General features: G+C 34.4%; 55 protein-coding genes and 1 pseudogene (2 of these 56 cut by a window edge). 9 read left to right on the top strand and 47 right to left on the bottom strand.

Features of this window, described 5'->3' with window-relative positions; all coding sequences use genetic code 11:
• The 6 genes from FNOD_RS07755 to FNOD_RS07780 all read right to left on the bottom strand — a co-directional run.
• On the bottom strand, positions 1 to 800 hold the 5' portion of the coding sequence (locus tag FNOD_RS07755) for a phosphodiester glycosidase family protein (protein ID WP_011994635.1). Its footprint begins 787 nt before the window's first position; only the first 800 of its 1,587 coding nucleotides appear in the window; its start codon is at positions 798 to 800; its stop codon lies beyond the left edge, outside the window.
• Positions 801 to 913: 113 nt separating this feature from the next.
• Positions 914 to 2,218 (bottom strand): pyrimidine-nucleoside phosphorylase, encoded by a 1,305-nt coding sequence (locus tag FNOD_RS07760; RefSeq protein WP_011994636.1) that lies wholly within the window; start codon positions 2,216 to 2,218, stop codon positions 914 to 916.
• A 27-nt stretch (positions 2,219 to 2,245) separates the two neighbouring features.
• A complete protein-coding gene (locus FNOD_RS07765) occupies positions 2,246 to 3,514 on the bottom strand; it encodes a sensor histidine kinase (RefSeq protein WP_011994637.1) in 1,269 nt (422 codons plus the stop codon).
• A gap of 7 nt (positions 3,515 to 3,521) precedes the next feature.
• Positions 3,522 to 4,241 carry a response regulator transcription factor gene (locus tag FNOD_RS07770; protein WP_011994638.1) on the bottom strand — a complete coding sequence of 240 codons (720 nt, stop codon included), beginning with the start codon at positions 4,239 to 4,241 and terminating at the stop codon, positions 3,522 to 3,524.
• 200 nt (positions 4,242 to 4,441) lie between these two features.
• Positions 4,442 to 5,980 carry a hypothetical protein gene (locus FNOD_RS07775; RefSeq protein WP_011994639.1) on the bottom strand — a complete coding sequence of 513 codons (1,539 nt, stop codon included), beginning with the start codon at positions 5,978 to 5,980 and terminating at the stop codon, positions 4,442 to 4,444.
• A gap of 1 nt (position 5,981) precedes the next feature.
• A complete protein-coding gene (locus FNOD_RS07780; RefSeq protein ID WP_011994640.1) occupies positions 5,982 to 6,590 on the bottom strand; it encodes a hypothetical protein in 609 nt (202 codons plus the stop codon).
• 127 nt (positions 6,591 to 6,717) lie between these two features.
• Between FNOD_RS07780 and FNOD_RS07785 the strand changes: the two genes are divergently transcribed.
• Complete coding sequence (locus tag FNOD_RS07785; protein ID WP_011994641.1) at positions 6,718 to 7,587, top strand: Hsp33 family molecular chaperone HslO; 870 nt, start codon at positions 6,718 to 6,720, stop codon at positions 7,585 to 7,587.
• An 11-nt stretch (positions 7,588 to 7,598) separates the two neighbouring features.
• Here the strand turns inward: FNOD_RS07785 and FNOD_RS07790 are convergent, their stop codons facing one another.
• From FNOD_RS07790 to leuS, 30 genes and pseudogenes are all read right to left on the bottom strand, one after another.
• Positions 7,599 to 9,419, bottom strand: a complete 1,821-nt coding sequence (locus FNOD_RS07790; protein ID WP_011994642.1) for a nucleoside-diphosphate sugar epimerase/dehydratase — start codon at positions 9,417 to 9,419, stop codon at positions 7,599 to 7,601.
• On the bottom strand, positions 9,416 to 10,687 hold the full coding sequence (gene murA / locus FNOD_RS07795) for a UDP-N-acetylglucosamine 1-carboxyvinyltransferase (RefSeq protein ID WP_011994643.1): 1,272 nt from the start codon (positions 10,685 to 10,687) through the stop codon (positions 9,416 to 9,418). Before murA ends, FNOD_RS07790 begins: the two co-directional genes overlap by 4 nt.
• Before the next feature lie 42 nt (positions 10,688 to 10,729).
• Positions 10,730 to 11,311: a diguanylate cyclase domain-containing protein gene (locus FNOD_RS07800; protein ID WP_011994644.1), complete on the bottom strand. Its 582-nt coding sequence runs from the start codon at positions 11,309 to 11,311 to the stop codon at positions 10,730 to 10,732.
• A gap of 2 nt (positions 11,312 to 11,313) precedes the next feature.
• Positions 11,314 to 12,021, bottom strand: coding sequence for a hypothetical protein (locus FNOD_RS07805; RefSeq protein ID WP_011994645.1), 708 nt, complete (start codon positions 12,019 to 12,021; stop codon positions 11,314 to 11,316).
• Entirely contained in the window at positions 12,018 to 13,031 is a 1,014-nt protein-coding gene (gene mreB, locus FNOD_RS07810) for a rod shape-determining protein (protein ID WP_011994646.1), read from the bottom strand. The genes FNOD_RS07805 and mreB overlap by 4 nt, the downstream gene beginning before the upstream one ends.
• Entirely contained in the window at positions 13,031 to 15,634 is a 2,604-nt protein-coding gene (alaS, locus tag FNOD_RS07815) for an alanine--tRNA ligase (protein ID WP_011994647.1), read from the bottom strand. Before alaS ends, mreB begins: the two co-directional genes overlap by 1 nt.
• 45 nt (positions 15,635 to 15,679) lie before the next feature.
• A complete protein-coding gene (locus tag FNOD_RS07820) occupies positions 15,680 to 16,537 on the bottom strand; it encodes a phosphatidate cytidylyltransferase (protein ID WP_011994648.1) in 858 nt (285 codons plus the stop codon).
• Between the two features lies 1 nt (position 16,538).
• Positions 16,539 to 17,255, bottom strand: coding sequence for an isoprenyl transferase (locus FNOD_RS07825; RefSeq protein WP_041256977.1), 717 nt, complete (start codon positions 17,253 to 17,255; stop codon positions 16,539 to 16,541).
• Positions 17,255 to 17,809 (bottom strand): ribosome recycling factor, encoded by a 555-nt coding sequence (gene frr / locus FNOD_RS07830; protein ID WP_011994650.1) that lies wholly within the window; start codon positions 17,807 to 17,809, stop codon positions 17,255 to 17,257. Before frr ends, FNOD_RS07825 begins: the two co-directional genes overlap by 1 nt.
• A gap of 26 nt (positions 17,810 to 17,835) precedes the next feature.
• Complete coding sequence (locus FNOD_RS09385) at positions 17,836 to 18,816, bottom strand: 2-C-methyl-D-erythritol 2,4-cyclodiphosphate synthase (RefSeq protein ID WP_011994651.1); 981 nt, start codon at positions 18,814 to 18,816, stop codon at positions 17,836 to 17,838.
• A 42-nt stretch (positions 18,817 to 18,858) separates the two neighbouring features.
• Entirely contained in the window at positions 18,859 to 19,845 is a 987-nt protein-coding gene (locus FNOD_RS07840; protein ID WP_011994652.1) for a DUF4899 domain-containing protein, read from the bottom strand.
• 29 nt (positions 19,846 to 19,874) lie between these two features.
• Positions 19,875 to 21,122, bottom strand: coding sequence for a glucose-1-phosphate adenylyltransferase (locus FNOD_RS07845; protein WP_011994653.1), 1,248 nt, complete (start codon positions 21,120 to 21,122; stop codon positions 19,875 to 19,877).
• 13 nt (positions 21,123 to 21,135) lie between these two features.
• The gene (gene glgD, locus FNOD_RS07850; RefSeq protein ID WP_011994654.1) at positions 21,136 to 22,251 is read right to left on the bottom strand and encodes a glucose-1-phosphate adenylyltransferase subunit GlgD; all 1,116 of its coding nucleotides are present in this window, start codon (positions 22,249 to 22,251) and stop codon (positions 21,136 to 21,138) included.
• Between the two features lie 60 nt (positions 22,252 to 22,311).
• Complete coding sequence (deoC, locus tag FNOD_RS07855) at positions 22,312 to 23,037, bottom strand: deoxyribose-phosphate aldolase (protein ID WP_011994655.1); 726 nt, start codon at positions 23,035 to 23,037, stop codon at positions 22,312 to 22,314.
• 45 nt (positions 23,038 to 23,082) lie between these two features.
• Positions 23,083 to 23,532 carry an SsrA-binding protein SmpB gene (gene smpB / locus FNOD_RS07860; RefSeq protein ID WP_011994656.1) on the bottom strand — a complete coding sequence of 150 codons (450 nt, stop codon included), beginning with the start codon at positions 23,530 to 23,532 and terminating at the stop codon, positions 23,083 to 23,085.
• A complete protein-coding gene (locus FNOD_RS07865) occupies positions 23,529 to 23,921 on the bottom strand; it encodes a YraN family protein (protein ID WP_238374582.1) in 393 nt (130 codons plus the stop codon). The genes smpB and FNOD_RS07865 overlap by 4 nt, the downstream gene beginning before the upstream one ends.
• Position 23,922: 1 nt before the next feature.
• Complete coding sequence (gene gatC / locus FNOD_RS07870) at positions 23,923 to 24,210, bottom strand: Asp-tRNA(Asn)/Glu-tRNA(Gln) amidotransferase subunit GatC (protein WP_011994658.1); 288 nt, start codon at positions 24,208 to 24,210, stop codon at positions 23,923 to 23,925.
• Complete coding sequence (csrA, locus tag FNOD_RS07875) at positions 24,191 to 24,442, bottom strand: carbon storage regulator CsrA (protein ID WP_011994659.1); 252 nt, start codon at positions 24,440 to 24,442, stop codon at positions 24,191 to 24,193. Before csrA ends, gatC begins: the two co-directional genes overlap by 20 nt.
• A gap of 21 nt (positions 24,443 to 24,463) precedes the next feature.
• Entirely contained in the window at positions 24,464 to 24,904 is a 441-nt protein-coding gene (gene fliW / locus FNOD_RS07880; RefSeq protein ID WP_011994660.1) for a flagellar assembly protein FliW, read from the bottom strand.
• Between the two features lie 55 nt (positions 24,905 to 24,959).
• Complete coding sequence (locus FNOD_RS07885; protein ID WP_011994661.1) at positions 24,960 to 25,712, bottom strand: alpha/beta hydrolase; 753 nt, start codon at positions 25,710 to 25,712, stop codon at positions 24,960 to 24,962.
• A 38-nt stretch (positions 25,713 to 25,750) separates the two neighbouring features.
• Entirely contained in the window at positions 25,751 to 26,203 is a 453-nt protein-coding gene (locus FNOD_RS07890) for a SoxR reducing system RseC family protein (protein WP_011994662.1), read from the bottom strand.
• A gap of 20 nt (positions 26,204 to 26,223) precedes the next feature.
• Complete coding sequence (locus FNOD_RS07895) at positions 26,224 to 27,837, bottom strand: DAK2 domain-containing protein (protein ID WP_011994663.1); 1,614 nt, start codon at positions 27,835 to 27,837, stop codon at positions 26,224 to 26,226.
• 27 nt (positions 27,838 to 27,864) lie between these two features.
• Positions 27,865 to 28,194, bottom strand: coding sequence for an Asp23/Gls24 family envelope stress response protein (locus FNOD_RS07900; RefSeq protein ID WP_011994664.1), 330 nt, complete (start codon positions 28,192 to 28,194; stop codon positions 27,865 to 27,867).
• A complete protein-coding gene (gene dxs, locus FNOD_RS07905; RefSeq protein WP_011994665.1) occupies positions 28,191 to 30,086 on the bottom strand; it encodes a 1-deoxy-D-xylulose-5-phosphate synthase in 1,896 nt (631 codons plus the stop codon). The genes FNOD_RS07900 and dxs overlap by 4 nt, the downstream gene beginning before the upstream one ends.
• Positions 30,087 to 30,131: 45 nt before the next feature.
• Positions 30,132 to 31,412, bottom strand: a complete 1,281-nt coding sequence (gene serS / locus FNOD_RS07910; RefSeq protein WP_011994666.1) for a serine--tRNA ligase — start codon at positions 31,410 to 31,412, stop codon at positions 30,132 to 30,134.
• Complete coding sequence (gene mtnA / locus FNOD_RS07915) at positions 31,412 to 32,464, bottom strand: S-methyl-5-thioribose-1-phosphate isomerase (protein ID WP_011994667.1); 1,053 nt, start codon at positions 32,462 to 32,464, stop codon at positions 31,412 to 31,414. Before mtnA ends, serS begins: the two co-directional genes overlap by 1 nt.
• 31 nt (positions 32,465 to 32,495) lie before the next feature.
• Positions 32,496 to 33,188 carry a potassium channel family protein gene (locus tag FNOD_RS07920; protein ID WP_238374583.1) on the bottom strand — a complete coding sequence of 231 codons (693 nt, stop codon included), beginning with the start codon at positions 33,186 to 33,188 and terminating at the stop codon, positions 32,496 to 32,498.
• 117 nt (positions 33,189 to 33,305) lie between these two features.
• Positions 33,306 to 33,485 (bottom strand): annotated as a pseudogene (locus tag FNOD_RS09875) (ion channel); the annotation flags it as partial.
• Between the two features lie 114 nt (positions 33,486 to 33,599).
• The gene (locus tag FNOD_RS07925; RefSeq protein ID WP_011994669.1) at positions 33,600 to 34,586 is read right to left on the bottom strand and encodes a peptidylprolyl isomerase; all 987 of its coding nucleotides are present in this window, start codon (positions 34,584 to 34,586) and stop codon (positions 33,600 to 33,602) included.
• Between the two features lie 44 nt (positions 34,587 to 34,630).
• On the bottom strand, positions 34,631 to 37,090 hold the full coding sequence (gene leuS / locus FNOD_RS07930) for a leucine--tRNA ligase (RefSeq protein ID WP_011994670.1): 2,460 nt from the start codon (positions 37,088 to 37,090) through the stop codon (positions 34,631 to 34,633).
• Between the two features lie 378 nt (positions 37,091 to 37,468).
• Between leuS and mgtE the strand changes: the two genes are divergently transcribed.
• Genes mgtE through FNOD_RS07970 form a run of 8 tightly spaced genes read left to right on the top strand, consistent with a single transcriptional unit; the run spans position 37,469 to position 46,054 of the window.
• Positions 37,469 to 38,812: a magnesium transporter gene (mgtE, locus tag FNOD_RS07935; protein WP_011994671.1), complete on the top strand. Its 1,344-nt coding sequence runs from the start codon at positions 37,469 to 37,471 to the stop codon at positions 38,810 to 38,812.
• A 35-nt stretch (positions 38,813 to 38,847) separates the two neighbouring features.
• A complete protein-coding gene (locus tag FNOD_RS07940) occupies positions 38,848 to 39,198 on the top strand; it encodes a hypothetical protein (protein ID WP_011994672.1) in 351 nt (116 codons plus the stop codon).
• Positions 39,199 to 39,202: 4 nt separating this feature from the next.
• The gene (uvrA, locus tag FNOD_RS07945) at positions 39,203 to 41,980 is read left to right on the top strand and encodes an excinuclease ABC subunit UvrA (protein WP_011994673.1); all 2,778 of its coding nucleotides are present in this window, start codon (positions 39,203 to 39,205) and stop codon (positions 41,978 to 41,980) included.
• Positions 41,981 to 42,040: 60 nt separating this feature from the next.
• Positions 42,041 to 42,625: an RdgB/HAM1 family non-canonical purine NTP pyrophosphatase gene (rdgB, locus tag FNOD_RS07950; RefSeq protein WP_011994674.1), complete on the top strand. Its 585-nt coding sequence runs from the start codon at positions 42,041 to 42,043 to the stop codon at positions 42,623 to 42,625.
• A gap of 39 nt (positions 42,626 to 42,664) precedes the next feature.
• Positions 42,665 to 43,858, top strand: a complete 1,194-nt coding sequence (gene hutI, locus FNOD_RS07955) for an imidazolonepropionase (protein WP_011994675.1) — start codon at positions 42,665 to 42,667, stop codon at positions 43,856 to 43,858.
• 6 nt (positions 43,859 to 43,864) lie between these two features.
• A complete protein-coding gene (locus FNOD_RS07960) occupies positions 43,865 to 44,236 on the top strand; it encodes a NusG domain II-containing protein (protein WP_011994676.1) in 372 nt (123 codons plus the stop codon).
• A complete protein-coding gene (locus FNOD_RS07965; RefSeq protein WP_238374584.1) occupies positions 44,167 to 44,703 on the top strand; it encodes a Gx transporter family protein in 537 nt (178 codons plus the stop codon). Before FNOD_RS07960 ends, FNOD_RS07965 begins: the two co-directional genes overlap by 70 nt.
• 37 nt (positions 44,704 to 44,740) lie before the next feature.
• Positions 44,741 to 46,054 (top strand): GH1 family beta-glucosidase, encoded by a 1,314-nt coding sequence (locus FNOD_RS07970; protein WP_083756827.1) that lies wholly within the window; start codon positions 44,741 to 44,743, stop codon positions 46,052 to 46,054.
• Between the two features lie 60 nt (positions 46,055 to 46,114).
• On the opposite strand, the gene fliY is transcribed toward FNOD_RS07970, so the two are convergent.
• The 11 genes from fliY to fusA form a co-directional block, all read right to left on the bottom strand.
• A complete protein-coding gene (gene fliY / locus FNOD_RS07975) occupies positions 46,115 to 47,188 on the bottom strand; it encodes a flagellar motor switch phosphatase FliY (protein WP_011994679.1) in 1,074 nt (357 codons plus the stop codon).
• The gene (fliM, locus tag FNOD_RS07980; protein ID WP_011994680.1) at positions 47,185 to 48,174 is read right to left on the bottom strand and encodes a flagellar motor switch protein FliM; all 990 of its coding nucleotides are present in this window, start codon (positions 48,172 to 48,174) and stop codon (positions 47,185 to 47,187) included. Before fliM ends, fliY begins: the two co-directional genes overlap by 4 nt.
• A 45-nt stretch (positions 48,175 to 48,219) precedes the next feature.
• Positions 48,220 to 48,744 (bottom strand): flagellar basal body-associated FliL family protein, encoded by a 525-nt coding sequence (locus tag FNOD_RS07985; RefSeq protein WP_011994681.1) that lies wholly within the window; start codon positions 48,742 to 48,744, stop codon positions 48,220 to 48,222.
• Positions 48,745 to 48,746: 2 nt separating this feature from the next.
• On the bottom strand, positions 48,747 to 49,619 hold the full coding sequence (locus tag FNOD_RS07990; protein WP_011994682.1) for a flagellar motor protein MotB: 873 nt from the start codon (positions 49,617 to 49,619) through the stop codon (positions 48,747 to 48,749).
• On the bottom strand, positions 49,619 to 50,407 hold the full coding sequence (locus FNOD_RS07995; RefSeq protein WP_011994683.1) for a motility protein A: 789 nt from the start codon (positions 50,405 to 50,407) through the stop codon (positions 49,619 to 49,621). Before FNOD_RS07995 ends, FNOD_RS07990 begins: the two co-directional genes overlap by 1 nt.
• A 46-nt stretch (positions 50,408 to 50,453) precedes the next feature.
• Positions 50,454 to 50,657: a flagellar FlbD family protein gene (locus tag FNOD_RS08000; RefSeq protein ID WP_011994684.1), complete on the bottom strand. Its 204-nt coding sequence runs from the start codon at positions 50,655 to 50,657 to the stop codon at positions 50,454 to 50,456.
• Positions 50,658 to 50,702: 45 nt separating this feature from the next.
• Complete coding sequence (locus FNOD_RS08005) at positions 50,703 to 53,015, bottom strand: flagellar hook-basal body complex protein (protein WP_011994685.1); 2,313 nt, start codon at positions 53,013 to 53,015, stop codon at positions 50,703 to 50,705.
• A gap of 34 nt (positions 53,016 to 53,049) precedes the next feature.
• Entirely contained in the window at positions 53,050 to 53,706 is a 657-nt protein-coding gene (locus FNOD_RS08010; RefSeq protein WP_011994686.1) for a flagellar hook assembly protein FlgD, read from the bottom strand.
• Entirely contained in the window at positions 53,678 to 56,218 is a 2,541-nt protein-coding gene (locus tag FNOD_RS08015) for a flagellar hook-length control protein FliK (RefSeq protein WP_011994687.1), read from the bottom strand. The genes FNOD_RS08010 and FNOD_RS08015 overlap by 29 nt, the downstream gene beginning before the upstream one ends.
• Positions 56,215 to 57,159, bottom strand: a complete 945-nt coding sequence (locus FNOD_RS08020; RefSeq protein ID WP_011994688.1) for a coiled-coil domain-containing protein — start codon at positions 57,157 to 57,159, stop codon at positions 56,215 to 56,217. Before FNOD_RS08020 ends, FNOD_RS08015 begins: the two co-directional genes overlap by 4 nt.
• Before the next feature lie 151 nt (positions 57,160 to 57,310).
• Positions 57,311 to 57,671 carry the final stretch of an elongation factor G gene (fusA, locus tag FNOD_RS08025; RefSeq protein ID WP_011994689.1) on the bottom strand. Its footprint extends 1,697 nt past the window's final position, so only the last 361 of its 2,058 coding nucleotides appear in the window; its start codon lies beyond the right edge, outside the window — the gene reads right to left on this strand; it ends in the stop codon at positions 57,311 to 57,313.

A 57,671-nucleotide genomic window follows, 5' to 3' on the forward strand; every position in this document is an offset into this window, starting at 1 on the left:
ATTAAACCATTTTGTGATAATATGGAAGAGAGTTGGGCAGTATATCCAATACCGTTTTTAGGTAATACTGGAACTAAATCAACAAATCTTGGATCGAGAATTAAATAATTAACGATGAATGTTCTTCCAGCAAATGTCTCTGTTTTCTTTATGTAATCTATTTTCTTAGATGTTGGTATAAGGAATATTTCTATTGTTTGATTTGTTATGGAAATTTCATATTTTTCAATATCTTTTTGGATTGATAAAATTAATGTGCCATTACTTTTAGAAGCGTTGATACCTTGTGGTATGTTTTTTGGTAAATCAAAAGGTGTAAGTTTTATTGTGATTTTCTTATCTAAAAGATTTATATTTACAAGTTCTTTATTTAATTGAGCAGAGGTATCTATTCTTATTACGTCGTTTGTGTAAGAAATAGAATTTATGGAAACTGGTTTGTCGAAAAATATGTTATTGGAGGTTTGCAATTTCAGTACGTTGATTAATGAGTCAATTTTAACTAATAATTTCCCATTTGAAGTGGTGTATGCATTCGGTACGTACTGTTCAAAATCGATTATGAAATCTCCAGAAGAGCCTATTATGAGCTTTTTGTTATAAATAAGATACATTCTCTCCGCTTTGACTATGTTAAAACCAATATCTTTGAGTTGATCTTCAGTGATATATCCATTTGTTAATGTATAGACTTTATTGTTAAAAAGCAAGACTTGAGAAAATATGACACTCGAATATAGGAGAATTATAGCGGAAAGAATGTTCAAATATCTTAATTTTTTTGTTCCATTTGCCAACATCTTATCAACATCCTTATCTACGTTTGTTGTAAATTTTACATAAAAAACATTCTGTTTTTCTGTGATTAATTATATCATACACTGGAAAAATTTCTATTTATAGTATTTTATAATTATTTTACAATTGAAAGTATTATTGGTTTTACTTGAGGTTTTTCTTGAGAGATTTTGTAACTTTCTTCGAGTAATTTTACAGCATCGTTGATTTCGCTTTTCTCACTAACATACATTTTTGCAATTGTGTCACCAGGATGCACATAATCTCCTATTTTCTTTGTGATTTCTATTCCAACTCTGTAGTCTATTGTATCTTCTTTGGTTTTCCTGCCTGCACCAAGGTAATTTGAAGCAATTCCGATTTTTTCGGTATCGATAGCTGTTATATATCCTTCAACTTTTGCTTTGAATTCAACTATATTGTCTGTCATTGGTAAAATTTCTCTTGGTCTATCAACAACTTCAGGATTGCCACCTTGGTATTTTACTAATTCGCGGAATTTGTTCAATGCAGCTCCACTTTCAAGAGCTTCTTTAGACATTTTCAGACATTCTTCAAATGTGCCTTTTTCCGCTAAGTGACACATCCAAGCAGATATGTTTAAACACAATTCTGTGAAGTCATCTGGTCCATTGCATTTTAGTGTTTCAATAGCTTCCAGTACTTCTAGAGAATTTCCTACCATTTTGCCAAGTGGAACGTCCATATTGGTTAGCACTGCCACAGCTTTTTTTCCATGAGATTTTGCTATATCCACCATCGCTTCCGCGAGTTCTTTTGCTTGTTCCAATGTTTTCATAAACGCGCCACTACCGACTTTTACGTCGAGAACAAATCCATCAGCTCCACCGGCTAGTTTTTTGCTCATTATACTTGCTGCGATAAGTGATACTTCATCGACAGTTGCAGTCGCATCTCTAAGTGCGTATATTTTCTTATCTGCTGGAACCAAGTTCGCTGTCTGACCAACTATCGCAATACCTATTTTTCTGACATTTTCAAAGAATTCTTCCTCGCTAAGAGATGTTCTAAAACCTGGTATAGATTCCAATTTGTCGATTGTACCGCCTGTGTGCCCGAGTGCTCGACCAGACATTTTGGCAACAGGTACACCGAGCGAAGCGACGATAGGTCCAACGACTAAAGTTGTCTTATCTCCCACACCACCTGTGGAATGTTTATCAATTTTTATACCTGGGATAGGCGAAAGGTCTATTTTATCTCCTGAATCTGCCATTACCTTTGTTAGTGTTGCCCTTTCTTCACTATCCATATGTCTAAAATAAATGGCCATTAAAAATGCGGCCATTTGATAATCAGGAATTTCACCTTTTACGTATCCATTTACCATGAACTCTATTTCTTCTTTTGTAAGTTTTCCACCATTTCTCTTTTTCAGTATTACATCGTACGCACGCATTTTTATTCCTCCTCGGTATTTTTGCCATTATTTGTTTTCATCTGTAGTCTCCTGTGAGCTTTTTTTGAAATATACTCTAAACGTTGTGCCTTCACCTACTTTACTTTCGAACGATATTGTTGCATTATGCTTGTCAGCTATCATCTTAACAATTGACAAGCCAAGTCCTGTGCCTCCAACTTTTCTGCTTCGAGCTTTGTCAACTCTGTAAAATCTTTCAAATAATCTTTTTTGTGCATCTTCTGGTATTCCAGGGCCTGTATCTTGCACTTCAAAAACCAATTTATCTTCCTTTCCATAGCATTTTACAAATACTTTTTTTTCTCCTGTTTCTTTTATCGATGTATATTTGACTGCATTGTCAACTAAATTTAATACAAGTTGAACAAGTCTATCGAAATCTCCATAAACAGTAGATTTACATTCACATTTAGTGTAAAGTTCCACACCGTAATCTTCAGCGAGAGGTTCTAAGATTGTTACAACTCTCTCTATAACTTTGCACATGTTAACATCTGAGAAGTTAAACTTCGCATCTCCAGATTCAAGCTTCTCAAGATCTAGTAAATCGTTTATTAACCTCGTCATCCTTGCTGATTCACTTTCTATTACACCAAGAAATTTTCTAACGAGCTCTTTATTTGACAAATCATCATCAAGCAAGGCCTCAGCGTAACCGTGAATGGATGTCAGAGGTGTCCTAAGTTCGTGAGATACATTTGATATAAATTCTCTGCGCAGTTTATCAAGTTGTTTTTCTTTTGTGGTATCATGGAGTACGATTATATACCTTTCGCTTTCTTGATCAAATTTTATAGGCACGACTTTGGCATCATAGTATCGTGTTTCTCCATTTGTTTGCATCACTACATCGCCACTTTGTATTTCCCCGGTTTCCAGTGCTTTTTCAAACATCTCGAGTAGGAAGTAATTTTCTACAACGTCATAAACCTTTCTTCCCTCTATGCCAGGTCTTGTGATATCTCTACCAGCAATATTGGCAAATGTAATAACTCCGTCTCCTCTTACGATGATTATTGGATCTGTTATATTGTTTAATATGGTGAAAATATTTCTTCTTTCTTTTTCGCTTTCAAATATTCTTTTTTCTAATTCTTCTATCTTTTTTCTAAGTCTTTCATAGATGTATAGAGGAGGTGTGCCAACCTCCTCCCCTATAGTAATTGCAATTTTATCAAGATAACGAGAATATATACGTAAATTTTTTCGATTAAGAAAAAATAATATCGAAAAAATTAATGCTAATACTGTTATAAAAATTGCGTAAATAATCATTTTTCAATTATTCTTCCTTTCCTGGGTCTCTAAATTTATAACCTTTTCCTCTGACTGTAACAACGTATCTTGGATTTGATGGATCATCTTCAATTTTTGTTCTGAGTCTTCTTATGTGTACGTCAACAGTTCTTGTATCGCCGAAGTAGTCATACCCCCACAGTTTGTCAAGTAAAACATCTCTTGAAAATACTTTCCCTTCGTTTTCGGCAAGGAATCTTAGGAGGTCAAATTCAAGTGGGGTAAGACTTACTTTCTTTCCCTTTACTCTTACTTCGTATTTGTCTATATCGATTTCCAAATCTTTTGCAACAATTTTCTTCGGTTTTTCTTCTTTTACAACCGTACCAAGTTGCATTCTTCTAAATACGGCTCTAATTCTTGCAAGAAGCTCTCTAACGCTGAATGGTTTTACTATGTAATCATCTGCGCCAAGTTCCAACCCAAGTACCTTATCAAATTCTTCACCTTTTGCACTAAGGAAGATAACAGGCGTTAACTTATGTTTGTCTTTAGCTCTTATTGTCCTAACAAATTCGAAGCCGTCCATATTTGGAAGCATTATATCGACTATAAACATATCTACATCTTTTTCTTTTAATTCTTGAAGAGCTTTCTCAGCATCTTCTGCAGGGATAACGTCGTATCCTTCTTTCTGTAACGTAAAACTTACCAATTCCAGAATCTCTGGTTGGTCATCAATAATCATAATCGTTTTTTTTGCCATAACCACTCCTCCTTAAATTAAAGTTGTTTTCTTTTACAATTATATCACCAAAAGTTACCTTTTGTCAAAAAGTTTTTTGGTATAGTTTAATAAAGATTACATGTAACAATTTGAAGGAAAAAAATAAAAAGGCAAAACATCGAATGTGTTTTGCCTTTAATTTAAATTTTTAAATGAATAAATTTTAATTTTGAAAGAAATTAGAACGAAAATTCAGTATTTAGTGCTAAGATGTAATTTTGAAAATCTATAGTTTTATAAAATATCGCGAAATTTTTCCAAGAAATTTTTGCAGTAAATATTTGATAGTTAGCTTCACCTGATTTTTCAGGAGTTGTTGCTCCAGACTCTGAAACGTTTCCTGTCCATCCATCCCAGAACCATTTCCATCTTATAGTGCCATTATCATTTACAAGACCTTTTATTAGATAATTGTATCTAAAATCGTAGGAAATGTCTAAATTTTGCAGTGTGCCATTTATACCAAATGAAAACATTTTTGCGTCAGGGCCGTAAATAAACCCAAGAGGATAATCTAAAAGGAGCCTACCACCAGGATTATTTTCTAAATCAAAATGTCTAACGTTTATTTTCAAGTATGGGAGATAGTTAGTGACATACATCCACTCGGATGTTTCTGAATACTCGAACCATATGTTTTGGCTGTATAAATTTAAAGATAGTCCTATATTTTTAGCATTTGCTCCTGGTTTATAATTCGAACCTGTTTCGGTAGGACTGTTGGCATCATCAAGTACAAATTCACCATATATTTTAAGTATATTTGAAAGGTTCAAAGTAAAATCAACACTTCCAGTTACATTACTGAATCCTTCGCCGTAGGTATTATGGAATATCGTAACAGGATTAAGATCTATTATATCAGGAAATTTACCACCAACCACGTTGAGCTCACCAAGACCTATTCTTAAGTCTGTATTCCAAGGCAAGTCTAATAGAAAATCAAGTCTATGTGCGAAAATATACTTTGATGGTTCTGAGAAATATATGCCTGCTGTGTGTTGATCGGAATAATTTTTTTGTATGTACTCTTCTTGTTGTGAAAGTAAAGGGTAAGAAGTAATAGCATGGAATGCATAGCTTGCGTTTGTTGATTTTAAAGATATTGTAATGTTGTCCTGATAAGTTGTTGGAGAGATGTGGACTGGGTATTGAGCATCTCCCCATTTTAATGGGAATCTACCTATTGCAGCAAAAAGCCAATCATTCGCGTAATATAGGTAAGAGTACGTTGGAAAATTCAAATCCACAGATATTTTGGAAAAATCGAGAGGATTTGTTATGTTAAATGGAATATTGTTGCCTTGGTTTAGTGTTGCCAACTTGTTTCTCTTTTCTTTTTCGAAAGGTAATTCTATATAAAGTCCGATGTTTGGGATTTTCCAATTTAAAATTAATTTAAAAAAGGCTGGTATTTCATCTTGTAAATAGAAAACATTCTCAGCGGGATTGGTAGGGACACCTATCCATCTATCTCCCTTGGTTATAAGCTGAGAAGACCAAGAAGCTGTATAAAACGATGGAGAGAAAATTAATTTCATATTTTGCGCGTTAGGAATTTCATTGCTTGCCCATTCTAATGGGACCGGAAGGATTCCAACAACTTTCAATGACTCTGGTTTGTTATAGTAAAAGCTTGAATACGCAAAAATCCATGTGTTTAAAAAAACTATCGTTATTATAACAAATTTTACTATATTTTTACTGGTAATTAGCACTTTATACCCTCCTGAAAGCATCTAGCACAGCTTCGGCAACCGCTCTTTCGAAATTTCCTTCGTTAATAGCTGTGCCTATTATGCTTTCTTCTATTCCATTGTATTGTTTAGTTATGTGTACTAAAACGTATTTTTTACCAACGAAATAAACTTCTGCTACATCATCAAATGATAATGCAAAATCGTGGATTTCAGAGAGGGCATTTAGAACAGCATTTCCAATGACTTTTGGGATGTTTCGCGTTGTCTTAGGACCAGAAAACTCTCCATAAAATTCTTCTTCGCCGTGTTCTATTGTTACGTTAACACGTACGTTTCTTTCATCAATGGGTTCAACTTTCAAGTTTGTAAGTTGGTATGGAAGTATTTTTTGTGATTTAACATCGCCTTCAACTTGCGCGATTGATATTATTTTTCTATCGAGCCTCATCCCTGTGCTTGCCAAAACAACGGTTTCTATATCTCTCACAAGTTGCTTTGGGCTTTTATCACTTGAAGTTATTACGTGGATTTCACTTAAATTTCCACTATCCCCTACAACTTTCACAGCTTTAACCCCGGGTACTTTTGAAATTAGTTCTTCTATTTTCAAAACATCCACAGTAGGCATAATATTCCCCCCGATTAAATTAATAAATATTTTTGTGCATAATTATTATATCACTGAATTTTTGTTTTTCAAAATTTGAAGTTGTTGATATAATATTTTAAGTGGTAAGCAATTCGGAGGTGTTGTGATGGGAAGATTGATATACGGTACAGCTTACGATGGGATGATAAGGTTCTCACTTATTGATTCTAAAGATATTGTAAGTGAGTTAAGGGAGAGACATAAATTAAGTTATCTTCCTACGGTTGTACTTGGAAGATTAACAACTGCCGCAGGATTGGTAATACCATGGTTGTCGGAGAAGGAGACGATAACATTTGTAATTTCAGGTAACGGACCTGCTGGAAATGTTGTAAGTCAATCGAGTGCTAAAGGTACAGTTAGAGGATACATAACAAACAAAGATTTTGAATTAGAACCAAATGAGATAGGAAAATTTGATGTGAAAAACGCAATTGGTCAAGGTGAATTGACTGTTGTTAGAGACGTTGGTTTAAGAACTCCATATGTCTCTAAAGTGCCTTTGATTTCAGGAGAAATAGCGGAGGACGTAGCGTATTACTATACAAAATCAGAACAAATTCCATCGGCATTTGCTCTTGGTGTACTTATGGAAAAAAATGGTGTTTTAACATCAGGTGGACTTGCTGTGCAAATCCTTGATAGACATCTTCCAAATGAAGTGATAATTAAAATAGAGTCAAATCTTAAAAATTTTTCCATGACTCATTATTTGTTTGATAACATTCCTTTAGAAGAAATAGCAAGTTATGTACTTGGCGTTAATAATCTTATTTATGAGGAGACAAATGTTATTTTTAAATGCAATTGTAATAAAGAAAAAGCTTTCGAATCAATTATGATACTTGAATTGGAAGACTTGTACGAACTTCTCTCCGAGGAAAAAGCTGAAGTTACGTGTAAATGGTGTGGTTCGGTTTATCTATTTGATAAGGAAGATATAGAAAAAGCTATAGAACTAAAGAAAAAAGAGTAATAGCGCTTTATTTAGTTTATTTCTAATATTTCGTAAAGCATATTTTCTGCTTCTCTTTCATGGCCTTCTATGTATTTGTTCATAATTTCTAAGATTTTGTTTTCAAATTCTTCAGGGAGTATTTTTTTTAAATTATTGTATTCTACACGCATTATTTTTGGATGTTGTGTTTTTTCTGGTTTTTCGTATTCGTAGAAAAGTTCTTCCTCAAGCTTTTCTCCTGGAATTGCGCCCGTGTATTTTATTTTTATATTTTGTTTTCCCATAATCTTGGCAAGGGCTTTTGCTACTTCTTCAACGGGAATCTGCTCTCCCATATCAAGGACGTATAGTTCTCTATTTGTGGATAAAGCTCCCGCTTGAATTACGAGTGACACGGCTTCTGGGATGCTCATCCAATAACGTTTCATTCTTGGATCAGTTATTGTTACAGGTTCATCGTTTTCTATTTGTTTTTTGAATTTCCAAAGCACACTGCCTCTGCTGCCTATGACATTTCCGAATCTTACTATCGAAAAATCTGTCTTGCATGTATCTGGTATTGAGAGTAAGTAAAGTTCCGCTAATCTTTTACTTGTACCCATATATGAAGTTGGATGAACTGCTTTGTCGGTGGATATAAACACGAATTTTTCAACATTGTAGTTGCAAGATAATTTTGCAAGGTTTATGGTGCCTAATACATTTACTCTAAGTGCTTCGTAAAGATTGTTTTGCATAAAAAATACATGTTTGTGTGCAGCGGCGTGGAAGACAATATCCGGCCTATGAGTTTTGAAAATTTTTTCCATCATGTTTTTGTCTGTAACGTCTGATATTATTGGCACTATATCGAGTTCGTAATATTTCTCTTTCAATTCGTTGTAAATTTCATATATGCTATTTTCTCCTCGCCCAACTAAGACTACTTTTTTTGGAGAAAACTTACAAACTTGCCTTGAAATTTCAGAACCGATACTACCACCGGCGCCGGTTATTAGAATTGTTTTTCCTGTTAAGTATTTGCTTATAGAGTCTATGTCAACACTTACTGGTTCCCTTCCAACAATATCTTGTAAGGAAATTTCACGTAAATCTGTTATTGTTGGATTTCTATCTAAAAATTCGGTTATTGAAGGGAAAGTTTTTAGTTTAACTTTTTCTGTATCTATTGTTGAGATTATTCTGCTCATGACTTGTTTTGAAGCAGAGGGTATAGCTATTAGTATTTCATCAATTTCAAGCTTATCGATGTAATTATTTATTGAGTCTACAGAGTCCAAAACCTTTACACCGGCAACGTATTTTCCTATTTTTTGTGTATCGTCATCGAAAAAGGCGACAACGGTACCGTAGTTTGTTCTTTTTATTTCGTTTAATAATATGACACCAGCATCACCGGCACCTATTATAGCTATTCTTTTTTCGCTTTTTCGTTTCCAACTTAACAGATATTGATAAATTATCCTTGCACTTAATAGGAGAAAATAGCTACCAAGGAAGGTAAGCATTCCAACGGAACGTGGAAGAACGACCAATCTTGTGAAATGTATGAATATTAGTGTGAAAGCATAACCAATAAACAGACCTCTTAGTAGAACAATCAAATCTTTTGGTGTTGCATAACGCCAGACAATGCGGTAAGTACCATTTAAAAGGTTCGATATAATTGTTATTATTACAAGGACAAAAACCCCGGATGAATACTTTGACATTTCTAAAAAGTCGAATCCAAATCTTACAAACAATGCATTCAAGCCAGCTAATGTTAAAAGCGTGATATCTATTAGAAAGAGCAAAAAATTTCTACTCGAAAAGAGTTTTAGAAAATTATCAATTTTTTTAGACTTCAAATTTCAGGAACACCTCCGGGGATATATTTTATGCTTGCACCTAATTTTGAGAACTTTTCAATCACGTTTTCGTAACCTCTGAAAATATGTTCAACGCTTGTTACCTCAGTTCTATCTTCCGCAGCTAATCCTGCAATTACCAAAGCCGCTGTTGCTCTTAAATCGGTGCCCATAACTGTTGTGCCATATAACTTTTCGACACCATTTATAAATACTGTATTCTCGATAATTTTCATATTTGCACCCATTCTGACAAGCTCCGCAACATGAGCAAACCTTGTTTTAAAGACATTTTCCGTTACCGTGCTAGAACCATCAGCAAGTGAAAGGTAAACCAATATTTGTGGCTGAAGGTCTGTGGGGAAACCTGGATATGGTAATACATTTATATCGCAACCATACCATTTATCCGGGGATTTTACTTCTACCTCATTTTCCCCCTTCTTAATAATTGCACCGGTTTTTTCTAAAACAAACCATAAAGCTTCTAAGTGTTCTGGTATTATATTTTTTACAATTCCTTCTCCTTTTGTTGCGAGTATGCCTATTATGTATGTTCCTGCTTCTATTCTATCTGGTATTATTGTATGTTCACATCCGTGGAGCTTTTCTACACCTTCAACTATTATCTTACTTGTACCAGCGCCATAAACTTTTGCTCCCATTTTGTTCAGCAAATTTTGTAAATCAATTATTTCAGGTTCCATCGCTGCATTCTCTATAATCGTCTTACCTGGAAGTATGGCTGCGGTACTCATTATATGCTCTGTTGCTCCAACACTTGGAAATGGTAAATAAACTACACTTTCTTCCTCTTTTTTCCCTCTCTTAGCACGTATCTCGCCATGGTCAAAGCTTATTTCAAAACCAATTTTTTTAAGACCTTCAAGGTGAAAATCAACAGGTCTTGCCCCTATTGCACAACCACCAGGAAGGGGCGTGCTTGCTTCACCAACTAATGCGGCAATAGGGCCAAGGACGTTAAATGATGCACGCATTTTTCTAACAAGTTCGTACTGAATATGTGTTATTGAGATTTTACCTGAAATCTTTACAATACCTTTATGTTTGTCAAAAAAGACGTCTTTACCCGTAGTTCTGAGAATATCAATCATTGTTTCAACATCGGATAGAACTGGAACTTTGTAAAGTGTGACCTCTTCTTCTGTGAGCAAAGCGGCAGCCAAAAGAGGTAACGCAGAATTTTTTGCGCCCGATATCTCAACTTCACCAGAAAGTTTACTTCTTTCAACTATTATTGAACCCATAATTTAATCATTCTCTCCTTTTTTATACATAGTTACTTTACATTATTCTACAATTTTCATTAGCTCTTCTATGTTTGTTGAATCATCTGGATAATTTGAAATTTTTACTGTCGCTGGTATATTATGTAGTATGAGCGCATTTTCAATTCTTTCTTTAACTTTCATACTATTTTCCTTATTTACTTCTGTTAAGAGTACAATGAATTGATTTTCAGAGCTTCTTCCAACGCTGTCAAGAGGGACTCTTACAAGTTCTTTTAATAATTTTCCAACACCCAATAAGTTTTGTTCTTTTTCTATCTGTGCCATTTTGTCGAAATTACTAATGGTTACTGTTATAATGGCGTAGCCAAAATTTTCTTCAAACGCTTTTTGATGATAGTACGAAATGAGCTTTAACATATGTTCTTTTGAGTATACTCTTGTCAGTGGGTCTATCATTCTCTTTGTCCCTACGTCTTTTATAAAATCATCAAAGACTTCAAACTGTTTTTTCATAATAGAAGAATATTCGGTGAGAAGCATTTCCAACTCGTTTTCACGCATCTTTAATTTTGATATTTCATCTTCTAACTCTCTTACTCTTTGGATTAACTCTTCTTTTGAAAGCTTTTCGTATTCCATAGTTATTTCCCCCCGTTCGAATTATTTGAACCATCATTTATGGTGTAATCTTCTAAAAGCACTACGTACTTAGGAATTGTAGGAATTTTGATTCTGAAGATACCATTGCTATACTCACCTATTGATATATTGTTATTTTTTAATAGTCGCCCGTATGGTATATATTCCGAGATATAGACTTTGCCATTTATTTTAATATTTGGGTCTGGTAAATCTATCCTATAGTTTGAATAATAACCAACCGTTTTTTTTGTGTACATTTCGTATGCTTGTGTATCTGTTGATTCTTTCAGTGTTTGAGTGGCCTCATTTGTGGATTCTATTGATTCAATAGTTACAGGGAATTCTTTCTCCCACCACTTTATCGCGTATCCAACGTTACCAGTTTTTTCAACAAAACCAATTAGCTCACCTGTCGTTGCGTCAACAACAATACCTTTTTTCTTTAGATTCAGAACATAAATTCCTTTAGAGTCTTCACTTAAAACTTCAAGAGCATTGGTAGTAGTATCTTTGAATAAAGTAACATTTAGAGTAATTTTTTCTTTTTCAAATAATTTTTCCAAATTTCTTTTTGAACTGTAAATTGGTGTAGAAGATTTATACAATATTGTATGTATTGAGTTAGCTATGGAGTTTTTTGAAAAAATATCGAGAAATAGTAAAAGCATGAGAACAAGAAAGACAATAACTAATGTATTTAACTTCATTCTACGCTCTTCAACCTCACAAGTATATCCATTTTATCCAATACCATTCCTGCACCTTTTGCAACACAGCTCATTGGATCTTCTGCGCGTACTACTTTTATACCTGTTTCTTTTTCAAGTAGTTCGCAGATGCCCTTGAGTAATGAACCGCCACCAGCTACAACAATTCCCCGTTCTGTTATATCAGCAACGAGTTCCGGAGGAGTTTTCTCTAGAGTAGCTTTTGCAGTTTCGACAATTTGCATTGCTGTAGGTCTTATTGCTTCACGTATTTCTCCCCCAGTTAATGTTAATTTTTTGGGTAATCCACTTGATAATTCTATACCAACTATTTCAGTTTGTAATTCATCAAATTCTTTCAGAGGGTAAACGTTTCCAATTTCTATTTTTACACGTTCAGCTGTTCTTACACCGATTGTAACTCTGTAAACTTCTCTGACATATTGTATTATAGCTTCGTCGAATTCGTCTCCTGCAATTCTTGAGGAAGTTGCATTAACTATTGAACCAAGAGATATAACTGCTGCTTCCGTTGTCCCCCCACCGATATCTATAACCATATTTCCTTGCGGTTCTTCAACTGGAAGCCCTGCTCCTATAGCAGTTGCCATGGGTTCTTCTATTAAGAAAACCTTTTTTGCACCAGCTTCTTTCCCTGCTGTTAAAAGAGCTCTACTTTCAACTTCCGTTACACCATAAGGCACACCGATAACTACACGTGGTTTGAAAAACGAGAAACTTTCTTGAGCCTTTCCTATGAAGTAGCTCAACATCGCTAATGCAACATCGTAATCTGCGATGACGCCATCTTTGAGAGGCCTGATAGCTTGGATAAAAGATGGAGTCTTACCTATCATTTTCTTTGCTTCCGCACCGACTTTTACTATCTCTCCTGTGTCAACATTAATTGATATAACGGAAGGCTCGTTTATAACTATTCCTTTACCCCTCACATAAACTAAAGTATTTGCGGTTCCCAGATCTATTCCAAGATCAGATCTGCCAAACATTACTGCACTTCCTTTCTGATTATTTTTTCGAATAATTCAGTGGCTTCGTCTATTTTCTCAATTAACTTTCCACCAGCTTGAGCAAATGTTGGACTACCTCCGCCACCACCACCAAGTACTTTTGAAACCAATTTCGCTATGTTTCCGGCGTTATAATCTTGAGTAAGTTCTTTTGGAACTTTTACGGTCACAATTATTTTATCACTCATTTTAGATATAAGTAATACAATACCTTTTATTCTATCTGATATGTTATCTATAAGATCTTTTAAGATATCAGGTTCGACATCTTCAAGGACAGAGACTACATATTTTATATTGTTGTATTCTTTAACTTTTTTAGCGATCTCTTCAGGATTTATGAGTTTTCTCTTTATCTCCTGTATTTCTTTTTCTAAGTTCTTTTTCTCTTCCAAAATTTTTTGTATTTTTTCGACAATTTCACTTTTTGGAGCTTCGAGCAAAAGTTTTAATTTTTCGAAAAGTTCCTCATCTGTTCTCAAATATTCAAGAGAATTTAAACCTGTTATAGCTTCAATTCTTCTAACCCCAGCACTAACAGCAGATTCTGATACTATCTTAAATAGCCCTATTTCACCGGTATTTTTTACATGTGTACCACCACATAATTCTTCACTAAAATCGGAAACTTTTACGACTCTTACAAAATCACCATATTTTTCTTCGAATAATGCCATTGCGCCTTCTTTGACAGCCTCATCGTAGCTTTTAATTTCTGTGACTACAGGTATAGCTTTTAGAATTACTTCGTTCACTATGTTTTCTATTTTTGTAATTTCATCTTTTGTTAATGCTTGATAATGTGTAAAGTCGAATCTTAGTCTTGTTGGTTCAACCAAAGACCCAGCTTGCCTTACATGTGAGCCAAGAACTTTTCTTAAGGCTGAGTGCAAAATGTGGGTTGCAGTATGATTTCTCATCGTTGATTTTCTCTTTATTTCATCAACTTGAGATTGTACTTTTTCATTTACTGATATTTTTCCATTTAGCTTACCTCTATGTACGATTATACCTTCAACTGGTGAATAAACATATTCTACCGTGAAAAGTCCATCCTGGGATTTTATTACTCCAGTATCTGCTACTTGGCCACCTTTCTCAGCATAAAATGGGGTTATATCAAGTATTAATTCGCATTCTAAATCGTTGCCCTCGGCTTTTTCAACAAATTCTCCATTTACCCTTATTTTCAATACAGAAGATTCTGATACTAGTGTATCGTAACCAACAAATACGGTTTCTATCCCTAAATTTTCATACCCTGTTTTTTGGGCAAATTCTACTTCACCTTGAGCTTTTCTTGACCTTTCTCTTTGCTCTTCTAAGTATTTTTCAAATCCTTTTTCATCAAGTTCGTATCCATTTTCTGTAGCAATGTCTCTGAGTATATCAATTGGAAAACCATATGTATCGTACAATTTAAAAGCGTCTTCTGCACTTATTTTTCCAGAAGTGGTAACTATTTTTTGCACTATTTCAAGTCCTCTGGAAAGATTATTGATAAACTTCAACTCTTCGCTTTTTACTATATTTTCCACAAAGCTTTGCTTTTCAACGATTTCTGGGTAAATTTTCCCCATTTTTTGAACAACACTATCGACGATTTTGTATAAGAATGGTTCTTTTGCTCCTAATAATACTCCGTGCCTAAGAGCTCTTCTAAGTACCCTTCTTAATACATAACCTCTCCCTTCATTTGAAGGTAAGACGCCATCGGCAATCATAAACGTGACAGACCTTACATGGTCGGCGATAACCCTTATAGAAACGTCTTTTACTTTGTCGGATTTATAAGATACTTTAAGTACATTTTCAATGCTTTCTATTATGGGTTTGAACAAATCTGTATCAAAGTTCCAATAAACTCCTTGCATCATTGCGGAGATTCTTTCAAGACCAGCGCCAGTATCTATATTTTTTCTTGGGAGTGGATGAAGATTTCCTTCTTCATCTTGGTAAAATTCAGTGAAGACAAGATTCCAAATTTCTATGTATCTTCCATCTGTATTTGCTGGTGTTGGGTCCTGACCTTCTGGTACCGGGACTTCAACGCCCGTGTCGTAGAATATTTCAGAGCATGGACCACATGGACCTGTTGGACCTGCAGGTCCCCAAAAGTTATCTTCTTTGCTCATTCTTACTATTTTTCGTTCAGGTACACCTAGCTTGCGCCAAATTTCGTAAGCTTCGTCATCGTATTCGTAAACGGAAACCCATAATTTTTCTTCTGGCATCTCTAGTACTTTGGTCACGAATTCCCAAGCCCATTCAATAGCTTCTTGTTTAAAGTAATCTCCAAAAGAGAAATTACCGAGCATTTCGAAGAAAGTATGATGCCTTGGTGTTCTACCAACATTTTCTATATCATTTGTTCTTACACATTTTTGGCAAGTTGTAACTCTTGGATATACTGGATCAACTTTGCCCCAAAAAATTGGTTTAAATGGTACCATGCCTGCTACTGTAAACATCAATTGTGGATCGTCTGGAATCAAAGATGCGCTTGGTAATCTTTTGTGCCCTTTTTTCTCAAAAAAGCTAAGATATGCTTCCCTAATTTCATCACTTGTCATGAATTTCATCTATTTACACCTCCAAATTTATTCATTCTAGAATGGTCTTTTTTCTTAATAGAAAAGTTTTAAAATAATATAGACAACTGGAGTGATAAAGAGCAAACCATCGATTCTATCCAACATTCCACCATGACCCGGCATTAAATTTCCCATATGTTTGACATTGTAATGTCTCTTAATAGATGATTCGAATATATCACCAAAAGAGTCCATTAATCCTGTAAGAAAAGCGATTAAAAGTTCCAAAAAAAATGTTAATTTCATTTCTGAGTGGAAGAATGTGTTCGCAATTATCTGATAGATAATTATATAAACAAATGTTCCACCAATACCACCAAAGAAACCTTCCCAACTCTTGTTTGGACTGTAATGGCTTCCGAATTTGTGCTTCCCAAATAACATACCGAATGCATAGGCAAAACTATCGTAAGACCAAGAGAGCGTTAAAGTTAGCAAAGCAATTGCTGGTCCATAGATATCGTAGAGTGGTATAAAGAAAGAAAGCAAAAATGATATGTATATTAAAGCAGTTGAATATGCGAAATAAACTTCCGTTATAATTTCCCGATTTTTGATTTTATAAAGTGCTACAATTATTCCAGTCATATAAATTACGGCAAGAAGTTCCATGGGATGATTTCTAAAAGCAACACCGTACAATATCGGATAAACCGTTACGATGGCTGTGTATGTAAACGAAAGCCAAGTACTATGGCGTTTTATAGTTGTGAAAAACAACTCACTCGATGTTATCATAACTATCGTTGCGACTAATCCTACTAAACTGCTGTAAGATATAAAGCACAATACAACGAATGGAGCAACTATAATAGCGCTTATGAATCTTTGAATCGTTTCCTTTTTTAGATTTTTCTGAGAATTGGTGTTTTTTTCAATTGTTTCTGGCATTTTACTTTATTCCCCCAAACCTTCTATCTCTATTTGAGTATTCATCGATGGCTTTTTGGAGTTCTTCTTCGGTAAATTCAGGCCAAAGAAGTTTTGAAAAGTAAAGTTCGCTGTAAGCTATTTGCCAAATTAAAAAGTTACTTATTCTCATCTCACCAGAAGTACGTATCACAAGGTCTGGATCAGGTACATCCGGTGCATATAAATAATTTCTAAAGCTGTTTTCATCTAATTTATCTGGTGTAATATTACCTTTTTTAGTGTCTTCCATTAATCTTTTTATGCCATCGATGATTTCATTTCGACCACCATAATTAAATGCCATTATTACTTGTATACGCGAGTTATTTTTTGTTTTTTCTTCGTACTCTAAACATTTGTCTTTTAAAGAACTTGGGAGTTTATCTATTCTCCCTATGAATCTAAGCCTAACGCCTTCTTTATTCATGCGTTCATAAAATTCATGAATTTTATTTTCCAAAAGACCGAATATGAAATTTACCTCTTCCATAGGTCTTTTCCAGTTTTCAGTTGAAAAAGCATAAAACGTGGTGTATTTTACACCACGATTTGCACACCATTTGACAACATCTTCTATTTTGTATGCTCCAACGTAATGACCGTAAGTTCGTGGTTTACCTTGTTTTTTTGCCCATCGGCCATTTCCATCCATTATAAATGCGATGTGTATTGGTACATTATTAGTTGAATTGTTCATCAAAATTCCATTATCTCCTTTTCTTTTTTCTCGAAGAGTTTATCAAGTTCTGCAACATATTTATCTGTCAAGTTTTGAATTTCCTTCTCAAGTCTCTTTTCATCGTCTTCTGAAATTTCTCCTGCTTTTTTCTTATCTTTTATATCTTTTAAAATATCTCTTCTTATATTTCTCACTGCAACTTTACCTTCTTCAACTATTTCTTTGGCTTTTTTAACCCACTTTTGTCTTTGCTCAGTTGTCGGTGTTGGAAAGTTTATTCTTACGACGGTACCATCATTAACAGGCGTCAATCCGAGGTCACTTGCTAATATGGCTTTTTCAATAACATTCAGTAAATTTCTTTCCCAAGGTTTTATAACGAGTTGTCTTTCTTCTGTAGTTACTTGAGCGACTTGGAGAACGGGTGTTGGCACTCCATAGTAATCAATTTTAATTTCTTCAAGTACAGCAGGGGTTGCCCTACCTGTTCTCAAATGTTTAAGTTCTTCAGCAATTTTTTCAACGGATTTTTTCATCTTTTCTTCTGTTGTCTTTATAAAGGAATTTACCATATCTCTGCACCTCCAAGTTATATGTTTTATATTTTATCAATATTACTTATGCATATTGCTGTTATACCTTTATTTTGCGATTCTGGATATACATTGTTCCCACTTTTAAATTTAACCGAAACTTGACAATTAAGTATATTCTCAAGATTTTGAGTAATTTTTTCCCTATAGTCTTTTAATTTTATCGGAGAAATTATAACACAATCTATTGAAGATGGAAAGAAGCCTGATGAAATAACATATTTTGTTACTTCTTCTAGCATATCGATACTTCTTCTGTCTTTATTTGACTCATTTTCTGGAAACAGTACACCTATATCTTTTTTATGCGTTATTCCTACTATGCTGTCTATTATTGCGTGTGTCAAAACATCTGCATCTGAATGTCCTAATAATCCCATGTTAGATTCTATATCAACACCGCCAATTACTAAATTTCTGCTTTCAACAAGAGGGTGTGTATCCCAGCCGATACCTGTAAAAGTCTGATAATCGCTTATTCTTGAAAAGCGTTTCATTTTTGGATGTACAGATTTTGATTCTTGGAATCCGAATTTTTCGAATATAGATGTTTTAAAGGTATCCACTATAATTTTCTTGTATCTGTTTTCTTTCATAAATTTATATAGTAAAAATTCCTTCATTTCACCTGAGAGAGATATTATGTAAAGATCATCCACAGAAAAATCCATCAATATTCTCTCTATAATGTATATCATCTTCGAACCAACAGGAATTATCTTGAAGCCAAGTAATTTAAACCATTTTTGATAACCATGTCGAAAACCAGCTTTTGTTGCATAAAGTAAAACGCTTTTAATTTCTTTACCATCTGTCAATAGTAACATGTTCTGCTTGATAAAAGGTGGTATATCTTCTTCTAAAGCCTTTGATATATAATCTATAGCTTTATTGCCAAATAATTCATCAAAAAACTCAGACTTTTCAGAATATATTAATTCTGCTATTTTTTGTATATTTTCATTTGTTGCTTTTATTATGTTCATAACGTTTGCACCTCTATAAAGATAGATAGATTATTTAAATTCTTATTTGGTGAAAATATAAATTATTATAAGAAGTGCCCCGGTTATCAATAGTGTTGTCATAAAAGATATCAACAACTCTGAACCAGTTGTTGGTGGTATCTCAACCTTTATATGTTTAGGTAGTTCTTTCTGGGACTCTTTTTGTTGTTGAGTGTTGTATTTTCTCTTTTTTAAAAAGTAAGTTTCATCGCTGAGTATTTTTAGCGCAGGACTTACTAGTGTTTTACCTATAATTCCATCGCCGATTTCAATTTTCACAAGAAATAAGTTCCCGCCTTTAACTCGGACAAGTTCTTTGCTAATTATTATGCCTTCTAAAGAAGACTTTTGCTTGTCGATCCCTGGATATAATTCTCTAATTTGTTTTTCGTATTTCCCAAAATTTAAAATTACCACCGGTATTTTATCGCCGATATCGAATTGAATTATAGATGTGCCATTTATGGGATCGATAACTGGAAAAACTTCAGCGCAGTCTGCCACATCTGCTCTTGAATATATCTCAAGTACAGAACCATCTGAGAAATCTTCTTGAAGATTCATAAATGTAAAGGCAGAATATTCTTCAAGGCTCATTGCGTGAAATTTAAATGAGACCTCCATTTTCGGGCTCCATTCTTCAAGTAAATCACTGAGAATAGTTTTGGTAACCTCTACATCATCGTCTTTTATCGCTGTTGAAAATTCAATGCCTAGAGGAATTTTACCCCTTCGATTCAGCATATTATTCAAGTATGCTAAAAACGCTAATGTTATGTCGTAGATGCCCGGAATTTCTTTTATTTTCTTCTTTATATTTTCAAGTTTTTCTTTAAATTCATTTAAGTTTTCTTCTAAAGTTATATCCTCTAATATATTTGAATATCTTAGAGGAACTACGACAAAATCATAATCCGGAGCATTATTGGTTTTTCCAAAAAAATACCCCACTATATCTTCAGCTGTTCCCTTGCTTTTAGCTCTAACTTTTATGAAATAAAGATCCAAAAGTATACCTCCTCTAATTTATCTAAAGGTTATATTAAATATCCACCGCTGTCTATAACAGTGTTAGCTGAAACAATTTTATCATTACCAATAACAACATTCTTACCTATTTTGCAGTTTTCTTCCACTATGCTATCCATTCCTACAACAGTTATAGGAGAGTTATATACCTTTTTATCGTATTTGCTCTCTGCAAAATGCCCGACTCCTATTTTACATCCATCTTTTATTATTGTGTTTTCCGCAATGATTGCATCTTCAATAATAACATTTTTCCCAACTTCTACTTTTGTCATTATTACGCTATTTTTTACTATTGCTCCTTCGTCTATAAAAACTCCTTGTGAAATTACACTATTTTCTACACTGCCGTATATTTCACAGCCTTCACTGATGATGGAATTTCTAACATTCCCATTTTCTGAAATGTAAGCTGGATTCATTTCCTCTGAACGAGTGTAAAATCTCCAGTTAGGATCGTGTAGATTGAAAGGAGGTATTGGTCTTACAAGTTCAAGATTGGTTTCCCAGTACGATTGTATTGTTCCAACATCTTGCCAGTAACCTTCGAATGGATATGCATAAACTTTTCCAGTTGAGAGTATTTTGGGTATTATATTTTTTCCAAAATCGTGATCGCTTGAATTGTCTTTAGAATCTTCTATGAGTACTTCTTTTATAAAATTCCAGGTGAAGACATAAATTCCAAGTGAGGCAAGGTTAGATTTTGGATTTTTTGGTTTCTCTTGAAATTCGATAATTTTATTTTCGATATCTGTTACCATTATTCCAAATCTATGTGCTTCTGTTATAGGTACCTCCATGCAAGCGATTGTAGCTAAAGCACCTTTGGATATATGGTAGTAAACAAATTCACTGTAATCCATTGAATATATATGATCACCAGACAATACTACAATATACTCAGGGTTGTATTCATCTACAAATTCAATGTTTTGATAAACTGCATCAGCTGTTCCTTTGTACCATACGCTTTCTGTAAGTGTTGAATATGGTTGAAGTATAGTAACACCGCCACCTTTTCTATCAAGGTCCCAAGGTTTACCTATGCCGATATGCTTATTTAAAAGGTGTGGTCTATACTGAGTGAGGACACCTATTCTATAAATACCAGAATTAACACAATTACTTAAAGTAAAATCTATTATTCTATATTTTCCACCAAATTGAACTGCTGGTTTGGGGATTTTCTCGGTCAATACTCCAAGTCTGGTTCCTTGACCACCTGCAAGAATCAATCCTATAACGTTTTTCATATATCTCCCCCCTTTAAACAACCATCCATTTTTCCAAAATGACAGGTTCAAAATCGCCAACGAGCATTTGTTCTGCACGTATCACGCAGTTCTTGTCTATTATCGCATTCTTTACAAAAGCGCCTTCTTCAATTACTGTATCTTGCATTATTATTGAATTTTCTACTCTTGCACCAGATCTAATAACGACTCCCCTGAATACTACAGAATTTTTAACACTTCCAGATATAATACAACCATCGGATATTATCGAGTTTGAAACTTTGGCTGTGCCTGTAAATTTTGCTGGTGGGTAATCTTTAAGTTTTGTATATACTTTACCATTTTTTAAGAATAACTCTTCCCTAATTTTTCTGTTGTTTAAAACTTCCATGTTTGTTCTATAGTATTCATTTATTCCTTTTTTTACATTACGCCAGTAGCCGTTGAATTCATATGCATATACCCTGAGTTTTTTTAGATTTGGGACTATAACATCTAAGAGTAAATCGTATTTACCTGCTGGGACAGTATCGTATAGTAAATCTAATAGAAGATATTTGTTTACGAAATAAATTCCCAAAAATGCTTTTCTTGAAGGAGGATTTTCTACCTTTTCGTGTATCTCTACTATGCGACCGTCACTTTCTGTGACAACAAAACCATAATCTTTGTAATTATATGTGTCATCTAATTCTTTTACTAGTAAAGTAACATCTGCGCCTTTTGAAAAATGATAGTTGAATAAATCGTTGTAAAGCATTTTATATATATGATCACCTGAACCAATTAATACGTAATCTTCATCACCACGCCTTAGCATAGTTGTATTTTGGAATATGGCATCAGCGGTACCACGATACCAATACTCTCCAGTCATGCTAAGATACGGTTGGAGTATGTACAAACCGCCATGTTTTCTATCAAGGTCCCATTCTTTACCCGAACCTAAATGGTCCATAAGACTTCTGGGATTATATTGTGTTAGAACCCCAACTTTGTATATTCCAGAATTAACCATGTTACTCAATGTAAAGTCTATAGCTCTATATTTTCCGAAAACTGGCAAAGCAGCACTTGCCCTTTTGTAGACAAGTTTTCCAAGAGCTTCACTTTTCCCTCCAGCTAAAATAAGCCCCAAAACTTTCATTTGGGTTCACCTTCTTTCTTTGGGTTTCTACCCACGTATAAATAACAAAAATAACAACATTTAGCGTTTTACTATGTTAGTACCAGAGCTTGTACCAACTCTTGTTGCGCCGGCTTTTATCATATTTATGGCATCTTCGTATGTTCTAATTCCACCAGATGCTTTTACTTCAATCTCGCCATCTACTGCCCAATACATTAATTGTACATCTTCAACTTTTGCTCCAGCTGTTCCGAAGCCAGTCGATGTTTTTACAAATTTCGCGCCAGCAAGTTTTGAAAGTACGCAGGCCGCAACCTTTTCTTCGTCTGTCAAATAGCATGTTTCTATTATTACTTTTACAGGTACTTTTGCGGCATCGACAACAGCTTTGATATCGTTGTAGACATATTCATAATCCTTTTCTTTTAGTTTGCCAATGTGTATCACCATGTCAACTTCTTGTGCACCATTCTCGACTACCCATTTTGTTTCAGAGACTTTTGAAGCGGTACTTGTGGTTCCAAGCGGGAAACCAACTACTGTAACTGTTAAAACGCCACTGCCTTTTAGAATATCAGAAGCAAGAGGAACAAAAGATGGATTAACACAAACTCCTTTGAATTTGTATTCAAGTGCTTCATTGCAAAATTGCCTTATATCATCAGATGTGGCAGTTGGTTTCAAATTTGTATGGTCTATATATCGATTTATGTTTAGATTATCTAAATCAATACTCAATGTTTTTGGCTGATAATCTTTCAGAAATTTTTCTATCTTTTCTTCTACAAATTTAACAATATCCATAATTCTCATTCTCCCTTCACTTTTTTATTTCCTAACTTTATATCTTCATCTGTTATATTTTAGATATTCCTTAATCCTTTTTTGTGTTTCTTTTTTCTTTATTTCTTCTCTCTTATCATAGCTTTTCTTGCCTTTTGCGATTGCTATTTCGACTTTTACTTTTCCCTGATTGTTGAAGTATATTTTTGTTGGTATGACAGTATAGCCTTCCAGTTTTAACTTGCTCCAAATGCGATCTATTTCCTTTTTATGTAAAAGTAATTTTCGTGGTCTTTCTGGATCGTGATTGTAAATGTTACCGTGTTGGTATGGCGGAATATGAAGATTTAACAACCAAATCTCTCCTTCTTTAACTCTGCAAAAAGAATCTTTGAAGCTAGCACCGTGTTCGCGCAGTGATTTGACTTCTGTTCCAACAAGCACGATTCCAGCCTCATATGTTTCATCGATTATATAATCAGTATAAGCCTTTTTATTCGTAGCTATTATCCTCAAGTGAAATCCCACCCTACATTTTCATAATGCTTTATATTTCCATTAATTATTTCAATTACGTCTATTTGTGAAATTTTGTAATTTTTATTTTTGAGATAAAATTCAAGATAAAACTCAGCGCTCTTAACTATCTTTAAATATTTTTTATCGTCCACTCTTTCAGATGGTTGTATTCTTATTCCTTTTCCCGATTTGACTTCTACAAAAATAATAATGTCTTTTTTATTGGCAATTATATCGATTTCTCCGTAAGGAGTTTTAAAATTTTTTTCAAGGATCTTATATCCTTTTTCTTTTAAATATTTTACGGCTAATTCTTCTGCGATTTGCCACTCTTTCTTATTCCAGCTTTCTGAATTATTGCTTGATTTTTTAATGTGTTTAAACATATTAACCATATATTCCCGGGACTTTTATAAGTCTATCGACTTTTTCAGGGAAATTTTCGATGATTTCATTTATATTTTCATTTGTTGTTGGATTTGCTATTCTTGGTTCAAAAGGTTCTTCAATTGGAGTGTACATAGGTTCGATATTTTCGGTGTTAACTTCTGAAAGTATCTCAAAGTAGTCAATGATTTTTTGCAAGTCTTTTTTTAATTTTTCCGTATCTGAAACTGTTAATCTTGAAAGCTTTGATAGATGATCGATAAGTTTATCATCTATTTTTATTGACATTTTTAAGTACCTCCTTTAGATGTTTCAAATCATCAGGACTATTTACTATTTCACTAATAGTTTTTTTATTTTGCTCAGCAACTGTTTGATAAATCTCTTGCCGGTATATTTTTACATTTGTTGGTGCTATTATTCCTATTTTTACAGTTCCGCTTTCTATTTTTAAAACTTTTACTTCGATATTATCACCTATAATTATACTTTCTCCAATTTTTCTCGAAAGAACCAGCATCTAATCACCACTTTTCAAAAATTATTTCAATTCATCATTATTGGTATTAGGGGAAATTATTGGATATTTCAAGTCGTAATTTTCTAGTATTATTTGCATGCCAATGCCTGATTTAAGATTAATAATTATCGGTGCTCTTAAGTTAACTGTAGCTTCTTGAGGTTTGCCAAATGGTATCGTAACAACACTCCAAATAACTATATCACTAGGATCTTCTACACTAAGTATTTTAAGTTCGTCTTCCGAAAGTTCTATTTCATAATCCTCTTTGATTAGCCATGGATCAATGATTGGTAAAGCGATAGTTTCATCTTCTAAGCTTACCAACCAAAATATTGGTTTAGTTTCTTCAAGTGATATGACAGCAAATTTTTTAAGACTTTCAAATCCTGGAATACCGTTAGGGAATGTTATGATTTCATTATCTTCTAATTCAAATTCTCCTAATCGTGTTTTGTACATGTGGACCACTCTCCTAAATTATAAAAAATTATAATATAGTGCTTGATATCAGTGTTTATTGTTTTATAATTTCAACAATTTTTTGATGGAAGTTTTCACCATAATCTGGGTCTTCGAAGAGTTCGTGATACCCTCCTTCAAATTCTTCTATATACTTGTTAGTTTTTAATTCTTCGTAAAATCTTTTCGCACCTTCTGGAGGTGTAACTTTATCCTCTGTGCCTATTAGTATGCTTGTCGGGCATACTATTCTTTCAGCTTGTTGATGAGCTAATTCAACATTTTTTAACATGCTCTTACCAAGTTTGATAGAGATTCTATCGTGAACAAATGGATCGGATATATATTTTTGAACAGCTTCTTTGTTTCGTGAGAGTAAATTTGGATCTATTCCGTTGCTAACCGTCAAAGAAGGCATAATTATGGAAAAAATGTTTACCATTACTTTTTGTGAAGTTTTTGGTTTAAGATATAATGCTGGCGAAGAAACAATTAATTTACTTACTTTTTGAGGTCTCGTCTCAGTGTAGCGAATGCTTATTAACCCTCCGAGACTATGGCCAAATAGTATGAAGGTATTTATATCTTTTGTAAGTTCGTCTATTAAATTTAATATTTCTTCTATTGAAGTATGACCACGTTTTCCGGAACTTTTACCGTGACCTGGCAAATCAAAACCAACAACACCGTAACCTTCTTTCGTAACTATATTAATCAATTTTTCGTACCGACCTATATGCTCGCCCAAACCATGTACAATGACCACCCAACCATTAATTGGTTCTCCCCTTCTGAATGTGTAAATCAAAATACTCCCCCCTAAGAATATTTACTCAAGAAGATTTACTATAAATTTTCATCTTTTTCGTTTTGGAATAATTGTGTTCCAACAGATCTTTTTACATCTGTTATCTCTATTTTGTATTTCTTATCGAACAATCTTGTTAGTAAGAATCCTGCACCAGCAAAACCTATTCCTACAGCAAATGATATAATATCGCTGAATTTCATTAAATAGCTAAGTAAGACGCCAGTTATAAAACCAAGTAGCGGAATTCCATAAACTATTAACGAAAGCACAGCTTCGTTGTACTTTAAATCAACAACAACAATATCTCCTGGTAATATTGGTAAAAGTTCTGATTTTATGGATTTTTTCTGAATTTTTATATCTTTTTCGTTTCCTTTTACTGAGCATGTTCCTGAGAGTGCACAAGCGGAACAAGTTGCTTCGTTTACCATTAAAGTTAAATATACATACCTATCATCAACATTTCTTACTTGCATTAATTCTTTCATTCTTGTTCTCCTTTCAAAAATCATTCAACCATCATTAAAAATGGGTAATGTGGTTGACCACCATCAAGAAATTCAATTTGGATATTCGGATATTTTTTCTTTGTGTATTTTTCAACGATACTCTGTTCTATTGGGGTGGCATCTGAGCCTATAAATACAGTGAGTATTTCTCGTTCCTGTAAATTACACTTTTGGTATATCTTATCAAGGACATTCGCCAAGTTTCTGTGATGTGCTACAAGCTCTTTCCCAATAAATCCAAGATATTCGTTTTTCTTTATTTTTTCTCCGGCATATTTTGAATCTCTAACCGCTATGGTTATTGAAATCGCTATAGTTTTCGCTATACTTTCACTTATGCTTTTGACTATATCTTCAATCTCTTCGCCTGTTCTATAAATCATTGCCATTATATTTTCCTGTACATTTCTTGATTTGATTACATAAACCTTTATACCTTCACTTTCAGCAACTTTAGAGGCTTGTTCTGCGGCGAGTATGATATTAGCATTGTTTGGGAATACTATTACGTTTTCTGCGTTGACTCTCCTAATTCCATTCAATATATCCGCCATGCTGGGATTCATTGATTGCCCACCGGATATGATTTCATCTACTCCCAAGTCTTTGAGTACTTTTGATAACCCATTACCCGGTGAAACTGAGACGAAACCGATTTTTTTCCTTTCTTTTTTTGTATATTCTCCTACCACATGTTCGTGTTGCATCTTCATATTGTCTATTTTAACTTTTACAAGGTCACCGTACTCAAGGAACTTTTCAATTACACTACCTGGATTATTTGTGTGAACATGCAATTTTATTATGTCATCTTGCACAAAAAATACCACAGAATCCCCGATTTCGTTTAAATATGATTCCATTTTTTGCTTATCGTCTTCGTTTATTTTTTTCCTAGATTGCAATATAAGCTCTGTACAATATTGGAACTTAAGTTCTTCAAGAGCTATTGATATTTCATCAGCTGGCCTCGTTTCTACTCCCTCAAGGTTTATTTTTTTATCACCAAGAATATACATTTTAAACCCTTGAATAATATAGTAAAGTCCCTTAGCTCCTGCATCAACAACATTTGCTTCTCTTAACTTTGGAAGCAGAGAAGGTGTCTTTTTAACTGCATCGAATGATATTTCTTCCATTTTTTCAAAAAGCTCTTCAAAACTTTCAAGTGTTGATAATTCCTTCGAATGCTCATCTAAAATTCTGACAACTGTGAGAATAGTCCCTTCCACTGGTCTCAAAACAGCTTTATACGCAATTTCTTTAGCGCCTTTTATGCCTTTGACGAAATCTGAAACTGTTAATTTGTTTTTTTTATCTAAAGTCTCACAAAAACCTCTAAATATTTGAGAGAGTATAACACCTGAATTTCCCCTTGCTCCCATCAAGGTGCCCTTTTTTATGGCATCAAGTACGTTTTTTAACTTTGTGTCAGTTATGTTTTCAAGATACTTACATGCCTCAAGCATTGTTGAGCTCATGTTTGAGCCTGTATCACCATCTGGCACAGGAAATACATTAAGTGCGTTAATTTCATCCCTATGAGACAACAAATTTTCGGCACCTTTCATAAAGATGCCTTTCATTTCTGCACCATTTATTACTGTCGTCAAATTACCACCTCATTTCGCTTACCATTATTACTTCACACCTATGATGTGAACGTTGACGTCTACGTTCTCACAATTCGCTAAATATTGCAGTTTGTGCCTTACGTTTTCTTCGATGTTTCTTCCTACCTCTGTTACCTTTGTGCCGTATTCTACCTCGACAAAAATATCAATATTTATGTGGCCGTATTCATCTTCTTCGACTTTTATCTTTCCTTCTTCAGAAGAAAACCATTTCGAGAACCAATTATCTGAACCTATACTTATAGGTCCGTAAGTTTCCATAACTGCTAAGTATGTCAATTTTCTTAGCGCATTAACTGTTATTTCAACTTCACCGTATTCTGTTTGAAATTTCATAGTCTTTTCACTCCTTTCAAATCGAATTTTTCTACGTATTTTTCAACATATTTTTTAATGCTTTCACTATCTAGTCCAACTAACTTGATGAGTTCATAGCGGGTACCATGAGTTATAAATTCGTCTTTAATGCCTATATTTTTAATCTTTACATTGGTAATTTCATCAGAAAGATTTTCGTTGATATAACTTAGAACACTTTCTCCAAAGCCACCATTAATCATACCTTCTTCAATTGTGAAGATAAAACTATGATTTGAAATTATTTCTTTTAATGACTCTTCATCCAGGGGCTTCACACTTCTAACACCAACTAATGTCCAATTTTTTTCTTTACACATTTCTATATACTCTTTTGTGAGTGTTCCAACACTTAACAGTGCTATATCTTTTCCACTGTTAATATATTTCCATTTAAATGGACTTTCATATTCTATTTTACCATAAATTTCGTCTAAATTTCCAAATTCTACATCGCGTGGGTACCTTATTGCGATAGGGCCGCTGTATTTATTGCGTTGTTTAATTATTGTATACAACATATTAGCCAAATCTTTTGCATCAATCGGGGTTAATATTTTCATATTTGGGATTGATTTTAAATAACATATATCAAAAACACCGTGGTGAGTTGGTCCATCTGTTCCAACAAGTCCTGCTCTGTCTATTGCGAATAAAACACTTAAATTTTGAAGAGCTATGTCGTGAATTATTTGGTCGTACGCTCTTTGCAAAAATGTCGAATATATAGCAACAACGGGTTTATACCCAATTGTTGATAGACCGCCAGCGTATGTAACAACTGACTGTTCGGTTATTCCAAGGTCTACAAACCTGTCTGGAAATTCTTTTGAAAATTGTGTTAAACCTGTGCCATCAGGCATCGCGGCTGTAAGTGCAACCACCTTGTCGTCTTCTTCAGCTATCTTAATCAATGTTTTTCCAAAAACCTCACTATATGAGTATGAATTCTCTGGTTTTTCAAAGTATCCAGTATCGGGATCAAATTTTTCCACACCATGGTATTTTGTTGGATTAGCTTCTGAGTAATGGTAACCTTTCCCTTTTGTTGTAAAAACTGTGAGAACTGTTGGATAAGGATATGCTTTTATTTGTTTTAGAGCCTCTTCAAGTGTTCTTATATCATGGCCATCTATAGGACCGAAATGTTTAAGGCCTATTGATTCGAAGAAGTCTTCACCAACTAATGCTACTTTTAGCGCTTCTTTTATCTTTTTTAATTCAAATTCGACTCCTTCATTCATACCTTTTTTTATTCTTTCTTTTAATGTTATATATAACTTGCTGGTTCTTAGTGACTCAAGAAGTATAGATAAGCCGCCGACGTTCTTTGCTATACTCATACCATTTGAATTTAATATTATTTTTATTTTCGAATTTTGACTCTTTACTTGATTTAAAGCTTCAAGAGCTTGTCCACTTGTAAGTGCCCCGTCACCAATTACAACAACAACATTGGCTTCTTTTTTCGATAAATTAAGTGCTTTTTCGATTCCTAATGCAGCTGCTATAGAAGTACCAACATGCCCAGCGCCGAATCTATCAACTGAATCTTCGAATATATTAGTAAATCCGGAGATACCTCCGAATTTCCTTAATGTTTTGAATTCTTCCCAACGACCAGTTAACAGTTTATGAGTATATGCTTGATGACCTGTATCCCAAATTATATAGTCTTCAAATGGATCAAAGACACGGTAAAGAGCAATTGTTAACTCCACCGTGCCGAGATTACTTGCAAGATGCCCACCGTTTTTTGAGACGACATCTATCATATAATTTCTTATCTTTTCAGAAAATTCATATAGCTCATCGTAATTCATATTTTTTACTTTGTCCAATAATTCTCGTTTCGCTGAGAAATCAAGCATTAATCCACACCTTTCGTATTCTTTTATTTTTGAATTCGCCCACTTTTACTCCATAGGCTTTATTATATCTGTTCCCATATATGGTCTTAGAACTTCCGGTATAGTTATCGTTCCATCTGGATTTTGGTAATTTTCCATTATAGCTACAAGTGTTCTTCCTATTGCTAGTCCTGAACCGTTAAGTGTGTGAACATAGTTTAGTTTTCCATCTTTTGCTCTGTATCTTATATTTCCTCTTCGCGCTTGGAAATCTGTGACGTTACTACACGAGGAGATTTCTTTGTAAGAATTATACGATGGCAACCATACCTCGATATCGTATGTTTTGGCTGCGGCAAAACCAAGATCACCTGTACATAATGTAACTACTCTGTAAGGTAATCCGAGAAGTTGAAGTATTCTTTCCGCGTCTTGTGTTAGCTGTTCCAAATCTTCAAAAGAACGTTCTGGTGTTGTGTACCAAACAAGTTCAACTTTTTCAAATTGGTGTTGTCTTATCAATCCTCTAACATCTTTACCATAGCTTCCTGCTTCCCGCCTGTAACATGGTGTAAATGCTGTATATTTTTTAGGCAATTTATTTTCCTCAAGAATTTCATCTATATGCAGTGCTGCAAGTGAGACTTCCGCAGTTGGAATTAAGAAAAGGTCGTCTCTCTCACATGTGTAAAGTTCTTCAGAGAACTTTGGAAGTTGACCAGTTGCGGTAATTGTTTCTCTTTTTACAAGATGTGGCACATTGACTTCGATATATCCATTCTTTGTATGTACATCAAGCATAAATTGAGCAATTGCCCTTTCAAGTTTTGCAATTGCTCCAAACATAACTGTGAACCTTGAGCCACTGAGTTTTGAACCTCTATCGAAGTCAAGCATGCCAAGTTCAGGACCAAGGTCCCAATGTGCTTTTGGCTCAAAGTCAAATTTTCTTGGTTCTCCCCAGCGTCTTATTTCAACATTCTCTGTTTCGTCTTTTCCTACAGGTACGCTTTCGTGTGGAGGATTAGGAATGTACAATGCGAGATTGTACATTTTCTCTTCTAATTCCTTTTGTTTACCTTCATATTGTGCTATTTCTTCACCTATTTTTTTACTCTCTGCAATGATTTCTTCCGCTTCTTGGTTTTTACCCTCTGCTTTATACCTTGCGACGAGTTTTGAAAGTTCGTTTCTTTTTGCTTTGAGATTATTGACAATGTTTAGTTGATTTCGCCATTCTTTGTCTAAATTAACTATTTCATCAATTATGTCAGTTGAATAATTTCGTTTCTTGAGAGCTTCGTAAAAATGCTGTGGATCTTTTCTTAAAAGTTTTAAATCTATCATTAAATTCCCTCCTCAAATAATTTTTTAATGTTCTCTTCGTATGGTGGATAAACAACACCTTTTTCTGTTATTATGGCAGTTACCAATTCATGGTCGGTCACATCGAAAGCGGGGTTATAAACGTTTACGTTATTTGGTGCAACTCTCTTCCCACCACAAGTTAAAACTTCTTCATGTGACCGTTCTTCAATTGGAATTTCTTTTCCACTTTTTATTGACATATCAATTGTGCTCAATGGAGCGGCAACGTAAAATGGTATACCATGTCTGTTTGCCAAAACAGCGACCATATATGTTCCTATCTTGTTAGCAACATCACCATTTGCAGCTATTCTATCTGCACCAACTATAACAGCATTTATCTTTCCTTGCTTCATAACCCAACCAGCCATGTTATCGCTAATTAATGTTACATCGAAACCATCTTTCATTAATTCCCAAGCTGTTAGGCGTGCACCTTGGAGATATGGTCTTGTCTCATCCGCGTACACTTTAATCTTTTTACCTTGTTCCTTTGCTGCTCTAAGAACACCAAGCGCTGTACCATAATCGACGGTAGCGAGTGCGCCTGCGTTGCAATGGGTTAATACTGTAAAACCATCTTGGAGTAATTGTGCACCGTTTCTTCCTATTGCTTTATTGACTTCAATGTCTTCTTTTGCGATTTTTAATGCCTCATCTTCTAATACTTTCACGAGTCCTTCGTATTTTCCGTGTCGAATTAATCTTTTCTCCATTCGTTCAAGAGCCCAGAAAAGATTAACTGCCGTTGGCCTTGTTTTTGCAAGTGTTTCTTTTACATTTTTCATCTGCATTACCACTTGTTCGTAATTATGACTTTTTTTAAGTATTTCCTTTGCACCAAGAACATAACCGAAAGCTGCTGTGGCACCTATAGCTGGTGCACCCCTAACAACCATTTCTTTTATTGAAAGGGCGACAGCCCTGTAATCTGCGCAAGTCACATAAACTTCTTCAAATGGCAATCTTCTCTGGTCAATAAGTATTAGACTATCTCCAGTCCATTCCATAGTCATTGTTTTAAGTTTCATGTGTTTGCCCTCCTTATTCTTTGAACTTTGATTATTGTAGAAAATCTTTTCTAAAATTTTCAAGTCCAGAACTTTCACCAAATAATATTATTTTATCTTTTGAATTTATAATATAGTCTTTTGACGGTCCCATTAAAAATTTTTCGTTGTTTATAACACCTACGATAAAAATGTTGTATTTTTCTTTTAACTTTAAATCTTTAATTTTTTCGTCGGAAAGTTTTGTGTTTTCAACATCTACAATTTCTACCCTGAAAGTCTTATCTTTTATATTAAGAATGTCAATAACGTTTTCTTTAGGCTTGTTTCCAATCACCGTTTCAACAATTCTAATACTCGCTATTTCTGCAGTAGCTATTGGATAATCAACTCCTGCGTAAATGAACTTTGTTAAATTAGCAAGATTATTTATGTTAGACACAATGTAAATTTTATTGTTCAAATTTTTAGCAGTTAACGCAACAAATACATTTAATGAATCGTCTGGAAGAGTAGTTATGAGCGCTCGAGCTTCGCGAAGTCCTGCTTTTAAAAGAGTTTCTTCGTTTGTGGCATCACCATTTATTAGTATTAGTTTTTCTCTATTACCATGTATTCTTTCAAAAAATGCATTTTCATTTACTTCTTTATCTATAGCTACAACTTTTTCATCGTACCTTAATAGTTGGTTGACGACATGCGTGCCGATATTTCCAACACCAACTACTATGATATGGTTTTTCATCTTTGATACCCTTCTTTCAATTCTTTTTGTTTTAAAGAATTTGTTAAGTTCACCTTCAACGAGTATGGCTGTTATATACGATATACTGTACAAAACGAAAGATAAACCTATTAAAATAAGAAATATTGTGAATAGCTTGCCAAATGTAGATAATTCCTTTGGTATTCCGTACCCAACTGTTGAAAGTGTTATCGCAGTAAAAAAGATTGACTCTAAGAGTGAGTACTTCTCGAAGAAAAAATAATAGAAAGTCCCTACTAAGAATACAACAAGAATACCAATTATTGAGATTGTTATTCTTCTTAAAAATGTTTTTCAAAAGTTTTTTCTTGAGAGCTATTAGTATTCATTATTTACACCAAGTCCAATTCGAGTGAATTTAATTAAGTTTATAATCCTTATGTCTAAAAATTACTTAGCAATCTGGCTTTTATATTTGATTTCTATTTTAGACTTTTTCAAGAAATCTTCAAAATCTTTTGCGACTTTATCTTTTACTTCTTTTTGTTTAGTTGAGACAAGTTCCTTCTTAATTTCTTCTTTCACTTCATCTAAAGATTTTTGACTACCTGGTTTTACATCTCTTACCCTTATGATATAGTATTCGTTATTTATTAATTGTGCAGGTAATATAGTTCCTTTTGAGACGCTTGTGATTATAACCCACAAGTTTTGTGGAATTTTTTCCATATCACCTTGTGTTACTAAGCCATTAACATGTGGACTTAGATTATATTTTTTTGATATTTCTTCAACCGAAATATTTTTTGCTACATCTTGACGTATACTATCAGCCATGGCCTTATCTTTCGCTTTGAAAATAAGCAAGTCGTACTGTGTGGGTACGGTGTATTTTGCCTTGTTTTTTTCGTAATAAGCTTTTATTTCTTCTTCCGAAACCGTTGCATTTTTCAAATAGTATGTATAAACATTTGCCAGAGATAATGAATAAGTTCGCTGTAAATAAAGTTTTTGCCTAAAATCTTCCAATTGTCCCATTCCAAGTTGCATTAAATAATCATTTAACTGTGTTTCGGTCATTTTCAAATCAACCAGCATCTTTTTAATCTCGTTGTCGACATCGTTTTTAACAGTTTGTGGATCAGGCTGAACTTTTAAACTTTCAGCAAATTGTATGAAGGCTATTTTTCTTATCAATGTATCTAGCACCTTAAGTTTGTATTTTTCAATCAAAACAAGACCTTCTTGCGTTGTCATAAGTATTTGATAGAATGTTTCGTTTGAATTTTGAATTTCTAACAAAAGTTTTTGTACATTCGCTTCTCTGTTCCACTCATCCATTGTTATACTGCGACCATTTACAACCGCTACAATCTCTTGCTGAGCAAAGACAAAAAAACTTATTAACAAGACTAGAAATATACATACTTTTTTCACAGTAAGCCCCCCTTTACACTTTTGATTAAATATTTATCAGTCTTTTATTTGATTACTATATTAACCAATTTTCCCTTGACGTATATCGTATTAACTATAGTTTTTCCTTCAAGAAATTTACCTGCATTTTCAACAGCTCTGTTTTTGATTTCTTCTTCAGAAGCATCCGCTGGAACGGTAATTTTACCTCTAACTTTACCATTTACTTGAACAACGATAGTTAATTCATCTTCCTTTAGGGCTTCTGGATCGTACTCAGGCCATTTTTCTTCAACAATAAGTGTTTCTTTGCCAAGGTCATGCCACATTTCCTCCGCCATATGTGGCGCAAATGGTGATAATATCAAAACAACCTTTTCTGCAATTTCTCTTAAAAGTTTTTTATTAGGTGACTTTGTGTTTTCAAGGTAATCTGAAAGTTGGTTGTTGAATTCCATAAGGCCAGCGATTGCCGTATTAAATTTAAATCCACCTTCGATGTCTTCTTTTATTTTCTTTATCATTGCGTGTAATTTTCTTCTAAGGTTTTTCTCTTCTTTTCCAAATTCATTTTCATTTTTTGTGTCATTGCTGTTTATTATGTCTAATATTTTGTAGTAATTGTTCCACAACCTCTTTATGAACCTATTTACTCCGTCGATGCCTGCATCATTCCATTCCGCATCCTTTTCAGGTGGTGCCATGAATAGTATGTACATTCTCAGTGTATCTGCACCGTACTTGTTTATCATATCGTCAGGTGACACAACGTTTCCCTTCGATTTGCTCATCTTCCAACCATCTTTGTAAATCATCCCTTGTGTGAAGAGATTTTCAAATGGTTCATCGAATTTCAGGTATCCGAGGTCGTGAAGTACTTTTGTTATGAACCTTGAGTAGAGAAGGTGGAGAACTGCATGTTCAACGCCGCCTATGTATTGGTCAACAGGTAACCAATAGTTCACATCATCTGATTCAAATGGCTTGTCGTCTAATTTTGGGTTGACATATCTGAGGAAATACCAAGAACTATCGACAAATGTATCCATCGTTTCCACTTCTCTATGAGCTGGTCCTCCACATTTTGGACATGTTGTATGTTTGAATTCTTCGCTCAATGTTAATGGTGATTGTCCCGTTGGTAAAAATTCGACATTTTCTGGAAGTCTCACGGGTAAATCTTTTTCTGGGACAGGTACTATACCACATTTTTCACAGTAAACAATGGGAATAGGAGCACCCCAGTATCTTTGTCTTGAGATAAGCCAATCTCTAAGCTTGTATTGAACACTCTTTTTTCCAAAACCTTTCTCTTCAATGTATTTCGTTACTTCTTCAATACCCTTTGAACTTTCAAGTCCATCAAATGGGCCACTATTAATCATTATTCCTTCTTCTTCGTAAGGTCTTTCGTTTATATTCCATTCGCCATCTTTTGGTTTTATGACCTGTTTTATTGGCAAATTATAAGTTTTCGCAAAATCATAGTCCCTTTGGTCGTGTGCTGGGACAGCCATGATAGCACCTGTCCCATATTCGTAAAGTATATAATTTGCGACATAAATTGGTATTTTTTCGTTTGTTAAAGGATTTATCGCGTATCTTCCTAAGAATACGCCTTCTTTTTTGGCCTCAACGCTCGTTCTTTTGAATCTATCTTCAAGAGCTACTTTCGCTAAAAATTCTTCGACTTCCTTCTTTTTATCTTCAGTGACCAACTCCATTACAAGTGGTGATTCTGGGGCAATTGCCATAAATGTGACACCGTAAATCGTATCCGGTCTGGTTGTAAATATTCTTATTTTTCTATCCATTCCATCTACTGGGAAATCAACTTCAGCACCGGTACTTTTACCTATCCAGTTTCTCTGCATTGTTTTAACATGTTCTGGCCATCCCGGTAATCTATCTAAACCTTCCAACAATTTTTCGGCGTAGTCTGTTATTTTGAAATACCATTGTTCAAGATATTTCATTGTAACTGTTGTACCGCATCTTTCACATTTTCCGTCTTTTACCTGTTCGTTCGCAAGAACTGTTTGACAACTTGGACACCAATTTACAGCACCAGGTTTCTTATATGCTAAGCCAGCTTCGTATAATTTTAAGAATACCCACTGGGTCCATTTGTAGTAATCTTCCGTACAGGTTATTACTTCTCTATTCCAATCGTAACTTATTCCTATTTTCTTTATTTGGCCACGAATCACATTGATATTGTCCAACGTCCATTTTTTCGGATGTATTTTGTGAGCAATAGCAGCATTTTCCGCAGGCAATCCAAAAGCATCATAACCAAATGGATGGAGAACATTATACCCTTGCATTCTTTTGTATCTTGCGACTATATCACCGATAACGTAATTTTTTACGTGACCAACATGTAGTGTTCCAGAAGGATATGGAAACATTACAAGCGCATAGTACTTTTTCTTATCCGAGTACTGTGGAGTTTCAAAAACTTTTTTTTCAGACCAAACACCCTGCCACTTGCTTTCTATTTCTTGTGGCTTGTATTCTTTCATGGTATATATCCCTCCGTTTGTAATAGTATTTTTTGTGAAATGGTTTTTAATAAATTATATCACAAGTTTTTTTATATTTGTACTGTGTTTTGTTTTTTGAAGTTTTTAGATAAGATACATTCACACACAAAGTTAAAACTTTATTTAACCAAAACTTCAAGAAACTTTGGGTAACAAGTACCATTATTTTGGTATAATTAATTAAAAGAAGCAATTTGTTTTTTGCTTTTATTTTTTTAGGTTTCTTTTGTCTTAAAAATCAAAACGAGGGCGAAAGGCGGTGAGTAACTGTGGAATATCCGAGTTATTCGTGTAATTCGTCAAATTCTACAACAAAACCACCATAGCAAAAAACTGAAAAGGGGAGGTCTGTTATGAATGAAGGTCAAACTCCAGGTTGATATTAAAAAGCTCATCGAACGTGGTGATTTTCGAACGTTAAAGCTTTTGTTAGAAGACCAAGATCCAAATGTTGTATATGAAATGATCGAAGAACTTGAAACCTCGGAAAAAGCTATTGTCTTCCGCTTGTTACATAAAGATATAGCTGCGGAGGTCTTTTCCAAACTTGAGCCAGATGAACAACTTGAACTTGTACGAATGTTAACAGATGAAGAGATAAAATCTATTATAAGGAACATGGACCCTTCGGATCGTGCTGAACTTTTTGATGAACTTCCTGCCGATGTTGTTACCAAGCTTCTTTCTTTCCTTCCAAAGAGTGAAAGAGAACAGACGATAGAGATATTAAATTATCCTGAAAACTCAGCGGGTCGTTTAATGTCTCCATATTTCGTCTATGTAGTAAGAAACATGACGGTTGAAGAAGCTTTAGCAAAAGTGCGCAAGTTTGGAAAAGACGCTGATACAATATACACGATATTTGTAGTTGAAGAGGATAAGACTTTGATTGGTACACTTAGCTTGGAAGATTTGATATTTGCTGAACCTGATACACTTGTTGATGAGATATTCACTCCAGATCCTCCTTACGTAAAAACTACAACGGACCAAGAAGAAGTCGCGGAATTGATGAAACGATACGATTTGAATGCTATTGCTGTTGTTGATAACGATATGAGACTCGTTGGCGTGGTAATTATAGATGATATCGTAGACATCATCGAAGAAGAGGCGACGGAAGATATTCACAGGATGGCTGGTATGAATGTAACTACAACATCTTACTTTCATACATCGCCGCTTGTTTTTATAAAGAACCGTCTCCCTTGGCTAGTTGGATTATTACTTTTAGAAAGTGTTAATGCATTTATAGTTCACAGATATGAAGATTTTCTTGCAGCAATACCAATAGTCGCGGCGTTTATGACCACAATGGTTGATGCTGGAGGTAATGCCGGAGGTCAAAGTAGTACGTTAATAATAAGAAGTATGGCACTTGGTGAAGTTGAGCTCAAAGACTGGTGGAAAGTTTTATTAAGGGAATTGTATGTTGGAGCACTTTTAGGCGTAATTCTTGGTATAACACTCTTTTTAAGGGGATTCATGGTTTCAAACAATATCATTGTTAACTTTTCCGCGGCAATTTCTCTTTTCTTAATAATAGTTTTTGCAAATGTAGTTGGAGCTATGTTACCTTTCTTTGGGAAACTTTTACATATTGACCCAGCTTTGATGTCCGGACCACTTATAACGACTATTGCGGACCTTGGTGGAATAATGATTTACTTTGCTATAGCACATTCTATGTTAAAGATGTAATTTGAATTTTTTGAGCTTTTTCAAGGGGGGATTATATGGAGCGTGAAGAGATCGAAAGGAAGCTTTTAGAGACTATTGAAAAAATAGAATCTCATATTGAAAGATATGAGAAAGATATCGAGGAACTTAACATAAAAATAAATAGGCTTACAGATGATTTAGATGATACGTGGTCAGCGTTTAGAAACGCTTTTATAACTATAGTTACCATGTTTATAATAATGACGATTACTTGGTTTTTCCCATTTCAAGTGAGAGCTTACGGTTATCTCTCGGTAGATGATGTTAGGAGAAAGTTAATAGCACTGAGCGTTGAGGCATTAGTTTTTGGAATAATTATGCTTTTAGTACTTGGAACGGTTCTAACGAGGAGGTTTAGAAGATAATACAATGGAAAAAATTGTTGTAAAAGGTGCAAGGGTACATAATTTGAAAGGTATCGATGTGGAGATACCGAAGAACAAGCTCGTTGTCATTACTGGACTTTCGGGTTCTGGTAAGAGCTCTTTGGCAATGGATACTATTTTTATTGAAGGACAAAGAAGGTATTTGGAAAGTTTATCAACTTACGCAAGGCAATTTATAGGTGAGTTGAAAAAGCCAGATGTTGAAAGTATCGAAGGTCTATCTCCTTCTATAGCTATAGACCAGAAAAGCGTCTCTCACAACCCAAGGTCGACTGTTGGAACTGTGACTGAAATATACGATTATCTAAGAGTTCTGTACGCTCAAATAGGTGTTCCACATTGTCCACATTGCGGGCGAGAATTACAAAAGATGTCCGTAGACGAAATTGTAAATAATATGCAAAAGCATTTTGAAGGCAAAAGAGTTTTAATTCTTTCCCCAATTGCCCGTGAGAAAAAAGGGACTTTCAAGGAAGAATTCAATGAATTTATAAATCGTGGTTATACAAGAGTAGAAGTTGATGGAAAGGTTTACAGACTTGAGGAAGTACCAGAACTTAATAAAAATATTAGGCACAATATTAATTTAGTTATTGACAGAATATATTTGAGCGAAACTGATCCACATAGGTTGTTTCAGTCAATTGAACTTGCACTTAAAGAGGGTAATGGTTTTGTTTTAGTGAAAACAGAGGATGGAAGTCATGAACATCTTTACTCTGAAAAGTTGTCTTGTCTATCTTGCGGTTTCTCAATGCCCGAAATTACACCTAAACTATTTTCTTTTAACAGTCCATATGGTGCGTGTCCTGATTGTCATGGCCTTGGTTTTAAATTAGAAGTAGATGAAGATTCTTTATTCGAAGAAGACAAATCGGTAATTGAGGGTTTAAGGATTGGTCATAAAGCGGATGGATGGCTCCCAAGAAGACTTGAAAGAATTGTTAGAGAGTACCATGGTGATTTAAATAAACCATTTTATGCTCAACCAGATGAAGTTAAAGAAGCTATTTTGTATGGTACTGAATATTTCGAAGGTATAGTTACTCTTGTCAAGGAAAGATACGAAGAGTATACCTCGGAAGAGACTCGTGAGTGGCTTGTGGAGAATTTCTTTGTTGAACGAACCTGTCAGTCGTGTAAAGGTAAAAGATTGAGACCGGAAGCATTGAGTATAACAATAAACGGTTTGAGTATAATCGATTTTACAGAATTACCCATTTCCAAAGAACTCGCGGTTATAAGGAAGTTACCGGAGGTTATAACACCTAAGCAATACGAAGCTATAAAAGAGTTGCTGAATGAAATAGAAAAAAGGTTGGACTTTCTTGAGCAAGTTGGTTTAGGATACATATCACTTTCAAGAAACGTGCGTACACTATCTGGAGGAGAAGCTCAGAGAATACGTTTGGCAACGCAGATAGGTTCAAAGCTGACAGGCGTTATATATGTTTTAGATGAACCTACGATAGGATTGCATCAGAGAGATAACGATAGATTGATAAATATGTTAAAGCAACTTCGTGACCTTGGAAATACAGTTCTCGTTGTTGAACATGACGAAGATGTTATAAAAAATGCAGATTATGTTATAGACATAGGGCCTCGCGCTGGTGTAAACGGTGGAGAGGTTGTATTTGCTGGTACTGTAGAAGAAATTATGAAATCAGATAAATCTTTAACTGGTAAGTATTTATCAGGTAAGATGAGGATAGAAATACCACATCAAAGGCGAAAGGGAAATGGTAAATCTATAAAGTTAATTGGTGCAAGACATAATAACTTGAAAAACATAACAGTAGAGTTCCCACTTGGGACTTTCATAGTTGTTACAGGTGTTAGTGGTTCTGGGAAAAGCTCACTTATCTTAGATACACTTTATCCTGCGATAGCAAATAAACTTTACAAAACTAAATACGAAACGGGTGAGTACAGTAAAATAGAGGGAATTGAAGAAATCGATAAGATTATTGCGATAGACCAATCACCTATAGGAAGAACACCACGTAGTAATCCGGCAACGTATACAAAGGTTTTTGACGCTATTCGAGATTTATTCGCAATGACTCCGGAAGCCAAAGCGCGTGGATATGACAAGGGAAGGTTTAGTTTTAACGTGAAAGGTGGAAGATGTGAAGCTTGCGGAGGGCAAGGTGTAGTTAAAATTGAAATGATGTTCTTACCAGAAGTTTACGTTGAATGCGATGTTTGTAAGGGTTCACGATATAATTCTGAAACGCTTGAGGTTACTTATAAAGGGAAAAATATAGCCGATGTGCTTAATATGACTGTAGATGAAGCTCTCGAATTTTTTGCAAATATACCAGCAATAAGAGATACACTGCAAGTATTATCAGACGTTGGATTAGGTTACATAAAACTTGGTCAACCAGCAACGACTCTTTCCGGTGGTGAAGCTCAAAGAGTTAAGCTTGCATCTGAATTAAGAAAGAAGGCAACAGGTAGAACGCTTTATATTCTTGACGAACCAACGGTTGGATTACATTTTGACGATGTGAAAAAACTGATAGAAGTTTTGAATAGACTTGTAGATAAGGGTAATACAGTAATTGTTATAGAGCACAATTTAGATGTTATAAAATCTGCAGATTACATAATAGACCTTGGACCAGAAGGTGGCGAAGAGGGAGGATACATTGTTGCGACCGGTACACCTGAAGAAATAGCGCAATGTGGTGATTCTTGGACTGGAAAATATTTGAAAGAAGTACTTAAAATCTCTGAAAGAACCACTGCTTAAATAATTAATAATTTTATGAAATAATTTCTTGGAGGGATTGGTTTGGGTTTTAAAATTTTCATGGCAAGTAAAAATGCGCATAAATTACATGAGATTAAATTGATTATACCTGATTTTGTTGAATTATTGAGTATAGATACAGAAATGGACGTTGTTGAAGACGGAGAGACTTTTTTGGAAAATTCTGTTATAAAAGCCATTGAGTATGGAAAACATATCGATCAACCGGTTATAGCTGATGATTCGGGTTTATCTATTGACAGTCTGGACGGTTTTCCTGGAGTTATGTCTGCGAGGTATATGGAAAATGCAAGTTATGTAGAGAAGATGGAAAGTATTTTGCAACTTATGAAAAACTTTAGAACACCAGAAGAAAGGAAGGCAAGATTCGTTTGCTCAGCTACATATTTTAATCCATTAAACAAATTCTTAATTTCCGTAGAAGGTTTTGTTGAAGGAACTATAGCAACTGAAATACGTGGCAGTCATGGATTTGGGTATGATCCAATATTTATCCCAGCAGGATACGATAAGACTTTCGGAGAACTCGGAGAAGAAGTGAAGAAGAAAATTAGTCATAGAAGTGTGGCCTTTAAAAAGCTTTTCGATATGTTGATAAAAATTGGGGAACTTCGACAAATTTAATTGTTCAAAATAGTTAAAATGTTTAAAGAGGTGTTCTATGTGCTAACGATTCATGCTGAAAGATTAATTACCCCTATTAAACAGCCAGTTAAAGGCATAGAAATGAAAAAAATTGAGGAATTATTTGATGTTGATATAGTTATAGAAGGTAAAAACGTTATCGATATAAGAAAACACAAAAATGCTGATATAAAAGCTAAGATGGTAACGCCTGGATTTTTTGATGCACACACTCATATCCCATTTGTGGGCTCACGTTCGAAAGAGTTTTTGATGAGAGCACGTGGGAAGAGTTACATTGAGATACTAAAAGCTGGTGGAGGTATTCACTTTACATCTGAATTAGTTAGAAAAAGTACAGAAACAGAATTATTTGAGCAAGGAAAAAAGCAAATCAAAGAACTTACGAAACACGGAGTTATAGGTATTGAGTGCAAGAGTGGTTATGGGCTTGATATAGAAAATGAGTTGAAGCAGCTTAGAGTAATTAAAAAACTTAATCATGAGATGAAAAATAAAATTGTTGGTACGTTTCTTGGGCTTCATGCAAGACCAAGAAGCGATTCAGGTAAGACAACGGAAGAGTATATCTCTGATATGAAATCAATATTGACGTTAATTAAAAAAGAGGAGCTTGCGGATTTTGTCGATGCGTTTGTTGATAAAGGGGTATTCTTACCTGAAGAAATCAAAGATTTTATTGTTGAAGCGAAAAATTTGGGCTTTAAGATAAGGCTTCACGCAGATGAAATTGAGAACGTTGGCGCGGCGAGATTCGGAACGCAAATCGGAGCTGTGAGTGTTGACCATGTTTTAAAAATAAACGATGAAGATATTTGGGTACTTTCAGAGAATGAAACTTTTGTTACTTTAATGCCTTCTACGAGTTTTTATCTTGGTGAATCATACGCACCTGCGAGAAAAATTATCGATAGTGGTATAGGAGTTGCGTTGGGCTCGGATTTCAATCCCGGTTCATCACCTATTTACAATCCAGCGTTTGTTATGCATCTTGCCATAAGATTTTTGAGTATGGAACCAGAGGAGGTTTTAAATGCGTACACTGTGAATAGCGCATACGTGCTCGGTTTAAAGTCTGGAGTTGTAAAGCCTGGGTATCCTGCGGATCTTATTTTATGGAATACAAACGAATTTCTTGATATACCATACATGTTCCAAACGAATTTTGTTGATAAAGTTGTCATTGATGGGGATATTTTAAGTAAGGAGTAATATTAGATGCGTAAGGATTTTAAAAAGGCGGATTTTGTAATCTTTGTGGTTGTTTTATCTATAGCGGTTATTTTTTTAGTAGGTAAAATCTTTAGAAAAGTCGATAATTACAAAGGGGTAGTTGTTAGAATTTCTGGAAAAGAGACGTACTATTTTGATAAACCAGGTGAATGGAAAATTAATAACGAAGATGGTAAATATATAACCACTTTACACTATGATGGGAATTTTATTTGGGTGACGGAATCGAATTGCCCAGATAAAATATGTGAAAAGACCGGAAAAGTTAAACCTGGAGGAAGTATAATATGTGTCCCCAACAGAACGATAATAGAATTCAAAAAGGTAAATCAGAATATAGACGTCGAAACGTGGTGATATTCGGCTTATTTATTGCGATTAGTAGTGTTGTTTATGTTGTTGAAGGTATAATCCCGTTTCCAGTTCCTGGTGGGAAGTGGGGATTTTCAAATTTTATAGTTTTATATCTATCTTATTATAGTTCCTTATCAGATGCTTTACTTCTTGCGGTTTCAAAATCACTTTTGGGCTCCATTCTCTCTGGTACCATATTCACACCAGGTTTTTTTATGGGTTTTTTTGGAAGTATTGCTTCTGCCATGGTACAGAGTTTGGTTTCAAAAACAAAAATATTTGGGATAACAGGTATAAGTATAATAGGAATGGTTGCGAATAACATAACACAATTTTTTGTTGGTAGTGTTTTAATAAGTTCGAAAGCTATTTACAGTTTGTTACCGATAGTACTTTTCTTTGGTAGTTTTTCAGCGATTGCAAACGCTTATTTGGCGCTTCAAACAGCACGATTAGAAATAAAGAATTAGATCTTATTGGATTTTTGATATTGGGGGTGAGAATATGATAAAACGTTCAGATTTTCCGAAAGATTTCTTGTTTGGAACAGCGACTGCAGCGTATCAAATAGAAGGTGCGGCAAAGGAAGATGGTAAAGGACCATCTATTTGGGATGTTTTTTCCCATACACCAGGTAAAACATTCAACGGTGACACTGGTGATATTGCCTGTGACCATTACCATAGATTTAAAGAAGATGTAGCTATAATGAAGGAAATAGGTCTTAACGCTTATCGTTTTTCAATTTCTTGGCCTAGAGTTATGCAAGATGGGAAGAACATTAATCAAAAAGGTATCGATTTTTACAATCGACTAGTGGATGAACTTTTAGAAAACGATATCATTCCATTTATTACTCTTTACCACTGGGATTTACCTTACGCCTTGTACGAGAAGGGTGGATGGCTTAACGACGATATAGCAATGTACTTTAGAGCTTACGCAACACTCATGTTTAATGAACTTGGAGATAGGGTAAAACATTGGATTACGTTAAACGAGCCATGGTGTTCATCTTTCCTTGGATACTTTACTGGTGAACATGCGCCAGGTCATCAAAATTTGCAAGAGGCTTTGATAGCAGCACATAATCTTTTGCGTTCGCATGGGCATGCTGTACAAGCATTTAGAGAAGAGGTAAGAGATGGAAAGATAGGACTTACGAACGTTGTTACGAAAGTGGAACCAGGTGATTCAAGACCGGAAAGTTTCTTTGTAGCTAGTTTGGTTGACAAAGTAATCAACGCATGGTTCCACGATCCTGTTATCTTTGGAAAATATCCTGAAGAAGCTGTTAAAAATTACGTTGAGATGGGGCTTAATGTTCCTGATAACGATTTTGACATTATATCAACACCTATAGATTTCTTTGGTGTTAACTACTATACTCGAACTCTTGTTGTGTTTGATGAAACAAATCCAATGAAATTTTCTTATGTTAGCGGTGATTTACCAAAGACGGAAATGGGTTGGGAAATTTATCCACAAGGTTTATTCGATATGTTAATCTATCTCAAAGAAAGGTATAGGTTACCACTTTACATAACAGAAAATGGTATGGCTGGACCAGATAAAGTTGAAAACGGTAAAGTTATAGATGATTACAGAATAGAATACCTGGAGAAACACTTCGAAAAAGCACTTGAAGCTATAAATGCTGGTGTTAATTTGAAAGGATATTTTATTTGGTCGCTCCTTGATAACTTTGAGTGGGCTTATGGGTATTCAAAAAGATTTGGTATAGTTTACGTAGATTACAATACGCAAAAAAGAATTCTGAAAAAGAGTGCACAATGGTTGAAAGAGTTCTTGAGAAGCTGAAATCATAGATAAAATGATGAATAAAATCGGTCGGTTTTTCTACCGACCGATTTTGTTTATTTACTTCAATCCATACAGCCTTTCTTTTGGACTGACGATTTCAGTAATTCTTACACCAAAGTTTTCATCTATGACAACTACTTCTCCACGTGCGATAAGTTTGTTGTTTACGTAAATATCAACCGGTTCACCAGTAAGTTTGTCAAGTTCAATCAATGACCCAACTCCCAATTCCATAATTTCTTTAAGAGATAGTTTTGTTCTACCTAATTCAACAGATACGTTTAGTGGTATATCAAATAGCAATTGTAATCTTTCATCTATAACTTGCGTTTGTTCTTGAGCTGATGGGACTTTTCCAAAGTCCTCAAATTGTACAGGTTTTGCCGCGACCGCTGTTTTTTCCTTGGGAATAGAGGGGCTTGGAACACTTTGCGTTGGTGTTTTTTGAGTTTGAGAAGTTGCTGTTTGTTTTTCAGTTTTACCGAATATCATTTCGTACATTTTTTTCACAAATGGTATAGGCATCGCTAGGAAAAATTTTGCAGGCTCTAAATCTTCTATCGACATTGTGAAATTAACTTTTGCCACTTTATCAGCATCTTCCCCGATTGGTGGAAATTTTGTTTCCGCGTTGTCAAAATTAAGAATTTCAATGGTCGGAGGTGTTATATTTACGCTTTTTTTAATCATGTCAGAGAGGGATGTAGCAGCAGACCCCATCATTTGATTCATCGCTTCGCCGACTGCGCTTAATTTCATTTCATCGAGTTCGTCACTCTCAACTTTTCCAAGTCCACCCATCATAATATCAGCTATTTCAGCGGCGGTCTTTTTTTCAAGAACAAGAGCATTTAATCCTTCAACCGCTCCTTCGAAATGTATTATAACGGTGACTTTTTCACCTGAGACTTCACTTCTTAAATCTTTAAGAGTTTTCACCTCGACTTCAGGTGTTGAAATGTCAACCTTTCTTCCGAGTATACTTGAAAGAGCTGTAGCACCACTGCCAAGGATTATGTTGCCGACTTCACCTATCATGTCTTTTTCTATATCAGTTAGTGATTCTTCACTTGTTAATTGTCCCAATAATGCGTCTAACTCTTCTTGAGAGAGGAAATCGTCTGCTATCATTCTTCTTCACCTTCCTCGATAACTTTGGTGATTTTTACTGCGTAGTTACCCTTAAACTGCCCAGGTTTGCCAAGGAACTTGGTTTTACCATTTACTTCTATTTTTATTGGTTCATCGTAGTGTTCACGCAATCTAATTACGTCACCTACTTCCAAGGTTAATATTTCACCTAGCGTTAGTTTAGTTTCTCCAATTTTAGCAATGACATCCAACTTAGCTTTTTTTATGTTAAGCTTAAGATTTTCTACTAATTCTTGTGTAACTTCTTTCTGTTTTATTTTAAACCAACTTTGTGTTGTTAATTTTTCACCTATTGGTTCAATTACAGAAGATGGCCAACATATGCTCATGTATCCTTCGATTTTTCCAAAATTCACGAAAAAAGTCACCGCAAGTACCATTTCATTGCTTGGAACAACTTGAACAAATTGTGGATTTGTTTCCGTTGACTCAACGACAGGTATAAATGGGTGAACGGAAGCCCAAGCTTGTGAAAGAGAAGTTAAAATATTAACTATTTCCTTTTTTATAATTCCTATTTCGATTTCCGTTGGTACTCGCTTAGCATCGATAACTTCCCCAGGTCCACCGAGCAATACGTCCAATATACCATAGAATATCTCTAAATTAATGTTCAGAATAGAGCTTCCAACGAATTCCCTAGCTGTGAAGATGGTTATAAATGATGGGTTTCCAATCGATTTCATGTATTCATCGTATGTTAGCTGATCTATTCCAACGACATTTACAGATGTGAATGACCTTAACTTTCCTGAAAGATAAGTGGAAACGCTTCTAGCAAAGTTTTCATGAATCATTTGAACGGTTCTAATTTGCTCCTTTGAAAACTTTTGAGGGCGCAAAAAATCATAGGTACGGATTTTTTTCTCTTCGCCCTCCTTTTTTACTTCCTCTATATTAACTTCTCCTTGAGATAACGCAGCCAATAAACGGTCTATTTCTTCCTGGCTGAGAACATCTGACAAACAAATCACTCCTGTTTTATTTTCTTAATTTTTAGGTTTTATGCTTTATTGAACACTGCTTATTGATTTGATATATATGTATACATTAATTACCCCAAATTTTTCCTTTTCACCTGTAAATCCTGTTATTTCATTTACCGCTTCCCTGATTTGTTTTTTCAATAAATCAATACCTGCAGGTGTCGTTAACTCGAATCTTTCTTTGCTTAGAAAAATTATGCTCAACGCATCCATTATTTCGTCATTTTTTTCAGCAACTGCTGCACGACAAGGTTCGCTACCAACGAGAAGTGTTAATGAATCGATTACAACAACATCTCTTCCACCCTTTAACATAAATGTTTGAAATTTTCCAGCTTGAATCACAACGGCTTTGATTTGAGTTGGAGCTGTTACCTGTTGTTGTTCTTGTTGTTGTTGTGGTTGTTTATTTTGGCCAAGAAGAAAGAATACTGCTAAAGTAACGACCAACGAAACTATCAAAGGTATTCCTACCAACTTTAAAATTCCCATTATCGGATTAGGTTTTTTACCACCTTGTTCTTGTTGTTGTTCCATTTCTTCTGGCATCTTTATCCACCTCTCGTTTCTCTTTTTATCATTATTTCGATTTTCCTATGTTTTCTCCTTGTATTTTCTATATCATCATTGTATTTTGACGTAATTTGTGCCCTTTTTGTTTGATATTCTTCTAATGATATTTTACCATTTGCATAATCATTTTGAAGTTTTGAAATATCAAAATCAAAGTTTGCTTTTAAAGATTTCAACTCCTTGTTAACATCTACATCGCCTTTTCCAATTGGTACAAATCTGTCTGGAGCATAAAAATAATCAATGTCAAACAATCCAGAGCGAATATCAGCAAGCCTCAATACGTATCTTTTTTGTTTAAGTTCAGTGAGCATGAAATTAACAACGGTAGAGGCACGTGCGCTACTTAAATGCCAATTTGATGGGTATATCGAATCAGGCGTCAGAGGTCTATCATCGGCATATCCGCGAACTTCAATAATATTTGAAGTGTGTTCGATTATTACCGCTCCTAACTTTTCAATAATTTCTTTGGCTTCTGCTGTAAGTCGTGCACTTGCTGGTTCGAATATTTTAAAATTTGTCAAAGTTATTAAAGTACCTTCATCTTTGTCTTCTATAGTTATTTTTCCCTTATATTCTTCTGAGATTCTTAATAATTCTTGATAAACCCCTGGTTTACTTGAGATAAGCGCCTCTTCGCTAAGTGTTTGACCACCTGTCAAAACACTTGGTGGATTACCTTTTAACGCAACGGTTATACCTACAACTACCTGTTGGAATTTACCGGGAGTTATTGTCGACATTGAGAATAACAAAACGAAGAACGTCAAAAGTAATGTAACCATATCTCCATACGTATTAAGCCATTCAGGAACGGACTTACAAACACACTTTTCCTTTTTAGCCACTAAGCACCAGCTCCTTGGACTTGTGCTTCATACTTTGTCCTTTCCTGAGATGGTAAATAAGATTTCAACTTTTCCTCAAGCACTCTTGGGTTTTCCCCAGCTTGTATAGATATGATGCCTTCTAAAATCATTCTTTTGAAAACTTCCAAATCAGCCGCCCTTTTAGCAATTTTTTCTGCAACTGGTATTCCAACAATGTTAGCAAGGATAGAACCATACAATGTTGTTATAAGCGCAACCGCCATCGATGGTCCCAACGTTTCAGGGTTGTTCAAACTTTTAAGCATTTGTATAAGACCAACCAAAGTACCTATCATTCCAAATGCTGGTCCAAATGTTCCAAGTGAGTCAAAAAAAGCTTTTTGGTCCATCATTTCTGCTGTTGCCATATCAATTTCGATTTCCATCATGTTCCTCAAAACTTCGGGCTCAGTTCCATCAACGACAAGTTGAATGGCTTTTTTAAAATATGGATCTTGGATTTCTTCTATGTTAGCCTCAAGTGATAGTAAACCTTCCCTTCGAGCTTTTTCGGAAAAACTAACAAGCGTTCTCAACGTGCCAACGTAATCTATCTTTGGCTCTTTTATAGCTCCCATTATAACTTTTACTATACCAAAAACAACATTCTTTTTGTTTGCTGTAATGGCAGATGAAATAGCACCACCCACTGTAATTACTAATGATGGTATATTAATAAATGTCGCAAAGTCACCTGAACCACTTATTATACCATAAACCATCATTCCAAATCCTAAAACAACACCTATAAGAACAGTTATATCCACCAAACATCACCTACCGTATGATACATATAATGTTTTTTCGATTAAACTATTCTTCTGAAGGTCTTGGTGGTAAAATTATTTTTTTCTTATACTCAAGCACTCTTTTTACTACTTCTTCAACAGGTTCGGCAACGATGTATTTTTTTCCATTAAATAATGTAATTGTCGTATCCGGATTTGCTTCTATCTTCTCAATGTATTCAGCGTTCAAGTAAAATTCTTTTCCATTAAGTCCTGTAAGTCGAATCATAATTATCCTCCGTATATGATTCTAAGATATTTTAAGCTATTTTCATTATCTTCTGAGGTTTACAACCTCTTGTAGAATTTGATCTGCTGTTGTTATTGTTCTAGCGTTTGCTTGGAAACCTCTTTGAGCAATTATCAATTTTGTGAATTCTTCCGAAAGATCAACATTTGACATTTCAAGCGCACCTGCTACAAGTGAGCCAAAACCACCTTTGCTTGGCTGACCTATCCTTGCTGTACCACTATTTGCACTTTCACCGTATAGTGAGTTTCCAAGTTCTAATAAACCTGCTGGGTTGTTAAATGTTGCAAGTGCTACTTTTCCAAGTACGTCAACAAGTCCGTTTGTGAACGATCCGATTATGTCACCATTTTCTGATATTGAGAAAGATTCAAGTACCCCTTGTGCATTACCATCTTGGTTTTTTACGAATGCATCGGCAAGGGCTGCAAATTGAGTCATACTGTTTAAATCAAGTTTTATCTTAACAATACCGTCTCCATTTTCGCCAGCATTGAACAATATAGCATCTACATTTTCACCTTCCGAAATTCTACCAGTTGATGGATCAAATGAATTAACTCCAAGAAGTCTACCAGTTTTATCGAATCTTAATACTCCACAAGTACCACCGGTGATTTCGGTTGCTGTATCATAATTAGATAGGTATTTTATGTTTTCACCAGATGCGCTTCTGATTCTAAATGCCCAAGCATTTTCATGGTTTCCATACACAGATGCAAGTTTCACAAAATCGATATAGAGTGTGTATGGATTACCTAACGAATCGTAAACTTGGGTTGATGTTGTGTAGAACGGGGATTTAAATGAAACAACAGAGAAATTAGTTGGATTATCTGCTTCATAGAATCTTGGCTCACCAGCACCTGGTATTGTTATCATATCAACCTTTGAAGGTTGATATATTTCGTCGATGTAAGAATTACCACTTATAAAATTATCATCGTATATCGTATTTGCACCGTTTGTTAAAAGTACGTTATAAGTTCCTATAACATTTCCGGAAACGCTGTCTCTTACTGTTCTTATAACACCGTATTTTCCTTGAGTATATTCAAATGATATACGACCATTAGCACCATCAGTTGTCGCTGTTACAACTTCTGAACCAAAGACTTTACCGTTTATCATAACCTTTACCCTATATTGTGTTCCTGGGGTCAAAGCTGCATCTGATATACTCTGAGTCCCAGAACTTGTTATATTTTGTGGTGCTATAGCCACAGGTGTTCCATCAAGGTTTTCAACTACGTATTGAACTGTAAAATTATTTGAAAGTTGACCATTTGCTGTTGATGCTACTGTTTGGTAATCAAATTGCATATCAAGTGGAACCACTTCTTGTGTTGACGCGGCAATTTCTACACTGTAAGTTTGACCATCAACAAGTTTTTCAGATGTTATGGCTTCTGTGACCGAACCATTTAAAACGTTCCTTGATAATGTGTCAACAATTTTTCCATTGCTATCTCTGATAATAAACAAATAGTTTCCGTCTTGTTGTTGAATAGGATTAGTTAAGGTCAAAGCTCCACCGGAAGCTGTACCCGATAATTTTTGTTTAATTGCTCCAGCATTTACAACATTACCAAATTTGTCAAATTTTATATAAACTTTCCCATCTACTTTATCGTCCAAATTCGCATCTATTTTCCCTAAGTACACTTGATAATCGCTAAAAGTATCTTGAAGTGCTCCAAAGTCTCTTTCAAACGAAACTTTCGTGTTTATGGTTCTACCACCGTAACCGTTTATTGCAATGACAAATTTTTCAGGGCCAACGCGCGCATCCAAATTGCCGGCCATGGTCATTCTTGTTGTTTGCTTGGCTGCCATACTTAATCCGGAAGAAATTTGTATGTTACTAATGGGCTTATTAGTATCAACGTACCTTCTTCCAGACATGGGATCTACTTCTGCAACCCAACCTTGTAATTTTAACCCTGTTGTTGGTTGAACAATGGTACCGTTCAAATCAAGGTCAAAGTTACCGGCACGTGTGAAAAATTGTCTTTGCCCGTTTGAAAGTATAAAGAAACCCTCGCCTTGAATTGCTAAGTCTGTCTTTTTACCAGTATTTTGGAAACTTCCCTGGTTCATTATTTTATCGATAGAAGCTACTCTTATACCGTAACCTATCTGTTTTGGGTTTGTTCCACCTGTATTGTCTGTTGCTCTTCTTGACATATCGAGAATTTGAGAAAAGTTAGTTGCGTAGGTTACACGTGCGCCTTTAAAACCTATTGTATTTACGTTTGAAATATTGTTGCTCACTACATCAATTTCCTGTTGGAATCCTTGTAAACCTGAAACACCACTGTAGAGCGATCTCATCATACATAGTTCACCCCTCTATAAGATTTTTATTATTTTACGCATGTATTTCGGAAATTTCGGATATGTCATATATTTTGTTGCTAACTATAACATTTATTTTATTTCCATCAAATTGAACACCTGATACAATTCCACTCTCAACACTTGGGATTTCTTCATATCCGCCATCTGGAGTTGTTTTTAATATCTTAAATGTGTATCTACCATCTTTTACTTTTGTGCCATTTTCGTCTTTTCCATCCCAAGCGAAGAGTTGCATTCCTGCCTCAACTTGACCAATTTTCTCTTCTTTTATTAATTTCCCGTTTGAATCAAATATTTTTATTACAATGTTCGCTGGAGAATCTAAATTAAATACTTTTGATTCGGGGACACCGTTTTCAACATTGATAACATTTGTTTTCACAACTGCGGTCTTACCAATCATAGATACAGCTTGCGTTCTGTAAAGTTGAGCGGCGGTGTCAACGAAACTTTGGACCGATTTACTCATGTTCATAACCTGCTCAAGTGATGATAATTGAGACATTTGAGCTATGAAGTCTCTATCCTTCATAGGCTCGAGAGGATCTTGGCTCTTGAGTTGTGTGATTAGCAACTTTAAAAAAGCTTCTTTATCTAAATCTTTTTTCGTGGTTCGATCGGTTGACGTTGAGAATAGATTAGACATCGAGTTTACGTTCATCATCATCTTCAATCACCTCTTCGTAGGTGTATTTTCTTTTTTGATTTTCTTCATTTCGTTGTTGTTGTGAATTTTGATGGTCATTTCTTTCATGTTCGTAATATTTTTCTTCTTCCTTGGTTTTAATCTCTACATTTTTTACTTCAAGATCTAAGTTACTTAATCTATCACGCAAGATGTGTATATTCTTCTCGATTGTATCTTTAGCTTTTTCATTTTCTGCTATGAAAAGAAGTGTTATTTGTTTACCTTCTTTTCTCATTTCTATATCGAGATTTCCAAGATTTTCTGGTAACAATTTCATTTGGACTCGTTCCTCAATTCTATTTGATAATGAAAATTCTCTAATCTTTTCATAAATTTGCTCAAGGTTTCTTGAAGATTGAAGTCGTTCTGCTAACTCAAACCTATTAGTTTGAGTAGTAGATGATACGTCATTTTTTTGCTCTAAATTTCTGTAAGTCATTTCCGCAAGTCTTTCTATGAATTTGTTTGAAACTTTTGGTCTGTCTTCATAATTTGATTTTTCAATATCTGATTCCATTTTTTGCTGATTTTTATTGTTGTACTCAATCTTTAGAGATTTTACTTCTAAATTATTTTTCGATGTTTCGTAGGTGTTATTCCTTAATTCATTTTGAAAATCATTTTTAGAATTGTCAGAATATGGGTTTATTTGTGAATTTTTTGAATTATTTAAATTACCACTTGAAAAATCTGTAGAATTTTTGATAATGGTTGAATGTGGATTAATAATAAAAGTAGGGTCACTCGTCTTAACGCTCGTTTGGAAAGATGATTTTGAGTCTGTATATTTGGTGTTTTTAATATTTAAATTTTCTAAGTTAGCTATATCTACAATGGCTTTAAGTTGAATTATCGATTTTGAAAGATCTGAAATTATTTCATTGTCTTCATATTTCTCTTGGACATTTTGTGCAAGATTCTTAGGTTTTATATTAGTATTTACACTTAAATCTAGAATATTTGAATTTTGTTGTTTCTGTTCCTGTTTGGTGATTTCATTAACATAGTTGGCAACATAGTTGAGAATTGTTTTATTTTTTAGATTGCTTTGATCTGCTTGGTTGGTTTGGGATGACATATTGAGATTATTAAAAGCAATAACAATATTGTTTATTTCATTTAGTACATTTTTGATGTCATTGTTTGATGTTATCAAATCGTTTTGCTTAACATAGTTTTCTTTTTTGCCATTTGAACTTTGAGATTGGTAGTTAACGTTGATATTGATATTACCAACTTTAGTGTTTTGAATCGTATCTTTTTGTGTATTAGATGAGGTTGATATATTGGTAATATAGCTTGTTGAAAATTGCGAAATGTAATCTTTCTTATTTTCATTTGTTGTTTTTTGGTTAGGTTGCTTAATATAGTCTTCTTTATAAATTATTTTTGATTTTTCTTTTGTGAGTGTTTCTGGAGAATTGGTGTGGATTTTCTCAAGTTTATCTTGTGAGCTATTGACTTGAATATAAGCTTCTTGATTTTTGTTTTCATTCGACTTTTCTAATAAATTCTCATTTTTCTGTGGGTTTTTGTTTGAAGCTACTTTTACTTGATTATTCTGTATATTTTTCGTTTCATTTTTTGGGTTTTTGGTTTCAGAATTATTGCCATAACTTTTTGGAATTCTATTGACTAATTTATCCATATTCTCTTTTGTGTATTTTTGATTATCAAGCACAAAAAAATTATCTGTATTTTTATCTAATACAGACTTATTATTTGACTTTTCCATAACGCCATTTTCTTTTTTAGGATTTTTATCAACGTTTTGAGTTTCTACTTTTTCTGGTTTTTCTGGTGTAATATTTATCTTTGAAACTTGTTTTTGATTAGGGATTTGTAATTTTTCCTCTGCTTTTTCTGTAAGTGCGTTATAATCGTTTTGTATGATAGCACTTTGGTTTGTTTGCGTTTTTGGTTCAAACCTTTCGGAAGAAGCAATTAGTATGGGCTTGCGGTCTGTTTTTTCAGTTTCACTTTGTAATTTTGATAATTCCTTATTTAAAAATTCAATATCTTTTTCCGTTAACTTAATTTGTTGTTCCATTTCAACACTATTTTCTTCATTTTTATCCTCGTTATATATTTTCATCGGTTCCATTTGCTCAGATTTTTCAGTGATTACATTTTTTTCTAAGGTTTCTTTTGTAGTATTCTCCATTTCTTTAGAATTTTCATTACTTTTTAAGATATTTTTATTCTCAAATATGCTATCTATTTCATTTTCATTTTTTGCCTTATCGACTTGCAATTTATTAATTTCAGAAGAATTCTTTTCAAGTTTATTAGCTTGAATGTTTTGTTGAACACTTTGATATTTTTTAGTTTCTTCTTTTGTGGAATTTAGCTGTTCTATTATTTCCTTAAGAATTTCTTCAAATGGTTTATTACCATATTCTTTTTGATTTTCTAATTTTTTTAATATCTCATTGGCAACCTCTGGTGGTTGAGATTGAATCAACTTTGTTAAATTTACAATGTTAATCAAAATCTCACTCCCTTGTTTATTATTTCTATAAATAGTTGTTCGTCGTTGTCTTTAATGTCTTTAAGTAACCTAACCATTGTTTGGTGGTCGACGTTCGATAGTAAATAAAATACTAAATCCGGTCTTGATTTTATCTTCAAGATAAAATTCCAGAGTTCCTCATAACTCATTTTATTCAAGAAAGAAGATAAACCTTTACTAAAACCACTGAGCGTAACTAATTCTGCTTCTGTATTTACCAAATCGGAAATTGTGTTTTTTAATTCTTCTATTTTGAAATCTATATCGCTTATTATTTGGTCTACTCCTCCCATTTTTTCTAAAACTTGAGCTGCTTTTACAGGATTTACTGCTGTAAGTTCTTGTACCATTTCTGCCCTTACATCGGGAGCTAGTTTTGAAAATACAAGCGCGAGTGTATCTACTGACATATTATCTGCGTTCATAAGTCTTCTCAACTGTGCCGCATCTGAATTCACAAATGTATCAACTATGTCTTGCAATCTTTTTAGACTAATCGTATCTTCAACCTTGCTTATTTCTTCCTTAAGCTTTTTTTCCTTCCAACTTTCCTCTATAGCCTTTATTGAATTAATCAAATTATCGACTTTGGCTTCTTTTGATGAAAGTTCTTTTTCTCTGTTTTCGATTTCTTTTATTTTTTCCTCTAGTTGTGCACTGTAATTTTCATATATTTTTTCGAAATACTCTCTAGCGGTCATTACTTCTAAACCTTCGTAATTTATAAAATTTTTTACAAATGGTATTTTGGAGAAAAGATAACTCACATAACTTCTCCACCCTTGGAATACACTTGCGCCTTCTCCGTAAATTTGTTTTTCAAGGAAAGTTGAATAACCGTATAAAAATAATATAAAGACAAGAGCTATAGCGAAAATAATACCGAAAAGTATAGTTAAAATTTTTGCTCTTTTTTGCATAAATTCACCTCGAATTGCTCCTTTCAATTTAACTTTTTAGACTTCTCCACATTTAATTTTCTTGCTTCATACCGTTATTTCCTAAAAGATTAGGAAAATAAAAAACGGGCTGAAAAATCAGCCCGTTTGAAATAAATTATGATAATTATTATTATTCTTCAGCTTGTTCTTCAAGATATTTCTTACGTTCGGCTATAATTTTTTCTTGGATATTTGGTGGAACAACGTCGTACTTTTCAAATTTCATAGTAAAGTATCCTCTACCACTTGTTATTGATGAAAGCCTTCCTTGGAAATCTAACATTTCCGCAAGTGGTACTTCTGCTTTTACAACGGTAATACCTTTACCCGCAGGTTCCATTCCCATAGGTCTTCCTCTTCTTGAGCTGATATCGCCCATGACATCTCCCGCATTTTCATCTGGTGTAAATACTTCTACGTACATCACAGGTTCAAGTAAAACAGGCTTTGCTTGTTGCATACCTTTTTTGAAAGCTTGTATAGCGGCAATT

The organism is Fervidobacterium nodosum Rt17-B1 (assembly GCF_000017545.1).
Lineage (GTDB): Bacteria > Thermotogota > Thermotogae > Thermotogales > Fervidobacteriaceae > Fervidobacterium > Fervidobacterium nodosum.

Coding starts and splice junctions, on each gene's coding strand:
- FNOD_RS07760 (WP_011994636.1), bottom strand. CDS start 2,218: ATGCGTGCGTACGATGTAATACTGAAAAAGAGAAATGGTGGAAAACTT.
- FNOD_RS07765 (WP_011994637.1), bottom strand. CDS start 3,514: ATGATTATTTACGCAATTTTTATAACAGTATTAGCATTAATTTTTTCG.
- FNOD_RS07770 (WP_011994638.1), bottom strand. CDS start 4,241: ATGGCAAAAAAAACGATTATGATTATTGATGACCAACCAGAGATTCTG.
- FNOD_RS07780 (WP_011994640.1), bottom strand. CDS start 6,590: ATGCCTACTGTGGATGTTTTGAAAATAGAAGAACTAATTTCAAAAGTA.
- FNOD_RS07785 (WP_011994641.1), top strand. CDS start 6,718: ATGGGAAGATTGATATACGGTACAGCTTACGATGGGATGATAAGGTTC.
- murA (WP_011994643.1), bottom strand. CDS start 10,687: ATGGGTTCAATAATAGTTGAAAGAAGTAAACTTTCTGGTGAAGTTGAG.
- FNOD_RS07800 (WP_011994644.1), bottom strand. CDS start 11,311: ATGGAATACGAAAAGCTTTCAAAAGAAGAGTTAATCCAAAGAGTAAGA.
- FNOD_RS07805 (WP_011994645.1), bottom strand. CDS start 12,021: ATGAAGTTAAATACATTAGTTATTGTCTTTCTTGTTCTCATGCTTTTA.
- mreB (WP_011994646.1), bottom strand. CDS start 13,031: ATGTTTGGCAGATCTGATCTTGGAATAGATCTGGGAACCGCAAATACT.
- alaS (WP_011994647.1), bottom strand. CDS start 15,634: ATGAAATTCATGACAAGTGATGAAATTAGGGAAGCATATCTTAGCTTT.
- FNOD_RS07820 (WP_011994648.1), bottom strand. CDS start 16,537: ATGCCAGAAACAATTGAAAAAAACACCAATTCTCAGAAAAATCTAAAA.
- FNOD_RS07825 (WP_041256977.1), bottom strand. CDS start 17,255: ATGAACAATTCAACTAATAATGTACCAATACACATCGCATTTATAATG.
- frr (WP_011994650.1), bottom strand. CDS start 17,809: ATGGTAAATTCCTTTATAAAGACAACAGAAGAAAAGATGAAAAAATCC.
- FNOD_RS09385 (WP_011994651.1), bottom strand. CDS start 18,816: ATGAACATAATAAAAGCAACAAATGAAAATATACAAAAAATAGCAGAA.
- FNOD_RS07845 (WP_011994653.1), bottom strand. CDS start 21,122: ATGAAAAACGTTATAGGATTGATTCTTGCAGGTGGTCAAGGAACCAGA.
- glgD (WP_011994654.1), bottom strand. CDS start 22,251: ATGAAAGTTTTGGGGCTTATTTTAGCTGGAGGGAAAAGTGAAGCTCTT.
- deoC (WP_011994655.1), bottom strand. CDS start 23,037: ATGGATATTGTTAAATTTGTAGAAGAAAAGATAGAAAAATTTCTGAAA.
- FNOD_RS07865 (WP_238374582.1), bottom strand. CDS start 23,921: ATGTTTAAACACATTAAAAAATCAAGCAATAATTCAGAAAGCTGGAAT.
- gatC (WP_011994658.1), bottom strand. CDS start 24,210: ATGTCAATAAAAATAGATGATAAACTTATCGATCATCTATCAAAGCTT.
- csrA (WP_011994659.1), bottom strand. CDS start 24,442: ATGCTGGTTCTTTCGAGAAAAATTGGAGAAAGTATAATTATAGGTGAT.
- fliW (WP_011994660.1), bottom strand. CDS start 24,904: ATGTACAAAACACGATTAGGAGAATTTGAATTAGAAGATAATGAAATC.
- FNOD_RS07890 (WP_011994662.1), bottom strand. CDS start 26,203: ATGAAAGAATTAATGCAAGTAAGAAATGTTGATGATAGGTATGTATAT.
- FNOD_RS07900 (WP_011994664.1), bottom strand. CDS start 28,194: ATGAAATTTCAAACAGAATACGGTGAAGTTGAAATAACAGTTAATGCG.
- dxs (WP_011994665.1), bottom strand. CDS start 30,086: ATGCTTGATTTCTCAGCGAAACGAGAATTATTGGACAAAGTAAAAAAT.
- serS (WP_011994666.1), bottom strand. CDS start 31,412: ATGATAGATTTAAAACTTTTAAGAAAAGATCCACAGCATTTTTACGAA.
- mtnA (WP_011994667.1), bottom strand. CDS start 32,464: ATGAAACTTAAAACAATGACTATGGAATGGACTGGAGATAGTCTAATA.
- FNOD_RS07920 (WP_238374583.1), bottom strand. CDS start 33,188: ATGAAAAACCATATCATAGTAGTTGGTGTTGGAAATATCGGCACGCAT.
- leuS (WP_011994670.1), bottom strand. CDS start 37,090: ATGAAAGAATACAAGCCACAAGAAATAGAAAGCAAGTGGCAGGGTGTT.
- mgtE (WP_011994671.1), top strand. CDS start 37,469: ATGAAGGTCAAACTCCAGGTTGATATTAAAAAGCTCATCGAACGTGGT.
- FNOD_RS07940 (WP_011994672.1), top strand. CDS start 38,848: ATGGAGCGTGAAGAGATCGAAAGGAAGCTTTTAGAGACTATTGAAAAA.
- uvrA (WP_011994673.1), top strand. CDS start 39,203: ATGGAAAAAATTGTTGTAAAAGGTGCAAGGGTACATAATTTGAAAGGT.
- rdgB (WP_011994674.1), top strand. CDS start 42,041: ATGGCAAGTAAAAATGCGCATAAATTACATGAGATTAAATTGATTATA.
- FNOD_RS07960 (WP_011994676.1), top strand. CDS start 43,865: ATGCGTAAGGATTTTAAAAAGGCGGATTTTGTAATCTTTGTGGTTGTT.
- FNOD_RS07965 (WP_238374584.1), top strand. CDS start 44,167: ATGTGTCCCCAACAGAACGATAATAGAATTCAAAAAGGTAAATCAGAA.
- fliY (WP_011994679.1), bottom strand. CDS start 47,188: ATGATAGCAGACGATTTCCTCTCTCAAGAAGAGTTAGACGCATTATTG.
- FNOD_RS07985 (WP_011994681.1), bottom strand. CDS start 48,744: ATGCCAGAAGAAATGGAACAACAACAAGAACAAGGTGGTAAAAAACCT.
- FNOD_RS08000 (WP_011994684.1), bottom strand. CDS start 50,657: ATGATTCGACTTACAGGACTTAATGGAAAAGAATTTTACTTGAACGCT.
- FNOD_RS08005 (WP_011994685.1), bottom strand. CDS start 53,015: ATGATGAGATCGCTCTACAGTGGTGTTTCAGGTTTACAAGGATTCCAA.
- FNOD_RS08010 (WP_011994686.1), bottom strand. CDS start 53,706: ATGATGATGAACGTAAACTCGATGTCTAATCTATTCTCAACGTCAACC.
- FNOD_RS08020 (WP_011994688.1), bottom strand. CDS start 57,159: ATGCAAAAAAGAGCAAAAATTTTAACTATACTTTTCGGTATTATTTTC.